Genomic DNA, 57671 nt, shown 5'->3' with positions numbered 1-57671 from the left:
GTGTGCCATCACCGGAATCCCAGCCTCGACGAGTGTCTGGATCTGCGGGACGACGCGCACACCTCCTTCGAGTTTCACGGCGTGAGCTCCGGCCTCTTTCATGAAGCGCGTGGCGGAACGCAGAGCCTGCTTGGGCCCCTCCTGGTAGGAGCCGAAGGGCAGGTCGGCCACGACCAGGGCGCGAGTGGTGCCGCGCACGACGGCGGAAGTCAGCGGGACCAGATCATCGACGGTGATGGGCAGCGTGGTGCTGTGGCCGTGAACGACCATGGCAGCGGAGTCTCCGACGAGCAGCACCGGGATTCCGGCCTCGTCGAGCAGTCCGGCGACCATGGCGTCGTAGGCGGTGAGCATCGGCCACTTCTCACTGGCCTCCTTGGCCTTCGCCAGATCGGTGACGGTGATGCGCCGGTTGGTGATGCCGCCATAGACAGAGACGGATGCGGATGTGTCGGACATGGTGATCCTCCAAATCGTCGACGCCACACACGGGTCGCCGCGACGAGGCCATCGTCCCACCCGCGACCGGCCGGTGGCCAGACTCCCAATGTGACGTGGGTCACGCTGACCGAATATTCCCGAATGGCATGATCCGGCTTCCTCGAGCAGTGCCTGCCAGCGCGATCTCACCGGGCTGGTGGCGTGCCGTAGCCTTGGTCGACGCGAAACCGAGGTTCACATGGCCGCTGCCGACGAGACCGCACCCGCCGCAGGTGGCGACTGGATGACCAGCGGGGAAGGCCATCCACGGCGCTGGGCGATTCTCGCCGTGTTGGTGGTGAGCCTGCTCGTGGTGGTGCTCGACAACACGGTGCTGAATATCGCCCTGCCAACCATTCAAGACGATCTGCAGGCCACGCAGAGCGAGTTGGTGTGGGCCATCGACTCCTACATCTTGGTGTTCGCCGCGCTGCTGTTCACCTGGGGTGTGCTGGGCGATCGGTTCGGCCGCAAGAAGATCCTGATCATCGGTCTCATCGTGTTCGGGCTCGCGAGCGCCGCATCCGCATTCGCGCCGACCCCGATGTGGCTGATCGGGACCCGCGGTCTGATGGGTGTCGGCGGAGCCGCTGTCATGCCCGTCACGCTGGCCATCATCACCGTGGTGTTCCCGCCACACGAACGCGGTCGCGCCATCGGCGCCTGGGCCGGAGCTGTCGGAGCGGCCGTGGCACTGGGCCCGGTCTTGGGCGGACTACTCCTCGAACATCCCGAGTGGTCCAGCTGGCTGACGGGTAACGACTGGGGCTCGGTGTTCCTCATCAACGTCCCAATCGTGATCGTCGGCCTCATCGGAATCCTGCGGGTTGTTCCCGAGAGTCGGAATCCCCATCCCCAGCAACTCGACCTCATCGGCCTCGTGCTGTCCTTCGTCGGCTTGGTTGCCTTGATCTACGGCATCATCCACGCATCCTCTGTCGGCGCGTGGATCGATGTCCAGGTGATCGGCCCCATCGTGGCGGGCATCGTGATCCTGATCGGTTTCCTCGTCTACGAGGCTCACAGCAGCCATAAGTCCTTCGATGTGGCGCTCTTCCGGAATCGCGGCTACGCCGTGAGTCTGTCGGCCGTGAGCTTGGCGTTCTTCGCCCTCATGGGCATCACGTTCACGCTGCCCTTCTACTTCCAGATCCTGCGTGGCTACTCCACGTTGCAGGCCGGTCTCGCGTTCCTGCCTTTCGCCGTGGGACAACTCATCGCCGCTCCACGCAGCGCCAAGATGGTCGAGCGATTCGGCTATCGACTCGTCATGACCGGTGGTCTTGTCATCGTCGCCATCACCCTGGCCGGGCTGACGCAGCTGAGGCTCGACAGCAACATTTGGCTGGTGCTCGTGGGCTTCTTCCTCTTCGGCTTCGGTATGGGCAACGTCGTCGCGCCCGCTACCGCGGTCATGCAGAACGTGCTGCCGTTGGCCCGGGCCGGAGCAGGGTCCGCCGTGCAGAACACGGTGCGCCAGGTGGCAGGCGCCCTCGGTGTGGCGGTTGTCGGTACGGTCTTGGGCACCCAGTACGCCAACAACGTCGCGCCCGTGTTGTCGGGCCTGCCGCCGCAGTTCCCTGATGCCCAGGCCGAGGAATCCATCGTGGCTACGGACGCGATTCTCACAGCCGCGAGCCAACAGGGTTTGGCAGCTCCGAGTCAGATCGAAGTGATCCGGCAAGGGGCTTTCGACGCGTTCCTGACTGCCTCACACACCACCATGATCCTGAGCGCGATCATGGTGATCGTCGCCGCGCTGCTGGTGGGCTTCGGGCTCCCGGCGATCTCGCCACCGCAAGCCCGCGACGCCAGCCCGCCAGACACCTGGGACGAGCCTGATCCTGAGGTCACCTTGGACGAGGTCGCACGCGAACAGCACCTGGAGTCGTCAACTACGCCGCTCCCGCCACCGACTGGTGATCGGTAGCCGCCGGTCGCGGCCGAACGCCTTCAAGCTCACTTTGGTGCCCGGCGGGTACTGCCGCCGCTTGTACTCGGCAGCATCCGTCAAGTGCAGCACTCTCTCGACCAGGTGGGCGTCGAACCCGGCTTCGATGAGGTAGTCCGCGCCCCGATCCAACTCCACGTAGTCGTCGAGCAGGTCGTCGAGCACCCGGTAGTCGGGCAGCGAGTCCGTGTCCAGCTGCCCCGGACGCAACTCGGCGCTGGGGGGTTTGTCGATGCTCGACTGTGGGATCGGCTCCGGGCTGCCGGTCGCACGAGCAACCGAGTTACGCCACCGGGACAGGCTCCAGACCTCGATCTTGGGCAGGTCCTTGATCGGCGCGAAACCGCCGACCGCGTCGCCGTAGATCGTCGAGTACCCGACTGAGAGCTCGGTCTTGTTCCCGGTCGCCAACACCAGGTGCCCTTCGGCATTGGACAGACCCATCAGGGTCACTCCGCGGACCCGGGCCTGCAGATTCTCTTCAGCGAGTCCGGTCAGGTGCAGAGAGGACTGAAACGCGTCGACCATGGGGGCGATGGGCACCGTGCGCAGTCGCAGTCCCGTGCGTTCGGCGGTCACTGCGGCATCGGTTCGCGAATGCTCCGACGAGTAGGCGCTCGGCAAGGACACCCCGTGCACATTCGCCGCTCCGACGGCATCACAGGCGATCGCGGCTACCAAGGCGGAGTCGATGCCCCCGGACAAGCCCAAGATGACCGACGCGAATCCGTTCTTGCGCACGTAATCGCGCAGACCGACGACCAGCGCCCCATAGACCTCCGCCTCAGCGGACAGGACCAGAAGGTCGGTCCCCGGCCCTGTGACGATGACCGGTTCGATTCCGATGACCTCGTCCACCGTGAGGTGAGGTAGTCCGGGCGCTGGGCCGGTGGGTTGCTCCGCGGGCGGGCCGGGGGTGTCGCCCTCGGCTTCTTGCGGGTCGAGGTCTTCTTGCGGGTCGAGGTCTTCTTGCGGGTCGTGGTCTTCTTGCGGGTCGTGATGGGCCGCCGGGAAGAGGTCTGCGACGAGAAGGTAGGGATGGAATTGCGGTGCCCGGGCGAGCAGCGAACCGTCTGGCCTGACGATCATGGAGTCACCGTCGAAAACGAGTTCGTCCTGCCCACCCACCATGTTGACGTAGGCCAACGTGCAGCCGGACTCCGCGGCGCGGCGCCGACACAGTTCCAGCCGGGCATCGTCCTTGGCACGTTCGTAGGGCGATCCGTTGATGACCAACAACACGTCGGCGGCCGATTCACGGGCCCAGGTGACGGGACCGCCGTCTTGCCAGAGGTCCTCGCAGATGGCGAGCGCGACCTTCGTGCCGGCGACGTCGATCACGGTCGCGCTCGTGCCCGGGACGAAGTAGCGGTACTCGTCGAACACGCCATAGTTGGGCAGATGGTGCTTGGCGTATCGGGCACTCACCTGACCACCGCGCAGGACCCACGCCGCGTTCAAGGGCGCATTCCTCGGCACCCCGAGGTCGCTGTCGACATCGGCCTGTCTGTCCAGGAGTCCCACCACGACGGTCAGCGCGCCAAGTCCTTCGGTGACAAGGTCGACGGCCAATCGTTCGGCCGCAGCCCGGGATGCCTGGATGACTGTCGAACGCAGCGCCAGATCCTCGATGGGGTATCCGGTGAGCATCATCTCGGGGAACGCGACCAGATCGACACCGGATTTGGCGGCGAGCAGACATGTCTCAAGCACGATGCGGGCGTTCCCGGTGATGTCGCCCACCGTCGGGTTCACCTGCGCCAAGGCGATGCGTAGATCGGGCACGGGCCAAGGCTAGTGCCCGCGGTGACGACTCCGCGCCGCCTGCCGAGGAGAGACGGGAGCGGTGGTCGTGGCTGTGAGCGAGACGTCGGGCAAGATGGCCCCATGGACAAGCAGACCGAGTTCGTACTCCGCACGATCGAGGAGCGGGACATCCGCTTCATTCGGCTGTGGTTCACCGACGTCCTGGGGACGTTGAAGTCCGTTGCTGTGGCACCTGCCGAGTTGGAGGGCGCGTTCGACGAGGGCATCGGATTCGACGGTTCGGCGATCCAGGGTTTCGCGCGGGTGTCCGAGGCTGACATGATCGTGCGCCCCGACCCGGGGACGTTCCAGATTCTCCCGTGGCGAGGGGATTCGCGCGGGACGGCCCGACTCTTCTGCGACATCCTCATGCCGGACGGCAGCCCCGCATGGTCCGATCCGCGCTACGTCCTCAAGCGCACGCTGGCCAAGGCGGCCGATCTCGGCTTCACGTTTTACACCCACCCGGAGATCGAGTTCTTCTTGTTCACCGAACCCCACGAGCCCGGAGGACCGCCGCCGGAGCCGATCGACCGATTCGGCTACTTCGACAACGCTCCCCACGGGGTTGCCCACGACTTCCGCCGGTCGACGATCACGATGCTCGAGTCCATGGGTATCTCGGTGGAGTTCAGCCACCATGAGGGAGCGCCGGGTCAGCAGGAGATCGACCTACGTTATGCCGACGCTTTGTCCACCGCGGACAACATCATGACGTTCCGGCTCGTCGTCAAAGAGATGGCTCTCGAGCACGGCGTGGTTGCCTCGTTCATGCCCAAACCCTTCGCCGAACATGCCGGCTCGGGGATGCACACTCACCTGTCCCTGTTCGAGGGGGACACCAACGCGTTCTACGAACCGGGCGCCCAGTATCAGCTGTCGAAGGTCGGCCGGGCATTCATGGCCGGACTGCTGGAACACGCCGTCGAGATCAGCGCTGTCACCAACCAATGGGTGAACTCCTACAAGCGCCTGCAGGGTGGAGGTGAGGCCCCCGCATGGGTGTGCTGGGGACACAACAACCGCTCCGCGATGCTCCGTGTGCCGATGTACAAACCACACAAGGGCGGCTCCACCCGCGTGGAACTACGGACACTCGACGCGGCCTGCAATCCGTATCTGGCTTTCGCGGTGATCCTCGCCGCCGGACTCAAGGGAATCGAGGAGGGCTACGAGTTGCCGCCCGGCGCCGAGGACGACGTGTGGGCCTTGACCGAGTCTGAGCGCAGGGCATTGGGCATGCGGCCACTGCCGGGCAGCCTGGGTCAGGCGGTCGACGCCATGGAAGCCAGCGAACTCGTCGCGGAGACACTGGGCGAGCACGTGTTCGACTACCTCCTGCGCAACAAACGTGAGGAATGGCGCGGCTACCGCCGTCAGGTCACTCAGTTCGAACTCGATCGCTATCTGCCGTTGCTGTGAGCGGACCGCGCACCACGACGGCAGGAGCGCTGGCCCGACTCGGGTTCCGCGAACCCGACCGCGCCGTCGTTCATCTGGCGACGGATCCGTTGGCGGGCGCTGTTGGTGACGACCTCCTCGCGGCGCTCGGAGCCGCGGCCGACCCGGATCTCGCTCTGTTGTCTCTGTCGCGCATCGTTGCGGTCTCGGACGACCCGCCGGCAGTGGTGCAGCTACTGAACGACGATCCGGAACTGCAACAGGGTGTGGTCGGGGTGTTGGGAGTCTCCGAGGCGCTGGCCGACCACCTCGTGCGCCACCCCGAGGACCTGTCGGAGATGGCCGGGCAGCATGCGGTTCCGGACCGGACCGCGATGATCGGTGAACTACTCGCCGAGGTCGGAGCCGAATCCGGTCCCGGAGGTCCGGTGGCGAGTGGGACCAGCCCCGACCCCGCTGCTGCGATCAGGAGACGCTACCGGGCAATCCTGTTGCGCATTGCCAGGGCGGATCTGGTCGGGGGAGCGCCGTATGACGCGGTGGTCGGCTGGTTGTCCGATCTGGCCGACGCGGCGTTGGAGGCGGCCTTGGCCGTGGCGCGCAGCAGGGTGCCGCATGCGGACAGTTGCCGGTTCGCTGTGATCGCCATGGGCAAGTGCGGGGCGCAGGAACTGAACTATGTCTCCGATGTAGACGTCGTGTTCGTGGTCGGTCCCGCCGCCGGCGCCGACGACGTCACGGCGACTCGCGTTGGTACGGCGTTGGCATCCGAGCTGATGAAGGTGTGTAGCGCCAGCACGCCCGAGGGACCGCTGTGGGAGGTGGACCCGGGACTACGTCCGGAGGGGAAATCGGGGGCGCTGGTGCGAACCCTCGACAGCCACCTGGGTTACTACGAGCGTTGGGCGCAGACGTGGGAGTTCCAGGCGCTGCTCAAGGCACGTGCCGCCGCTGGGGACATGGATCTGGGTCGCGCCTACACCGATGCCACCGCGGCATTGGTCTGGCAGGCCTCGGGGCGGGAGAACTTCGTCGAAGACGTGCAGGCGATGAGACGGCGGGTGGAGGACTCGCTCACCCCCAAGTCCGCGGAAAGGCAGCTGAAGTTGGGCCAGGGGGGACTGCGAGATGTGGAGTTCAGTGTCCAGTTGCTGCAGATGGTTCATGGGCGTGGGGATCCTCTCGTGCGGCTGCCGAACACCATGCGTGCGCTGGAGGCGCTGGCGACTTACGGGTACGTGGGACGTAAGGACGCCTCGGGGCTGGCGTCGGCGTATCGGTTCCTGCGCACCCTGGAGCACCGCCTGCAGCTGTACCGACTGCAGCGCATCCAGGTCGTACCGGATGCCGAAAGGGACATCCGGCGGGTCGCGCGTTCGCTGGGATTCCGCACCCATCCAGAGCGGCAATTCGACGATCAGTGGCGCGAGGTGCGGCGCGAGGTGCGGCGGCTGCACGAGAAGCTGTTCTACCGCCCACTGCTCGCGGCCGTGGCCCGGCTCGAGCCGGGCGAGGTGCGGCTCACCGAGTCGGCTGCGCGTGATCGACTCCAGGTCCTGGGATTCACCGCCCCCGACTCGGCTCTGCGCCACCTCGAGGCCCTGACGGCCGGGGTCAGCCGTCGAGCCGCGATCCAGCGGACTCTGCTCCCGGTCATGCTGGGCTGGTTCGCTGCCGGTCCCGATCCGGACGCGGCATTGCTGGGTTTCCGCCAGGTCAGTGATGCCCTGGGGGCGACGCCTTGGTACATGAGACTGCTGCGCGACGAATCGGTCGCGGCACAGCGCCTGGCCTCGATCCTAGGGGCGAGCCGATACGCGAGCGACCTGCTCATGCGCGCCCCGGAGGCCGTCGCCATGCTCGCCGACGGCACCGATCTGGGCAATCGCACGCCCGCATCCCTGGAGTCGGAGGCGTTGGCGGCGGTTTCGCGCCGAGAGGACCCGGAAACTGCGATCGGCGCGGTGCGCGCGTTCCGGCGCCGGGAGCTGTTCCGCATCGCGGTCGCGGACGTGCTGGGTGAGTCCGATGTCGTCACCACGGCCGGGGGCCTGTCCGATGTCACGACCGCGACCGTGAGCGCGGCACTGCAGGCAGCCGTCACCGCAGTCGCCGGTGGGGACAAGCTGGGAGTGCGGCTCTTGGTTGTCGGAATGGGATCGATTCGGGGGAGCGGAGATGTCCTACGCCTCCGATGCCGACGTCATGTTCGTGCATGACGCGCTGCCCGGAACCGGCGAAGACGTGGCCACGCGTCAAGCGATCGCTGTCGCCAATGAGTTGCGTCGGCTGCTGGGACTGCCGTCACCCGATCCAGAGCTGACCATCGACGCCGACCTGCGTCCCGAGGGCCGCAACGGCCCCATGTCTCGATCCTTGGCATCGTGTCGCGCCTACTACGAGAAGTGGTCCGCGCCATGGGAGGCGCAGGCGCTGCTGCGAGCCCGGCCCGTGGCGGGCGACCCAGGACTCGGGGAGGAGTTCCTGGCCGCCATCGACCCGATCCGTTATCCCGCACATGGTCTGGCGGCGGATCACGTCCGGGAGATGCGCAGGCTGAAGGCGCGGATGGAGTCGGAGCGTCTGCCGCGCGGCGCTGACCCCGCTCTGCACACCAAGCTGGGTCCGGGTGGGCTCGCCGACGTGGAGTGGACGGTGCAACTGCTCCAGATGCAGCACGGAGCGACGATCGAGTCACTGCGCACCCCCCAGACGTTGCCCGCCCTCGAAGCCGCGGTGGCGTCCGATCTGCTCGATTCCGCCGATGCTGAGCAACTGCGGGCGGCCTGGATGCTCGCGACCGCCATCCGCAACGCCACCATGCTGGCCACGGGCCGACCCGCTGCCCAGGTCCCGACGGAGACCACTCTGCTGCGGACTGTGGGTTATCTGTTGGGGTATCGGCGCGGCGACAGTCAGGCAGTGGTGCAGGACTACCGACGGGCCACGCGCCGGGCCCGCAAAGTCATGGAGCGGGTGTTTTACGGCCTTTGATCAGTCGTTTGCGAGCCAGTGCGATCAAGGCGGCCCCGGCCAAGGCAGATCCGGCTGCCAGGGCCCACGCCCACGCCCATCCGGCGCTGACCGCGACCAAGCCGATAACCGGCGGTCCGATGAGCAACCCCAGCGCCACGCCGGTCTGTGTGATGCCACTGGCGGCGGCGGTTGCCTCGGGGAAACGTGCGCGCGACCGCCAGATGCACCAGTCCTGGCCATCCCCAACCGAAGGCGTTGGCGGCCAGTAGCCCGACAACAAAGAGCAGTGGCCACAGGGTCGACATCAACAGCCACCCGACGGCACCCATGACGCACAGCACAGCGGCCGCGGTGAGCGCCCCGCCGGACACTCGGTCTGCGCGCACGCCCGCTGCCAGTCGGACGGCGAGCCCAGCGGCACCGCCGGCCGCCACCATGAGTCCGGCTGAACCTTCGCTGAAGCCGATCGCGACCGCGGATGAGGCAGCGTGTGCTCCGATCGAGGTCGCTGCGACTACTGCTGCGACCAATCCGGCGCCCAGCAGCCACACCGAGCCCCGTTCGTCGCTTGAGACCGGTCGCTCCGCTCGGCCGAGGCTCGGAGCCACATGCCTCTGGAACCGCCAGCAGTGCCGCGAGCGCGACGGCCGCGGCGACCAGGTAGGCGTGGCGCCATCCAACTGTGAGGGCGATCGCCGGCACCGCCAACCCACCCAGCAGGATCGACAGCGGGATCGCCGACTGCTTGATCGCGTAGGCCAAGTCCGTAGCGCGCGGCTCGCACCCGGGCGGCGACCAGTGCATTCGATGCCGTTTGCCCCAGGGCGTTCGACGTACCTCCGACCAAGACGGCTGCCGCCAGCAGAAGCCGATTCGGCGCGGCGGCACAGGCGAGCAGGGAGACGACAGACAGGCCGGACGCGATCCGCATGGACGGTGAGATGCCGATCGTCCCGACGCGGGCACCCAGCGGAGCGCTGAGCAGCAAAGACATCACGGCGAAGCCGGCGAGGAGCCATCCGATCCCCGACGGGTCCAACCCCAGTTCCCGGCCGATCTGCACGGACATCGCCCCGGTGAGGAACAGCGGAAGAACTCCCGCCAGGTTGGTCGTGACCGCGACCAGTAGCGCCCGTCGGGCCGGGCTCAGAGTCAACGCCGGACGCAGACCGTACGCACTGCCCGGTCATGCAAGCCGCGCGTGTCCCGGTCCCAGACGACCGCGGGGATGACCAGGCATACCAACGCGGTGCGCACCATCAGCGGCAGGATGCCGAGTCGACCGCCGTCGACCCTGACGACGGCCACCTTGGTGATCCGTTGACCGAACGATGAGCCCATGAGCCACTGCAGAATGGTGGTCTGCCCAGCGAAGATCGCCAGGGTCAGCCAAGCGTAGCCGTCGGTGCCGAATCCGGCGAAGAAGCGGGCCACGATCATGGCGGCGCTCCAGTCGATGAGCAGTGCGATGACCCGGCGACTGACGGGGGCGATCGAGCCGGGACCGGACTCGGGAAGGCCCAGCCTCTGGCCGCGGAAGTCCTGGGTCGGCCCCATGACCTCGGGTGCTTCTCCCGGTGTCGTCAGCCACGACCCCAGAGCTCTCCTGTCCACGGGCCCCACGGTACCCGTCTGCTCAGGTGGCCGCAGAACGGGCGCGTCAGTCGGCGCAAGGGGCCGATCCGATACCGGCCTCTTCGCGCCACTCACGGATTCCGTAACGCTTCGGTAATCCAGTCTGCCTTTCGGCGCCCTATCCACCCGCGGCAGCAGAGGACTCCACCCGCGGCAGCAGAGGACCCCACCCGCGGCAGCAGAGGACCCCACCCGCATCGGCAGAGGACCCACCCGCGTCGGCAGAGGACCCCACCCGCGTGCAGCAGAGGACCCTACCCGCGGCAGCAGAGGACCCTACCTGCGGCAGCAGAGGACCCCACCCGCGGCAGCAGAGGTCCGAGGCCGGTCGTCGACTCCGTGACAAGGGCGAGACCAGTTGTCGTGGACTGAGAGCGAACCCTGGAGCACGTAACACGGGCGAAACACAAGGGACACGGGTGATTAATGCCCCCCGCCTACTGTCGCAACGACCAGGAGGGGGAAACTGGGCGGCGACCGCCCGGCTCGCTCCGGACACCTAGGAGGGTGAATGTTCAACAACGCAGACGAGGTATTGCGCTACGTCAAGGACGAGGACGTCAAGTTCATAGACGTCCGGTTCTGTGATCTGCCTGGCGTGATGCAGCACTTCAACGTGCCCGTGGCCAGTGTCGACGATGCGTTCTTCACGGACGGCCAGATGTTCGACGGGTCCTCGATCCGCGGCTTCCAGGCCATCCACGAGTCGGACATGAAGCTGGTGCCGGACCCCGTCACCGCCTTCGTCGATCCATTCCGGGCTGAGAAGACACTCGTCATGAACTTCTCGATCCGCGACCCGTTCACCGACGAGCCCTACTCCCGCGACCCTCGTCAGATCGCGGCCAAGGCGGAGAACTACCTGCGGTCCACCGGCATCGCCGACACGGCGTACTTCGGTCCCGAGGCCGAGTTCTACGTTTTCGACGACGTTCGGTTCGAGACCAAGCAGAACGCCGGGTACTACTTCATCGACTCGATCGAGGGCGCTTGGAACTCGGGTCGCGAGGAAGAGGGCGGAAACCGCGGTTACAAGACGCGGTACAAGGGCGGATACTTCCCCGTTCCCCCGGTCGACCACTACGCGGACCTGCGCGACCAGATGAGCCGCACTCTCATGGATGTCGGCCTCGAGGTCGAGCGAGCTCACCACGAAGTCGGTACCGCCGGCCAGGCCGAGATCAACTACAAGTTCAACACCCTGCTGCACGCAGCCGACCAGGTGATGCTGTTCAAGTACGTGATCAAGAACGTGGCCTGGGCCAATGGCAAGAGCGCGACATTCATGCCCAAGCCTTTGTTCGGGGACAACGGTTCCGGCATGCACTGCCACCAGTCGCTGTGGAAGGACGGCGATCCGCTGTTCTACGACGAGCTCGGCTACGCCGGACTGTCTGACACGGCTCGTTGGTACATCGGCGGACTCCTGGCCCATGCCCCTGCGGTGCTCGCGTTCACCAACCCGACCACCAACTCGTTCCACCGTCTGGTGCCCGGGTTCGAGGCTCCTGTGAATCTGGTCTACTCACAGCGCAACCGATCGGCCTGCATCCGCATCCCGATCACGGGGTCGAACGCCAAGGCCAAGCGCATCGAGTTCCGCGTGCCGGATCCGTCGAGCAACCCGTATCTGGCGTTCTCGGCGATGCTGATGGCCGGTTTGGACGGGATCAAGAACAAGATCGAACCCGTGGCCCCCGTCGACAAGGATCTCTACGAGTTGCCCCCGGACGAAGCCGCGGACATCCCGCAGGTGCCCTCGTCGCTGGAAGGGGTCTTGACAGCTCTCGAGGAGGATCACGACTTCCTCACCGAAGGAAACGTCTTCACGCCCGACCTCATCGAGACGTGGGTCGACTACAAGCGGGCCAATGAGATCGATCCCATTCGGCTGCGTCCGCATCCGCATGAGTTCGAGATGTACTACGACATCTGACAGATATGGCCCCGATCTGAGCGTGAAACCGTTCAGATCGGGGCCGTGGTCGGCCGGAGGAGTTAGGCTGCCATACCACCGCTACTCGGGCCCACCAATAGCTATTCGGGCCCACCAATAGTCGGGAGAGCCGATGCTTCGTGCCATCGCTGTGACAACTGCTCTGGCCACCGCCGCTGCGGTCGGGTCCACGGTGGGGGCCGATGCCGCCGCCCCGCCACGCCCGCGACCGCATCCAAGGTCGAAGCAGCCAATCACGTCGCCAGGGCGGGCTACGCGCCGCAGTGGGTCCAGTACCCCTATCTGGCCAAAGACGGCAACGGCAAGTTCAGCGTGGTAGCGAAGGTGTTCGTCGATCCCAAGCGGACCCGCGCAAGCAATGGTCTGCGCCAGGACCGAGTACGGATGCGCGTGGCCGTGGGCAAGAAGAAGTACACGTTGGTGAACAAGCCGCGATCGGTGGAGGTCTTGCCCGACAGCGCGCTGTTGATGCGATCCCACCAGAGCCGCAAGGTCGCGAAGCCCGGGGTGATGACCATGAAGGTGCCCCTGTCGAAGGGCGCCTCGGACAAGATGCGGGATCGTGGGTTCCAAGGTCGTCGAGCCGCAGTGGCGGTGTCCGTGAGCCACCGCAAGGACACTAAGAGGGGTGGATCTCCCCATGAGGTCACCCAAGTGAATGCGGGCCCCTTGGTCAAAGGCAAGTGGTCCAAGCGGAAGGTTCAGCGCGTGACGGCGGGAGCCATCGAGCAGCGCCAGATGCTGCGGCGTTCCCTGATTCACGGCACGCAGGTGGCTGACGGCAGTTACGCCTCTGAGCTCAACTCCAATACTCCCGTCTACAACAACATCTACGTGAACAACAACTCCCCGTTCCAGCAGCAAGTGACCTTCCAACCCGTCATTCAATGCATGTACGCGGCAACAGCCTCGGCGCCGCCCCCCGCTGCTGTCGAAACAGCCAACGCAGGCGACACCGTCCTGTTCGCCTACGCCCAGTACCCCAACTGGAAGAACGGGAAGTCACGCGAGACTCCCACCCCCAATGACCCCCCGATCGGGCTCTACGGGGCCGAGAAAGGCCTCAACGCCCCGGGGACGCAGGGAACTTTGATGACCGATCTCGTCAACTCGGGCAACGTTGCCGGGCAGCAAGCGGTCGATTCAGCTTTCAACCCACGCACCTACACCGGAGCCGGGATCGTGGGAGCCGTAGCCGCAGCCAGCGTACGTTTCGTCGTCTCCTTCCTCGAAGGTCTCAAGGTCGATACCTGCAATGAGACCTCCGAATACCCACAGCTGTTCGGAGTGACGACGGCTGTCACCGGCTTCGGGACGAACGGCGTGACGGATCCGACTCAAGCCGACTGGCCGCCAACGAATACCTGGGCCGGTAATCCCGCTGCCGGCAATCAGGGCGCTTTCACCGACGTGCCCAGTAGTGCGTTCATCGGTGGAACCCTGCAGCAAGCCCTCGGTGCGCAGACCAACGTCATGTACTACTGGAACGGTGGCGTGCCGGCTCCGATGGTCTCCCCGAACGCCTCGTCGAAGACCTACACGGGCGGCTCCGCCACATTCCAGGACGGACTGATCCAGTACGTCGGCCCCAACCCGGGATTCCCTGACGCCGTTGCCGTATGTGAGGGGGCCAGTGTTGATGTCGGTCCGTACTACTGCAACTACGGAGGTACCAACGAACCTCCTTTGGGCCAGATGGACATCCAACTCAGCTACCTGACGAATCCGCAGTACAGCTCCGGCTTGCTCAACGACGGCAACGCGCCGGTCATGAATGCGACGGTGGATTCGACTGGCGACTACACATTGCGCTGCGATCTGTCGCAGATGACGGCCTCCCTGACGACTCCTTTCGGGAACGGCGCTCCGACCACAGTCGAACAGAGCACGCTGGCCACCACCGCGACCAACGGCTCGGGTCAACTCCCGCAGAACGCCGACTGGTTGGTCAATTTCTTTGGCGTCACCGCCGATGGGCAGCCGGTCTACATCGAGGAATCGGTGTCCGAGGCCACCAACGGCATCAACACCCCCTACCTCGCTCCGAACGCCAACAACCAGCCCGTGTCGATTCAGGCGGCCTCGGCGGGCGGCAGTCAGGCAGTGGCCCTGGGAACCGTGACGGCGGCCAATCTGGAGGACATGGTGACCCCCGATGGCGCCGCGGCAGTCCCCGCCCAGTTCGGGTGCACCGCATCACCGACCGTCAGCCTGCCCGGGCTCAAGGTCAACGCTGCAACCGGCAGCCCCATCGCCACGGCATACGGGAACAACTGGCCGGTCCCCGTCACGATGGGAGCGGCCGGGGGCTGGCCTGCCGGGTACTACGAGTCGGCGCAATTGGGATTCCCGTTCAGTAGTTCGGAACCGTTCGACTTCAAGTGGCAAACACCGGTGACAGAACTCAACGTGACCTTCCAGGGGCCACCGCTGGGAGACGTGACTCCCGTGCCGCAGAGCTAGTCGGGTATCACGTCCGGTCTGGATGCGCCCGACCGGACGAGACGGGTAGCACGCGGGCTACTCAGCGGGCACTGTTGGGGAGTGCCGAACTCGCAGTTCCTCCGCGGTCGCGAAACCGAGATGGAACAGTTGCGCCGCGCCGTATTGCCGCTTCAGTCCGTATCGGCCAATGGCCCCGAACGCCCTGAGTCAGTGCGACTCGTTGAGATCAGTGGACCTCCCGGGATCGGCAAGAGCGCGTTGCTGAACGTATTGGCGGACGAGGCGGCGAATCAGCGGATGATCGTCGTGCGGGCGTCCGCTGCCCGGGCCGAGCAGGACCGCGCTTTCAGCCTGCTCATCGCTCTGCTGGACGAACTACTCATCGATCTCCCGGTCCGAACCACATCGGACGCCCCGGAGGGCGACCACCTCGACCGGTTCGAAATACAGGACCTGGCGGCGGTCTTGCCGGGCCTGCGATTGCGAGTAGCGGCGGATCGACGTCACACCAGACCCGACAACCTCCTGGTCGCCCGGGCGACCAGGCACGCCTTGGCTGCCTTGGCGGCGGAACACGCGGGTGTGGCGCTCCTCATCGACGACATGCAGTGGAGTGACGAAGCGACGAGTGCTGTCCTGAACTACTTGATCCGGCGTGGGTTACGCGTCCCACTGCTGGTCGGTTTCGCTGTGCGCTCAGGGACGGCAACCAGTCCTGATGTGGGCGGGACGCTTCGGGAGACCATTGAGTTGGGGCCGCTCGATCGACTGTCGGCGGTCGAGATTCTCACCGACATTTCGGTGCAGCAGCGAAACGAGATCCTGGAGATCTCCGGCGGCAATCCCTTCTACCTCACCGAACTGGCCAAGGCCGCTCGAAACCCGCTGCCCAGCCATTCGTCACCGGGGCAAGATTCTCAGTCACGTTGGCCGGCGCCCGTGATCGACAGCATCCTCGGGCAGTTGGCTGCGGTAAGCCCCCAGGCTCGCCTGTTGGCGCGCACTGGTGCGGTAGTGGCGGATCACTTCGATCTATACCTGTGCGCGGCTCTTGCGGGCATGTCGGATGAGGATGCGGGGCGGTCGGTCGATGAGTTGTGTGCCGTGGGGCTGGTCGAGCCGGTCGCGGATCACCACGTGACCTTCACATTCCGTCATCCCATCGTGGCCACGGTCGTCTATCAGGCGGCTGGGCCCGGTTGGCGGATGGACTGTCACCGCCGTGCCGCGGCGCTTCTGAAGGAGCGGGGGGCATCTGCGGTTCAGATCGCCCCCCATCTGGAGCGGGGCGCTGTGCCCGGAGATGCTGAAGCGATGCAGACTCTGGGGGATGCTGCTGCAGAGGCTCGCCCCTACACGCCTGGTTCGGCTGCGCGTTGGTACGGTGCGGCGCTGCGGCTCTGTCCGTCGTCCGGCCCGGAGGCGGCCGCACGTAGTTTCCTGGCCGTCGCGCAGGCGGATTGTCTGATTGCGGCGGGACACGCTGATACTGCTCGCGAGCTGATGATCGAACGGATGGAGCGCAGCGCCCAGGAGACCGTGATCGCAAGAGCGGCTCTCATCGCCACGGTGGTTCGCGCGGAGACTTGGCTCGGCCGCGACGACCAGGCTCGGACGCGTATCGAGCCGATCCTGGACCAACTGCCCAGTGCCCCTTCGGTCGAGCGGATGGCGCTGGAGTGTCTGGCAATGCTCCATGTGGTCCGCCGTGCCGACGTTGAGCAGGCTCGACAGTGGGGCGCGAATGCGGCGTCAATCGCGGACTCCCACGGGACGGTAGCCATGCAGTTCTCGGTCACCGCCGCTCGGGCGTTTTCGGAGGCCCGATTGGGTGACGGAGTTCTGACGGCAGCAATGGCTGAGCAGGCGCAGGCGAAGTTCGACGTACTCCCGGACGATGAGCGCAGGAGATGGGCCGACGCTGTCGGATTACTGGGTTCCGTGCAGCAGTGGCTCGGACGTCCCCGCCTTGCCCTGCGGTTGGCCGATGCAGGACTCCTCGCCGCGGAAGCCAGCGGTAACGCGGCGGCCCAGAGCATGCTGCGAGCCGTGAGCGAGGGAGCGTGGTCGGCGCTGGGCAGGTTTGATCGCGCCGAGGATGTGAATCTCGACGCGGAGGACACCGCCCGGATGACCGGCGACCCCGAGATGGTGGCGGTTGCGATGGCTCGGCGAGCTCTGCTTTGTGCGGTGGCCGGCGACATTTCGGCGGCCAGACGAGCCGCGGAGTCAGCCGAGGACATCCTCCCCAAGACACGCAGAGCCGCAGCCCGTGCAACCGTCGCGGCTTCCGTGGCGCCGGTCTGGCTCAGCCTGGGTAACCCATGTCGGGCGCGTCTGCTTCTGCTCGATCACTGCGGAGGCCCGGGTCTCGACCAGGTCGTCTCCGTGACCCTCGGTCTGGTCCTGGAGCTCCTCACCCAATCGGAACTCGCGGCACAGGATGTCGCACGAGCCCGGCACTGGGCGGAATGGGCTCTACAGCAATCGGGGGAGGGCCAGCCGCCCCTGCTGACCTGTTGGGCGAAGCGGGCCATGGCCACTGTCCTGCTGGCAGAGGGCGATTCCCAGGCGGCGCTGAGTGCGGCGGACGAGGCAGTCATCGCCGTCGCGGATCGCGAACTGCCCGTGGAGCTCGCCAAGGCGGAAGTGACGGCTGCGCGCGCTGAGTTGGCGTTAGGGCTCACAGTCGAGGGAGTCGAGCGGCTGACGCGAGCGCTTGCGTTCTATGACCGCAGCGGCGCCGTCGGGCTTGCGTCTGAGGTCCGCAGATATCTGCGTGTGACAGGGATTCGGCTTCCGCACCGAAACGACTCAGGTGCCCTAGGTGGCGGTCCGGCGGCCCTCAGCAAGCGTGAAATCGAGGTTGCGAATCTGGTGGAACGAGGGAGAGGCAACAGGGAGATCGCGGCGCAGTTGTTCATCAGCACCAGGACTGTCGAGTCTCACCTGAGGCGGATCTTCCTCCGATTGGGGGTGCGCTCGAGAGCGGAGGTGGCCACTGCTGTGAGGGATTGGTCGAGCCAGACTGCCGGGGACTCCGACTTCCGGCAGTCTGGCTCAGACGATCGTCGGCGGATGTTCCCCCGACAGTCTTCGGGTGAGAACACGTTCTGACCGCGTTGGTCGACAGGTGAGTTCTCGGTCCTCAGTGGCAGGTGGCGCTGCCGGAGTCGGTGAAGGTGCCGTTTCCGGGGTAGTTGGCGCGGGCGAAGTTGAAGTCGTAGGAGTTGGCCTTGAGGGTCAGTTCCAGGACTCCGTGGGTGTTGGCGTTGCGGGCCTGTGAGTTGGCCGTATTGCCGACGCTGCGAAATCCGATGCCTCCGGTGCCGACCACGAACTGTCGCACACCGCGGGCGTCATCGCGGACCCCGGATGTGTTCATGGGGGCGAACCGTTCGTAGTTGTGGTCGTGGCCGCTGAGCACGATTTCGGCGTTGTACTGGTTCATCAGGTTCCACAACGGCTGCATGGCTGAGTCGTTTCCGTGGCTGCCGGACGAGAAGCGAGGTTTGTGCCAGTACGCGGCGGTGCACTGCTTCTGGCTGGCGGCCAGATCGGCTTGCAGCCAGGCCAGCTGCTCGGTGCCGCATGGTTTGCCCATGCATTCGGAGTTCAGCGCCACGATGTGCCAGCCGCTGGTCGCGGAGTCGCCGGTGTCGTAGGAGTACCAGCCCTTGTTCCGGGTGCCGGCGGGGCCCTCAGTGACGCCGATGCCGTTGAAGTAGTCCCAGTACCCGGCGCCGTCGGCCTCGTGGTTACCCATGATCGGCGCGGTCTTGTTCTTGAACCGGCCCCAGGTCTTGTCGTAGGAGGTGATGAAGTCGCTGTAACGGCCGTCGGGGTACTGCAGGTCTCCCAACGCCAGGACCTTGTGGTAGCGGTTGATGTTGCTCATCACCAGATCCGCGGTGTACCGCGAGTCCCCACCGTCGGTGCCCGAAGCGATATCACCAGCGGCAGCGATGACCACGTCACCTGGCTGCGACGGCACTGACGTCGGTGTGGGCGTGGGTGGCGGTGTCGGTGTCGGTGGCGGTGTCGGTGTCGGACTACTCGTTGCCGTCGGCGTTGCAGAACCCGTCGGGGAGGTCGTGGGAGCGGGCGTAGGAGTACCCGGCTGCTTCAGATTGGGAACCGGTCCGCCCCTGACCTGGAACTGGAACCGGTCGAGAGTGACGTATTCACTGCGGTAGCCGGAACTGAAGGTGATGTACACGTCATGTCGACCTGTCGGTGAGGAGGACACGTTGCTAGGGATCTGCTTGAACGTGTCCCATCCGCCAGTGTTTCCGACGGCGAAGTTCCCGATCACGGGTCCGGTCGGCGAATCGATGCGGTAGCTGACCAGCCCTGAGCCCGACGAACCGCCGGCGACCAGCGAGTAGATCTGGTGCGGACCGATCGCGCCGAAGTCGACGTCGCGATAGGACAGCCAGTCGCCGTTGCCGAGGTCGGATACCCGTCCACCGTCGATGCGGGCTCCATTGTTGGCATCGGCGGACTCGCCCTCGATGGGCTCGTAGGCGGAGCGGCTACCGGTCGGCGCGGTGGCTGTCGGCGTCGGGGTCGGGGTCGCCGTCTGGGTCGGCGTCGGTGTCGGGGTGGGTGTTGGAGTCGGCGTCTGTGTAGGTGTGGGGTGTCGGTGTCGGTGTCTGGTGTCGGCGTCGGTGTCGGGGTGGTGGGGGTGGGGGTCGGAGTTGGGGTCGGGCAGGGCGTGGCCGAGACCGAACGGGCGGCGACGGTGGTCAGGTTGGGACGTGGTGCGCCCTTGACCGAGAACTGGAACCGGTCGAAGTCGACGGCACCGCGCTTGTGTCTTCGAGGTGGCCGTCACGAACAGGCGGTGGGTGCCGGTCACGGGACGGGTCTTGGTGCGGTACTGCTTGAAGCTGTCCCCGCCGGCCTTGCCCGACGACGGTGAAGTCGGCGATCTTGCGTCCGGTGCGCGCATCGAGTCGGAATGACACCGTCGCGGGGCGCGACGAGGCGTTGGCCACCAGTGAGGTCAACCTCGGCCGGTCCGCGCTTGCCGAAGTCGACGGTGCCGTAGTCCAGCCACGTGCCCTTGCGCAGTCGGACGACGCGGTCGTCGGCGGTCACCTTGCGGTGGCGGTCAGCGGTCTGCTCGGCCTCGGTGACGGTGTAGGCCGACATCAGGTCCGGACGCGGCGCGCCCTTGACCGAGAACTGGAACCGGTCGAGGTTGACGTAGTCACCGGAGTAGCCGGACTGTGAAGGTGACGTACAGCTTATGTTCGCCGGTGACTCCGCCGGCGTTGGCGGGGATCTGCTTGTAGGTGTTCCAGCCGCCGGTGTTGGCGATGGCGAAGTCCGCCACGACAGGTCCGGTGGGGGAGTCGACGCGGTAGGTGACCAGGCCGGAGCCCGACGAGCCGCCGGAGACCAGGGAGTTGACCTGGTAGGGGCCGCTGCTGCCGAAGTCGACGGTGCCGTATTCGAGCCAGTCGCCGTTACCGAGGTTGCCGACATGGCCGCCGTCGATCACGCCGCCGTTGGTGGCGGTGGGCGCCTCGGCCTCGATCCGCTCGTAGGCGGAACGCACGCAAGGCGTCGATCGGCTGGTAGTCTGTGTCGTCTGTCGGTGTCGGCGTCGGCGTGGACGTCGGGGTGGCCGGGGGCGCCGTCGTGACCGTGGGCGTCGGTGTCGGTGCGGTGTCGGCGTGGAGGTGGCCGGGGGCGCAGTCGTGACCGTGGGCGTGGGTGTCGGTGTCGGCGTGGGGGTGGCCGGGGGCGCAGTCGTGACCGTGGGCGTGGGTGTCGGTGTCGGCGTCGGGGTGGTACCGCCGGCGCATCCGGCCGGGCTGGTGTCGGGATCGATGGTGATCTTCAGCGTGCCATCGGTCGGCAGCTCGACGATCGGGTTGCGGTCGGGCTGGTGGTTGAACGTGTCACCGTACGGGAAGCCGTAGGCGTCAGTGATCGGCCACAGCGCCGCGGCCCACACGTTGTAGTTCGCGGCGTCGGGTTGGGCGCCTTCGAACGGGCCCGGCGCGGTGGACACGTCGAAGCGGCCGCTGTCGTTGCCGTAGGCGGGACTGCCCCAAAATCCGTAGGCGAACCCGGCGACCAGGTCGCGGTAGACCGCACCGTAGACGTCGTTACCGGAGTGCAGTTTGCCGTCCACGTAGTAGGGACTGTTGTTGCCGTAGATGCCGTTGGTGTCGTTACTGTCGTTACCGGCCAGCGAACTGCCCTTGACGTACATCGGGGCCAACTGGTCGGGACCTTGATCGGTCAGCCGGATCGATCCCGGACCGTTGGGATCGTGGGGGTCGTCGGCGAACGTGCCGGTGTATCGGTAGTTCTTGCCCATCGCCGTACCGCGCACGGTCAGCTGTTCGCCCTTCAGTGAGCTGATGTAGGACTCGAATCGCGGGTAACCGCTGGGATGGGCGCCGGAGACGATGTTCGGAGACACCAGGCGCAGAAAGTTGCCGTTGGCGTCGGTGCGGACCACCTTGCGGTAGTCCCCACCCGCTGCGGTCAACCGGTCCTTGACGGTGTCTTGGATCACGTCGGTGTAACACGCGAACTTCTTGGACGCCACCAGATTCCCCGCCGCGTCGAACGTCTCGATATCCATCGGGATCCCGAGCATGTCCACCGCAGTCAGGTTCGCCACCCCGGGATAGGTCAACTCGACGGTGTCGAAACGCACATCCGAGGTGTCAGGGCTCGGGAACGTCGACGAGTTCAACGGTTTGCCCAACGTGACCCACACGCGGCCGGAACTGACACTGTCCAGCGTGAACGATGACCGCTGCGACAACGGCAACTCCGGCGCCGCCGCACCGTTTCCGGTCGCCTTGACCCACACCTGGTCCGCGCGGTACTCCGGATTGTTGTTCACCACCACGACCTTCAGGCCCTCTGAAGCATTGCTGGGGGTCGCGGTGGTGACGATCAGCCCCGGAGTCGTGACGGCGACAGCAGTGACTGTCGTGAGCAGACGGCGAATCCGAGTCATATTGCCACCATCGGCACAGAGAGCGCTTCGGTCATCCGTATGTAACACGCAAATCCATCGCCGAGACACGCAAATCCGCCCGAACAGCGCAGTGGTGCTGCAGACGGGATGCGAGCCCGGGCCCAGCGCAGCATTCCCCCGGATCCGAGCCCAGGCGGGGATGTGGTGCACTGGAGTGTAGGCACTTGGGTCTGGAGGGATCATGGGCAGCAGGGTCATCGGAATCATCGGGGTAGGCGCAGCGGCGGTCATGGTCATCGCGGGATGCTCCGGCGGGACCGGCACCACGACGTCATCGCCGAGCACTTCGCCCGAAAGTTCCGCCTCAGCTTCCGGCGCTCCCACGGCCTCCGCGGATACATTCACGGTGAAGGTCGGGGATTGGGATCTCGTGTTGTCGAATGCCACCGAGCCGCCGGCCGACTGGCCAACCGACATCCCGGCCCCGAGCGAAGGCGTGGTCCAAGCGACCGGAACCGGGGAACCGATCGAGACGACCTCCGACCACCCGGTGAAGGCGGTCGAGTACATGGCCCCCGGAGAGGTCGACGCGGTCACCAAGGCCCAGAAGAAGGACATGATTGCCAACGGTTGGGAGGACTACGGGACTTCCCGCGGCATCACGATCTTCGTCAAGGGCAACGACAGCGCCCGGATCTCCGTGAAGCCGAACGCCAGCACGGGCGGAGTCACCGTGTACCAGTGGGTGTGATCAGCCAAGCTCCTACTCTGAGGTAGTCCCTTCGACGTAGGAGGCTGCTGTGTCGGTCGTTCCCGTTAGGAAACATGTTCTGGCTGTAGCCCTGGTGGCTCTGGTTCTGACCGCCGGGGGGTTCGTGGGTGGCCACCCGGCTTGGGCTGCCGATGCGGAGTCCAGGGTGGTCGCCTGCATCAAGAAGAAGACCGGCCAAGTCCGAATCGTCAAATCCAAAGAGACGCCCTGCAAGAAGAATGAACGCAAGGTGTCCTGGAACGTTCAGGGGCCCCGCGGGCCACAGGGAGTCGACGGCCGTCCCGGTGCGGCGGGCCCGACTGGCGCTACTGGTCCTCAAGGCGCCACCGGTCCTCAGGGGCAGACGGGCCCTCAGGGGCAGACCGGTCCGGAGGGGCCGAACGGACCCACCTACCAAGTTGTTGCACCATTCACCGCCGTGAACATCCTGACGACCGACACCGCAGTCGTGGGCCGGACGTTACCGGCGGGAAGCTACCTGGTGACCGCATCCGCCCTGGTCTCGTCGAACCAGAACGGATTCGTCTACTGCGACCTTGCCCGCGATGGGGTGCCGGTGTCCGATGTCGCCAACCTGTGGCTGGGGAAGTTCACCGGTAACGGGGCCGCATTCGAGTACGCGCCCGTTTCGGTGTCATACGCCATGACCGTGACTGCCGGACAGGCCGTCGCGCTGGTGTGTGATTCCGACATGGCCGCCACCGCCAGCAACAATCAGGTAGCCGCTGTTCTGACCGCGACGAGAGTCGGTTCCGTCGAGTAGTCCCGGGACGTTGGTCCCGACTGCGTGCGAACCCCTTCAGGGTGAGAAGCTGCCAGGTCGACACTGGACCTATGAAGACTCGCGCACTATCGGTCCTCTCCGCGGTGCTGGTGATCGTGGTCGCCGGACCGCTCTCCATCGCCTCTGGGAACGGGCAATCAGCCCGGCCGACGGGAGTCATGTACACCGCATCGCTGGCGATCAGTGGCAAGTCCGCTGCCGTGACCACAGCAGTGAGTTACCGCGTCACAACGACGCCCTCCGCAAAGACCGCAGGTCGGACGGTTCTGCTCCAGATCGACAGCGGTACTCGCTGGCGCACCATCGATCGACCTCGTGTCGGCAATGATGGTGTGGCCGCAAGTACGGTCACGTCCAAAACCTCCGGGACGAAGCGATATCGTGCCGTTCTGGTCAACGCCGGAGACGGGCGGACCCTCGCCCGCAGTACGGTGGCCACGTTCACCTGGACGAAGCTGTCCCTGTCTCCGCGCCTGACACTGTCGAAGAGTTCATCCCCGATCCGGGTCAATGTCCCTTACAGCGTCACCGTCACGCCGGCCGAGATGGCGGCCGGAATGCGCGCCGCGATCCAGGTGAAGGGTCGCACCAGTTGGCAGGGCGTCGATGTGCGACGGTTGAACAAGTCCGGAAGAGCGGCGGGAACCGTGGAGGGATACGCGCCAGGGGTCGGTCGGTACCGCGTCCAGGTATTGAACCCGACAGGCAAAGTGCTGGCGACCTCGCCCACAGTCTCCATCACCTACACGGGGACCTGACGCCGCCGTCCTCCGAACAGCGCTGACCGCCTCAGCGACAATGATCACAAGGACCAAGTGCCCCGTGATCGCTGGACTCGCCAGGCAGACTTGAAGCATGTGCATGCGTCTGCCCGTACTCCTGACAGCCGGTGTCCTCACCCTGGTTCCGATCGCGTCACCGGTGACTGCTGACTCGGGTCGGCTCGTCGGAGTCTCGGTTTCCGTCTCGCAAGGCCCCTGGCGGATCACGGGCGATGACGGACACCATCGGATCGTCTACACGGTGGGACTCACCAACCTGTTTCCGGTCCCTTTGATCCCTGAGGAGTTGTGGATCGAGGACCAACGCGGTCGGACACTGAGTTGGCTGCGAGGCGACGATCTGCGGGATGCGCTCACCACGATCTACCCGGGCCCCGCGCCGGGAGTCATAGCGCCGAGTCAGACGCTTGTGGCGCCTCTGGATATGCGGGCCGGTCCCCGCTCCACCGCTATCAGGCATCGAATCGAGTACAAAGTGCCGCCCGGTACCGAACTGCCCGAGACCTTGCGCCAGACCGGGGTGAAGTGGAGCGTCAGGTCACCCGAGGCCCCGATCCGCACACACGTTCCGCTCAGCATCGCACCGCCGTTGCGCGGACAAGGGTGGCTCAATCTGAACGCGTGCTGCACCGACAGCCCGCATTCCAAGGCTCGACTCAGTACTGGTGGCACTTGGCAGCAGATGGAGCGATTCGCGATCGACTTCGTGCAACTTCGAGGCGGTGGCCAGGCTGACGGTGACGGCTCCCGCAACAGTGACTACTTCGCCTTTGGTTCGCCGATCATGTCGGCAACGGACGGGGTCGTGGTCAGGGTCCGCAACAACATGCCGGACATCCCACCCGGCGCCGAAGGTGAAGACCTCACCAGCGCAGTGCAGTTCCTGGGCAATCATGTGTCGGTGCGGATCCGAGCTGGCGTGTTCGCGGTGTACGCGCACATGAAGGAGGGTTCTGTTCGCGTGGAGCAAGGTGACCGGGTCAGAACGGGACAGCGACTCGGCCGGCTGGGTAACAGCGGGAACACCACCGGTCCGCACCTGCACTTCCAGCTGAGCGACAGTCCGATCCTGTTCGGCGGGTCAGCGCTGCCCTACGTCTTCGACCGGTATCGCCGAATGGGTGATGTGACGGAGCGGGACGACGTCGTCTCGATCACCGGTAAGGCCACCCGGCAGCGCAACACGTATCCCTTGGCGATCGGCGCCTACCACTTCCGTTAGGAGTAGCAGTTCGGCGCTCTGTCGGTCCTGCTCGCCCCACGGTGGCAACGATGGAAGCGATCGTGGGGCGAACCCGGCCTAGACTGGAACGAGAGGCCGAGATCGGAGACACGATGCGGCTGCTGACTTTGCTCGTCGCCTGTGCAGTGGCCGGAGGGCCCGCAGCGATCCCTCCCACCGCAGCGGTGGTTCTTCACGAGCCGACGCACTCCCAGCCCAGGGGGGTCGAGCGCGCGGTCACAGGCGGCCAGCACGAGGCAACACTGGTCGGCCAGGGTGCCCGATGGAACTTCATCGGCGGTGATCGAAGTCCAGGGCCTCGCTGGTCATCACGCGACCGCTCACCACGGACCTGGGACTTCGCTCCTGCCCCCTTCGGTCGCGGCTATCGCGATCCGGCGACCGAACTTGTCGCAGGGAAGCAGGCCCACTTCTTCCGGACGACGTTCCAGGTCGAGAACCCCGCAGTAGTGCCGCGGCTGCGCCTCAGTGCCCAGATCGCCGATGGCGTGGTGGCCTACCTCAATGGGTCGCGGATCTGGCGCTTCAACATCTCCGCGAATCCTGACCGTCAGACCCTCGCCAACCGAAGCGTGCGCCATCCCCGACGTTGGCGCGGAACCGAGATTCCCACAGGCCTGCTTCGAATTGGTCGCAACGTGGTTGCAGTGGAGGTTCACGACGACAGTGAGCGGCGCCACGGGGTGTGGTTCGACTTCGTGTTGAGCGGCTTGGTCAGGGCGCCCGACGCTCAGCCGCCAGAACCGACACCATCGGCGGTCCCGACCGTGGATCCGAGTCCGACGCCCACGCCAGTGCTGCCACTAGAGACCCCCTCGCCGGAACCGGTCACATCCCCCGCTGCGTCGGCACCTCTACCCGACCCCCTGGCATCTCCGACCGCGACAACACCTGCACCTGAGCCGATCGACGCAACACCTCGGGTCATGTGCGAGATATCCGATCCGCGACTGCCCGAGATCAGCGGCCTCGCGAGTTCGATCCTTCACGAGGGCATCGTCTGGACCCACAACGACTCCGGTGACAGCGCTCGGATATTCGCGATCGATGTCACCACTTGCGCGGTGCGCGCGGTCGTCGCATTGCACGGCGTCACGGCGCGCGATATCGAGGCAATCGGGATGGGGCGCGACGCTGCCGGATCGCCGGAGTTGTGGGTGGCCGATGTGGGAGACAACGGTCTGACTCGAGAGCGGGTGCAGTTGTATCGACTGGCCGAGCCCGCCGCCCTGCTCGATCAGTCGGTGCCTGTTGAGACCATTCAGGTGACCTGGACAGAGGGACGACGCAACTGCGAGACGCTCCTGGTCGATCCGGTGGCCAACGGTGACATCTACTTGATCAGCAAAGAAGCCGTGGGTGGGGTGTACCGGCTCGGAGGTAACTTCCGCGCTGACGGAAGCGCCACCACAGGTTCCGTGATCCAGACGGTGGGGTCAACGGCCACTGACGGAGCAGTGGCTGCGGACCGAACCCTGACTGTCGTCCGCTACTACGCCGATGCGCTGTTGCTCACCGGGGTACCGGGTGTTGACCCACGTGTACTGACGCTGCCGGCTCAGGGCCAGGGAGAGGCGGTGACGTTCACGCCGGACAGCCGATACGTCTATATCGCCAGTGAGGGAGTCACAGATCTGATACGTGTCCCCGTCGCGGGGAAGTGACCGCTCAGCGGCCCCGTACCTGTGACTCAGCGGCCGCGCATCTGCGACTTGGCAGCTTTGGGGCTGCGCGGCATCGGTCCCTTCGGAATAGGCGCTGGCTGCTGCGTGAGGGCATCGAGTCGCCGCCTGACCTCTGTGACTTCGGCGGGGGTCAAGGCATTCGGGAGTTTGGACAGGGACTTCTGCAACTTCGCGATCGGGATCTGATCGGCTTCGTCGCCGACCTGGACTTCATGGATGGGCGTGTCGGGGATGAAGCGCTGCGTGCGTTTCTTCTCGCTCGAGAGCATGTGCCGCACCCGGGTGGATGGCCCCTCCGACACGAGAATCACTCCTGGTCGACCGACCACCCGATGGACCATGTCCTGGTTCTTCGTGACGGACACGGCGGGGGTGGTGCTCCAGTTGCCGCGCATGGCTTGGGCGACGGCGGCGGCCCCGCCAGGTTGTCCCTCGACCTGGCTGTACGCGGCGGACATCGCCTTGCGGCTGAAGAACCACATCGAAGCAAGCAGCCCTAGGGATACACCGACGAGGCCGACGGTCACGGGGTTGCCGATGAGGAAGCCGATGACCAGGGCAATAGCCAGGATGCCCACGAAGATCCCGGCCATGATCCACCCGAGTGATGGGTAGACCTCGGCAGTCATGCGGTAGTTGTCGCGCACCTGGCCGACCCAGGCGAAGCGCTTCTTCTTGGGTGCGGGAGTTTCGGCCATCTCACTAGGGTAGGTGACACCCCTAGTGGTATCCGCCCCGGCCGCGCCGTGACTTGCGCCGGAAGGCTCAGCGCCGGCAGGTAGCAGGTCAGGGGAAATTGGCGGACGGTCTGCGCGACGAAGGTTCGAACGGACTCTAGCCCGTCACGATACGGTCGCGCCCCGACGACTTCGCCGCGCGGAGCAAGCGGTCGGCATCGTTCATGGCCGCTCGTAGGGTGATGTGAGCGTCATCGGTGACGTTCGTGACTCCCGCGCTGATCGTCGGTCGCAGCGCAGCCGGCAGATCGGACCAATGTTGGGCTGCGAGAATCGTGCGCTGTCTCTGGAGCCAACTGTCCAGCCCTTCGGCCCCACCGTGGCCGGAGACGATCATGAACTCATCGCCACCGAGTCGGAACAGCAGATCGCTGGACCGCGAGTTGTGTCTGAGGATCTGAGCGAGTCGGGCGAGGACCATGTCCCCGGCGGCGTGGGAGGCCTGGTCATTGATCTGCTTGAAGTTGTCCAAGTCGACCAACGCCACGGCGGGATGGGGCGACATCGGTCCCACCAGCTGGGCATCGAGCAACGGATCCAGGGCGCGGCGGTTCAGCAGACCAGTGAGCGGGTCCGTGTTCGCGGCTTGCTCCAACTGACTGAGAAGCTCACTCTGCGACTCGAGTGCCGCGGACACCTCCTGGCCGCGGCGAGACGCCACCAGGAGTTGTTGGGCAGCGAAGGAGATCAGCACGATCATCGTCAGCGAGATCAGGGCTTCGCTGATCAGCTGTATCCATCGCGACGCCAAGACGGTCTCTTCGTCGGTCGTGCCCAGCCACAGCGCGGCCAAGGCGCTACCTGCCCAGACGAGGGACCACCAGCGCCAGTTGTACGGCAGTAGGAACAGGATCAAGGCCCCCGCGGGCGCCACGAGGGCCGCATTGGTACTCAAGTCCCCACTCAAGATGGGCTGTCCGACCACGAGAATCCACAGGGTCGCGGAGAATCCGAGCACAGCGATATTGACGTGTCCCGCCCGACAGACGGTGAAGAGTCCCACGCACAGGGCCGCAACCAGCACGAGTATCAGTGCGCTTAGTTCGCCGTTGGCCTCCTTCCAGAACAGGGCGGCGGCGATGAGCGTCGCGGGCACCATGACCAGCAGGCTGTTGAGCAGTGTCGTGGCACGTCGATCCGTGTCGGGGTTCCCCGTTGACACCGTGACGAGCCGCAGGTAGCGACTTCTTGGCGTGTTCGCACTCACGCCCAGATCCAGGAGAGCCGAGGGAGACGCACCTGACCGGTCATGAACCCGCCGACACGCCAGACGCTGATCGGAACAGTCGCCCGGCACGGTAGGAGGAGCGGACCAGTGGGCCGCTCATGACACCGGAGAAACCAAGGTCGCGCGCAACCTGCTCCAGGTGCAGGAACTCGTCCGGATGCACCCAGCGGGCCACTGGATGGTGCCGCGGACTCGGGCGGAGGTATTGGGTGATCGTGATGAGATCGCAGGACACAGATCGCAGATCGGCCAGTGCCTGCTCGACTTCGTCAGGTTCCTCCCCGAGTCCCAAGATCAGGTTGGACTTCGTGATGAGCCCGAAGTCCTTGGCCTGCTGGAGGACTTCCAGCGAGCGCTGGTAACGGAAGGCCGGGCGGATTCGCTTGAAGATGCGCGGTACCGTCTCGAGATTGTGGGCCAGCACCTCGGGTCGCGCGGCAAAGACCTGATCCAGCAGATCGAGTTCGGCTGAGAAATCCGGGATCAGCACTTCAACGCCGCAGTCCGGAACAGTGCGATGAATGGCTGAGACAGTCTCCGCGTAGAGCCAGGCCCCTTGGTCAGGCAGGTCGTCGCGAGCCACGCCGGTGACGGTGGCATAAGCGAGCCCCATGGCGGCGACGCTGTCCGCGACTCGTTGCGGTTCATCGAGATCCAGGGGCGTCGGCCGTCCCGTGTCGATCTGGCAGAAGTCACACCGACGGGTGCACTGCTCTCCGCCGATGAGGAACGTTGCCTCGCGATCCTCCCAGCACTCGTAGATGTTGGGGCATCCCGCTTCCTGGCAGACGGTATGGAGGTTCTCGCGCTCGACGAGGGAACGGATCTGCAGGTACTCGGGACCGGTGCGCAGAGTCGTCCGGATCCAGGGGGGTTTGCGTTCGATAGGGGTGTCGCTGTTGCGTTGTTCGATGCGCAGCAGCCGCCGGTCCTCGCCCATGTCCTTACCCTAACTTCAATAGCTACACCCGAGTCCGCCCTCGGCCGGTTCGATCCGCGGCGGAGCCCGCCACCGAGACTCGGGTACCTGCGGGAGCAGGAGACCCGGGTACCCGCGGGAGTAGGAGACCCGGGTACCCGCGGGAGTAGGAGACCCGGGTACCCGCGGGAGTAGGAGACCCGGGTACCCGCGGGAGTAGGAGAGAAGTCCCGGCGGGCAGGCGGTTCGGGGAGGCTCAGGAGCGAGGGCGTTCCCGGGTCACGAGCGCAACAGCGGCGGTGACCACTCCCAGGATTCCCACCGCCGCCGCAACTGTCAGAAGCATCGCCGACCAGGGGGCGGTCAAGGCGGACGTCACGCTGCGGCTGAGCGCCGGGTAGTCCGAGCCCGTAGCGGAAGCAGCCCCGGCGAGTCCCATGACGAAACCGGCGCCGGCCAGACAAGCGGCGCACCACAGGAGGACTCCCGCTGACCAGCCCCAGCGGGGCCGCGCGGCCAGCGCCGAGAGGAATCCTGCGGCCAAGGCGGCGATGAGCAGCCCCCAGCGCATCTCGGCCAGTTGCCCGGTCGCCTGCAGGATCTGTTCCAGCGGAACCCCGGTCGTGATGGACACGGTGGTGTCACGGCCGAGGAAGTCGAGGACCCCGCTGAGGTTGCCCGCCAGAGAATCCCCGAGCAACGGCGACAGCAGCGGTTCGACCGCCACAACAATGACAGATCCCGAGACCTGCACCTGAGCGTCGCCTGCTCCTGTCGGCTCGGCGGCCAAGCCTTCGTAGAGCAGTGCAGACCATGACGACCAAGCAGTACGGAACTCCGGTGACGTGACAGCGGCGGCGAGTTGGTCGGCGGCTGCCTGTGCCCCGGACCGGGCCAATCCACCCAGCGGCCCCGCACTTGCAGCCAATCGGTCAGCCGCCGCCAGCGTTTCGGTTCGCACCACGGACTGGAGTTCGGCGATGACCTGAGGGTCGTCGAGGGCTTGATCCATCCGAACTACGAAGTCGGCCGAGTCGGCCAACGAGCGGTCGACGGCGAAGCCGAGGCACGCGGCGGTGGCCAGGAGTCCGGCCAGCACGACCCCCAAGGCCCTGAGCACGATCATCGGGGCACATACTCCGAAACGGTGTCGGCGACTTCTTCCACGGTGATCCGCCGGCCGGTGACTTCGCTCAGCGACGTCACGGTGGCATCGTCGATTCCGCACGGCACGATGCGCTCCGCCCAGGAGAGGTCACAGTCACAGTTGATGGCGAAGCCATGCATCGTGACTCCACGCGCAACTCGCACCCCGATGGCAGCCACCTTGGCCGGGCCGTCGACCCAGACTCCGGAACGGCCCTCGACCCGGAAGCCCACGACCCCGAAGTGTCTGCACACCGTCATGATGAGGTCCTCGAGGAATCGAACGTAGGCCACGACATCCATGCGGTGAGGAAGACGCACGATCGGGTAACCGACGAGTTGTCCCGGTCCGTGCCAGGTGATCCGACCCCCGCGGTCGACGTCGAGGACGGGCGAACCGTCCCAGGGCCGATCCTGAGGCTGGGTGCGCGACCCCGCTGTGTAGACAGCTTCGTGTTCCAACAGCAGTAAGGTGTCGGGCCGATGTCCCTCACATACCTCGGCATGGATTCGCCGCTGTAACTGCCAGGCCTCTTCGTAGGGGATGGGTCGAGAGCCGAGATCGACCCGCTGGATGACCAGACTCCCCACCACGAGGTCAGGCGGCCAATTCAGCTGCGAGAGCCTGTGGCAGGGTCGGGTGATTCCATGTGAAGCCGGCAGCCGTCAGCCGGCGAGGTTCCACACCCTGGCTCATGGTGATTTCGCTGGCGAACTCGCCAAGGGCCGTGCGAAGTGCGAAGGACGGGACAGGCAACGCCGCCGGCCGGTGCAAAGCCGCGCCCAGATCATGCACTGCTTCGCTATTGGTCACAGGATGAGGTGCCACCAGATTGAACGGTCCGTCAAGTTCGTTGTCGATCAGGAAACGGAGGGCACGGATCTCGTCAGTCAGGGAGATGAAGGACCACCACTGACGCCCGGACCCCAGCCGACCGCCGATCCCAGCCTTGAAGATGGGGACCATCTTGCCGAATGCCCCGCCGGAGCGGGACACCACCAAACCGGTTCGGGCGAATGCCACCCGCAAGCCCGCGTCGATCGCCGCCGCGGTGGCCGACTCCCAGCGGACCACGACATCGGCGAGGAAGGTACTGCCCGGCAGGGCGGACTCATCGACGATCGCGGTCCCCGTGTCGCCGTAGTAGCCGATTGCCGAACCGCTGATCAGGGCCACCCGCCGCGGCAAGCCGGCCAGTGCCTTCGCGAGTGTCTCCGTTCCCGCGACGCGGGAACTCAGGATCTCGTCTTTGTAGGAGGCGGTCCAGCGGCGATCACCCACTCCCGCCCCAGCCAGGTGGACGACTGCGGTCAGTCCCGCCGATTCCAGGGCGGCGGTGTCGATCGACCGGCCCTCGGGGTCCCAGCTGATCTCGTCGGGGGTGCGTGCAGGTCGCCGTACGAAACGGCGCACCGCAATGCCGTCGGCGCGCAAGGATTCCGCCAGTCCAGTGCCGATGGTTCCGCTCGCACCCGTGATTCCCACGGTCATGAGGTGATCCTCCGATCGGACGTCATGAGGCGCCGCCCACTGTCATAGTCCGAGTTCGCCCTCGAAGGAGCCTTCCTCGAGGCGATGTTTGACGCTGGACAGGAACCGGGCGGCATCCGCCCCGTCAACGATGCGATGGTCGTACGTCAAGGCCAGGTAGACCATGGATCGCACCGCGATGACGTCCGACCCGTCAGCACCGGCTACCACGACGGGACGTTTGACGACGGTCCCGGTTCCGAGGATGGCAACCTGTGGCTGATTGATGATCGGCGTATCGAACAAGGCCCCCCTGCTGCCCGTATTGGTCAACGTGAATGTCCCGCCAGACAGTTCGTCCGGTGTGACGGCACTCGTCCGGGTCCGCTCGGCGAGATCAGCGATCCGCCGAGCCAAACCGGCGATGTTGAGCTCCCCGGCATCCCGGATGACAGGGACCAGCAGGCCGCGTTCGGTATCGACTGCGACGCCGAGATGCTCAGAGCCGTGGTACGTGACGGTCCCGGCGGCCATGTCGATGCTGGCGTTCACGGTGGGGTGGGTCTTGAGGGCCTCCACGACAGCCTTGGCGAAGAAGGGCAGGAACGACAGTTTCACGCCCTCACGGGACTCGAACTGTCCCTTCACCGATTCGCGCAACTGCGCGATCCGAGTGACGTCGGCCTCGATCACAGTGGTCAACTGCGCGGACACTTGAAGCGACTCGACCATACGTTCCGCGATGACCCGACGCAGCCGGGTCATCTTCTCCGTGGTTCCCCGCAGCGAACTGATCGGCTGGTGGGCGACCACGGTTGCAGGGCGGTGTTGCGCTTCGGTGGACTGAACCGCCGTCATCACATCCTGGCGCCGGATCCGCCCACCGACTCCGGTGCCGGAAACCGTGGCCAGGTCGACTCCATGGTCAGCGGCGAGCTTGCGGACAAGTGGGGTCACATAAGCACCAGGCGGCTCGGCGGTCGGCGACTCCGCCGCGGGTGAGGGTGGCGCTGATGGCGGTGCCTGTGGAGAGGTGGTTGGCGCCGCCATCACGTCAGTGCTCGTGGTGGCCGTGTGGCTCGGGCACGGCGGGAGGCTCGGGCACGGCGGGAGGCTCGGGCACGGCGGGAGGCTCGGGCACGGCGGGTGTGACCGGAGGGGCGGCGACCGGGGGAGCAGCGGGGGGTGGCGCAGGGCTGGCGGCCTGGGGCACGGGCGCTGCGGGTGGCCACGACCGCGGAGGCTCCGGCAGGTCGGGCGATTCGGCCGGGGCAGGGGAGGGTGGTTGTGTGGCAGCGGCACCGGGGGTGCCGACAACTGCCAGAACCCCACCGACCTCGACGACCCCATCCGTGTCCACGACGATCTGCAGCACAGTGCCGGCCACCGGGGAGGGGATCTCAGTATCGACCTTGTCGGTGGATATCTCCAGCAGGGGTTCGTCCACGCCCACTTCGTCACCGACGGCTTTGAGCCAGCGAGTGACGGTCCCCTCGGTGACCGACTCACCCAACTCGGGAAGCCTGACCTCCGTGCCCGACGCGGCGGGGGCCGATGTGGCCTGCGCGGGCGCTGCCATTGTGGGCGACAGATCTGCCGGGGGGGCTGGGGGGGCCGGGGGGGCTGGGGGGGCCTGGGGAGCGGGGGGAGCCGGAGGCGCGGAAGGCGGGGGCATGGCCGGGGGGCCGGTCGGAGGAGGAGCAGCAACTGGTGGGGCCGGTGGGGTGGCAGCAGCCGGTGGAGGCTGAGGGGTGCCGGACTGGCCGCCGGACGGTGCCGACCCTCCGGACTCGACTGGCTCGACCGACTCGCCAATAGTGGCCAGAACGCCACCGACTTCGACGATGTCGTCCTCGTTCGCGGTGATCGCGACCAGGAATCCCGACGCCGGGGCTGGGATCTCCGTATCGACTTTGTCCGTGGAAACCTCGAGCAGGGGCTCGTCTGCCTGGACCTGATCACCGACCCGCTTCAGCCAGCGCGTGACAGTCCCTTCAGTCACGCTCTCGCCCAACTGCGGCATTACGACCGTTGTCGCCACGGTGCCCCTCTTTCGTCGTTCGAAACCATCTTGGCGCCTTGCCCCCCTGATGTCAGCATCTGACCCGGAACCGCGTGCATCTGGTCCGGAACCAGGGGCATCTGCCCGTACGGGACCGGGTCTGGTCCCTACCGCTCACGGGCAGCCCCGGCTACTCGGGAATCGAGTTCCTGATTCACACATTGGGCGTCCGGCAATCACGAGTGAGCATGAAGGGGTTTGCCGGCCAGGGCCAAGTGCGCCTCGCCCATCGCTTCGTTCTGGGTCGGATGGGCGTGAATCAGCGACGCGACATCGCTGGGCAGCGCCTCCCAGTTGTAGATCAACTGGGCCTCGCCGATCTGTTCCCCCATGCGGCTTCCCACCATGTGGATGCCGATCACCGGACCGTCGGAGCGCTGCACGAGCTTGATGAATCCCGTGGTGGCCAGGATCTGGCTCTTGCCGTTACCGCCCAGGTTGTACTCGTAGGTGACGACCCCGTCCGCTCCGTACTGCTCCTCAGCCTGCGCCTGGGTCAGCCCCACGGATGCGACCTCGGGCTCGCAGTACGTGACCCGGGGGATCCCCATCTCATCGATCGGCTGGGGCGCGAGACCTGCGAGATGTTCGGCCAGGAAAATCCCCTGGGCGAAGCCGCGGTGCGCGAGTTGAAGTCCGGGCACGATGTCCCCGACCGCGTAGACCCCGGGGACCGACGTCTGGAGGTGGTCGTCCACCGTCACCCAGCCCCGATCCATGGCGATGCCTTGGTCCTCATACCCCAAGGAGGCCGTATTGGGGCCCCGTCCGACAGCGACCAGCAGCAGGTCGGCCGAGAGGGTGGTGCCGTCCTCGAGCGTGATCGTCACCGAGGTGTCGTCCTGACTGGCAGCCGCGAACCGCACCCCGGTCAGGGATTTGATCTTGCGCTTGCGAAACGCACGCTCGAGGGCCTTGGAGCATGCGGCGTCTTCGGCGGGTACCAGTCGGGGGAGCGCCTCGACGATGGTCACCTCACTGCCGAACGAGCGCCAGACGCTGGCGAACTCCACTCCGATGACGCCTCCCCCCAGGACGATCACCGAGCGGGGGATCCAGTCGAGTTCGAGGGCCTGGTCGCTGGTCATGATGCGGCCACCGATATCGAGCCCGGGCAAGGATCGCGGGACGGATCCGGTCGCCAGCACCACTGAGCGGCCGACGTAAGACTCACCTGCGACCGTCACCGCATTGGGAGCGGTCAGCCTGCCTTCGCCGGTGACGTACGTGATGTCCCGGCTCTTGACCAAGCCCTTGAGGCCCTTGTAGAGCCGATTGACCACGGAATCCTTGTACTTGTTCACGGCTGGGAGATCCACACCGACCAGATCGGCACGGACCCCGAAGTCGCCGGCGTCTCGTGCGGTGTCCGCCACCTCGGCGGCATGGAGCAGCGCTTTGGTCGGGATGCAGCCGCGATGCAGGCAGGTCCCTCCGAGTTTGTCCTTCTCGATGAGGGCGACGGACAGGCCGAGTTGGGACGCGCGCAGGGCGCAGGCGTAACCGCCGCTGCCGCCCCCGAGAATCACGATGTCGAACTGCTTGGCCACTGTTCCTCCAGTCATCGCCGGTGTTGCGGGGTCGCATCTTGCAGGTAGCGGACGAGGGTACGGACCCCGAAACCGGTACCTCCCTTGGGCGTGTAGTCGTGTTCGCTGCCCTCGTTGAAGGCGGGACCCGCGATGTCCAGATGCACCCAGGGGATGTCAGTCGGAACGAACTCGGACAGGAAGATCCCGGCCGTGAGCATGCCGCCGTTGCGGTCGCCGATGTTCGCGATATCGGCCACGGAGGAGTTGAGCGATGCGCGCTGCTCGGCCGGAAGTGGCATCGGCCACATCATTTCGCCGGCGGCTTCGGCGGCCGTCACGACATCCGTTCGCATCGATTCATCGTTACCCATGGCGCCCGCCATCCGCGATCCGAGTGCGATCAACTGAGCTCCGGTGAGGGTCGCGATGTCGATGATGCGGTCCGGCTTCTCCGTCGAAGCCTCGACGAGCGCATCGGCCAAGACCAACCGACCCTCGGCGTCTGTGTTGAGTACCTCGACAGTCGTTCCGCCGCGGATCGTGATCACGTCACCTGGTCGCTGGGCTGTACCGCTCGGCATGTTCTCCGCCAGCGCCAGCCACCCCGTCAGGGCGATGTCCAACCCGAGTTCTGCGACAGCCTTGAGGGTGCCGACAACTGCCGCGGCGCCCCCCATGTCGGCTTTCATCCACTCCATGGATTTCGCCGGCTTGATGGACAGGCCCCCGGAGTCGAACGTGATCCCTTTACCCACCAGTGCAATGTGAGTGCGCGCCCGCTCGGGCCGATAGGTGAGCCGAACCAGGCGTGGACCGCGGGCCGAGCCCTGACCGACCGCCGTGAGGCCTCCGAACCGCCCCTTCTTGAGAGCTTTGTCGTCCCACACCTTCACCGTCACGGAGGTGTCTGCGAAGGCGTCGCCCGCGGCGCGCGCGAGGTCGGCGGGACCGAGGTCATTGGGGGCCGTATTGACGAGGTCGCGGGTCAGGGCCACGGCGTCCGCAACGACACCAGAAGCAGTGACAGCCCGGCGCTGGTCCCGCGTGGCCGGCGAGCCGGTGACCACACTTACGCGTGAGATCGTCGTCGCGGCGCGGTAGCGGGTGAATCGGTAGGCGCCCAGCAGAGCACCCTCCGCGCTCGCGGCCACGATCTTTGGCGCGTCACTGGGCGGGACTATGGCCAGGGATCGGCAATCGGTCAGTTCACGCACGGCACCACCGAATGCACGCCGCACAGACTCCAGATCGTGAGGGTCAGCCGTTCGCGTCAGGATGACGGTTCCCTGCCGCTGGATCAGAGCGCCGGGGAGTCGGTGGTTGTCGTCACCGCCGAGAGCGCGGGCCGCATCTGATAGAGCCCGGCGAGGTGCCGGCGGCAAGGCTGACGCTGGGGCCAGGACGCGGCCATCGGGCCCGATCAGCAGGACAACTGTCTCGGCGCGCACAGTGATGGCTGTGGTTGCAGCGAGCCTGGCAACGGGCACGAAAGTCTCCGGGCGTTCGACAAGGTGGACTCGTGAACCCTATCGCTCGTGGCGTAGCGTCGGGTCATGCCCAGCGACTCGGAACTGCGAACAACGCCTATGCACGCCTGGCATGTCGCCTCCGGCGCCAAGATGGGGGATTTCGCGGGCTGGTCAATGCCGCTGGAGTATCCGTCCGGGACTGTCACCGAGCACCGCGCCGTCAGGTCGGGGTGCGGCATCTTCGATGTCTCGCACATGGGGAACCTCTCGATCAACGGGGAGGCCGCTGCGGAAGCGGCCAATACCGTGCTGACCAATGACCTTGCCCGCCTGCAGGATGGGGACGTTCAGTACACCCTTCTGTGTGATGAGAGCGGCGGTGTCATCGACGACATGCTCATCACCCGGGAATCCGTCGATCGTTCGCTCGTCGTGCCCAACGCCGCGAACACCGCGGCAGTCCTTCAAGTTCTTCGAGGAGCCCTGGGGGACAGCGTTGCAGACCACAGTGAGTCGACCGCCATCGTGGCGGTGCAGGGCCCTCGGTCAGCAGCTGTCCTGACGAGCCTGGGACTGCCCACGGACTTGGAGTACATGACTGCGCGGGCCGGCGAGCATGAAGGACATCCCGTACTCGTCTCACGCACGGGCTATACCGGCGAACTCGGCTTTGAGGTGATTCTCGCCAGCGAGGGCGCTCCCTCCCTGTGGGAGCACCTTGCGGAAGTCCCCGAAGTGACACCCTGTGGTCTGGGCGCCCGGGACACGCTTCGAACCGAAATGGGCTACGCGCTGCACGGACATGAGATCTCGGCGGACATCAGTCCGGTTGCCGCCATGCTCGGCTGGGCCGTGGGATGGGACAAACCCGAGTTCCCGGGTCGTGAGGCTCTCGTGGCGGAGCGAGCGGATCCGGGCGGCCGACGTCTGCGTGGGCTGCTCATGACCGGTCGTGGTGTCCCGCGCCCGGGAATGACGGTGATGGACGACGCCGGAACCATCGGGGTCACGACCTCGGGGACCTTTTCGCCGTCCTTGGGTCAGGGCATCGCCCTCGCGCTGCTGGATCGCGAGGTGCAGCCGGGAGACGAGGTCTCGGTGGACATCAGGGGCCGCGCCGTCGGTGCGACGGTCGTCAAGCCACCTTTCGTGCAGTCCTCTCCCAAGTGACGTACTCGCCAAGGTGATCACGCGCCCCTGCGACGCAGGCTCTCGGCGTGGCATGCGCGCCCATTCAGACCTGGAGATCGGTCGCCTCGTCCTTGGCCCCTCGATGCTCCAGCCGATGGGCCACGGCATCGACCCCCAGTACCAGCAGAAATCCCACGAGACCGAGTCCGATGGTGATCGGAACCTCCCCATCGGGTACTCCGAGGGCCACACTCTCGGCCCCGTTCGGCCACGGCCAGAGCACCCGGATCGATCCCAGCATGAGGCCGATCAGGATCGCCATGACGGTGTTGTAGTGGTGGGTCAACGCCCAGTGCAGTAGTTGGCTGAACAAGGCCAGACCCACCACGCACCCCAGCATGAACACAGAGAGAACGACGAAGTCGCGGTCGCTCACCGCGGCAAGCACCGCCGAGTAGATCCCCATGACGACCAAGAGGAACGATCCGCTGATCCCCGGCAGGATCATCGCGCAGATGGCGATCGCCCCTGAGATGAAGAAGATCCACAAGGGGACTTCGCCGGCGCTGCCATCGTCGGAGGAGTTCGAGGTGAACCCCAATGCCACGAAGAATGCGGCCCCGGCGCCCAAGATCAGCGCCCACTCGGTGAGATCGCGGCGGGTCAGCAGACTCGTCGCGACCACGGTGGACCCTGCCACGAGACCCAGAAACAGCCCAGACATCTGGATCGGGTGTGTCTGCAGTTGGTCCTCGAGGGCGCCCGCCAGCAGGACGATCGCGGTCAGGACGCCCAGGATCAGGGGAATGATCAGCACCCAGTCGACCTGACGGAGCCGGGCCGCCGTGCCCTGCAGATCCATCCGGAACAGGAGGCCAAGCGCCGAGGACCCGTTGCGGATACTGGAGACAAGTCGCTGGTAGATGGCCAGCACCAGCGCGACTGTGCCGCCGGAAACCCCCGGGACGACGTCGGCGCTGCCCATGGCCATACCGCGCAGGAAGTGCCAGGGCGCCTCGCGAAGCCGAGATCTGGGCAAGGGCGACTCGGTCACCGGCACTGAACCATCGTTTCCGGTGCTCTGCGACATCGACGCTCCTTGGGGTCGGACAGATAGCGGTCAGGTTCGGACAGGGGGTCAGGTTCGCAGGGACAACTGTCAGGTGCTCTCAAATATAGGGTTTGCAATACCGGAATCTGGATACTGATATTACTGTCTGGGCAATCGCTCGGGCGGACTCGGGCTTCGGCTCGGGGCCCTCAGCTTGGGTGGTAGGAGTGTGGAGAAAGGGGACCCGATGGGTTTGTCGAAGTGGGCCAAGCAGGCGCGGGAGTTGGCCAGTCAACATTCCGGAACGATCAACTCCGGCATCGACCGGGCCGCCAACGCTGCCAAGAGTCATCAGCCAAACAAGAGCAGTTCTATCGACAGGGCGGCGCAGTACGCGAAGAAGGCCGTGAACAAGCCCTAGCGTGATCGCGGGGCCGCCTTCGTCAGGGGTTGGGAGCCAAGAGGGCGGACAGGCGGGCCGCTGCGTCGAGCAGTGGTTTCCGGTGCCGCTCGGCGGCATCCTTGCCGAGTCGTTCAATCGGTCCCGACAACGACAATGCCGCGAGGACGCGTCCGGAAGCACCGCGAACAGGCGCGGACAATGACGCAACACCGAGTTCCCGCTCGGCCATGCTGTGCGCATAACCGCGCCGACGTACTGCGGCGAGGGTCCGCGCCGAGAAGGCCGCGTCGGCGGGCACATGCGGATCGATATCCCAGGCGGTCAGGATCTGCGCAGCGGAGCCCGCCGTCATCGTGAGCACGGCCCCAACGGGCACGGTGTCGCGCAGTCCCTGCTCCAGGTCGGCCCCTGCGACGCAGATCCGTGAGTCACCTCGCCGGCGGTACAACTGCGTGCTCTCTCGGGTGGCGTCACGCAGGTCGACAAGTATCGGGCGCGCCACAACGGACATGCGATCCGCCATCCCTGCGCCGGCCAGGTCTGCGAGTCGAGGGCCGAGGCTGAAGCGGCCATCGGCGTCTCGGGACACCAGCCCATGCACTTCCAAGGCGACAGCCAGCCGGTGTGCGGTAGGGCGGGGAATACCCGTTGCCGTGGTGAGATCAGCCAAGGTGAGTGGCCCGACCTCGAGGGCGTCGAGAATCGTGACGGCTTTGTCGATGACACCGACACTGCTACTCTCTTTCACACAGTGAGACTATCATCTCACCATGTAAGACAGATCAGCGTGTCTCATTGCATCGACACCCGGAAGGTCGTCAGGTCCTCAGGACCTGAGAGACCGTGACACGCACAGAGCGCGACAGAGGAGAGTCGGATGGCTGGAACCATGGCCGAGAAGGTCTGGGATGCGCATGTGGTGCGCCGATCCGAGGGGGAGCCGGACCTGCTGTATATCGACCTGCATCTGATTCACGAAGTAACCAGTCCGCAGGCCTTCGATGGACTGCGGCAGTCGGGCCGCTCCGTGCGGCGCCCCGACCTGACTCTGGCGACAGAGGATCACAACGTCCCCACTACTGACATCGACAAGCCGATCGCCGATCCGGTGAGTCGAGCGCAAGTCGAGGCTCTGCGAACGAACTGCGCGGAGTTCGATGTGCCGTTGTACCCGCTGGGCGACGTGGAACAGGGCATCGTCCATGTCGTCGGCCCCCAGTTGGGCTTGACTCAGCCCGGAATGACCGTGGTCTGCGGTGATTCGCATACGTCGACTCACGGTGCCTTCGGAGCCCTGGCTTTCGGGATCGGAACGAGCGAGGTGGAGCACGTCCTGGCCACGCAGACGCTGCCGCTGAAGCCGTTCCGCACCATGGCGGTGACCGTTGACGGAGAACTCCCGTCCGGGGTCACGGCGAAGGACATCATCTTGGCGGTGATCGCCGAGATCGGTACCGGTGGCGGACAGGGCCATGTGATCGAATACCGCGGCTCCACCATCGAGTCCTTGTCGATGGAGGCCCGCATGACCATCTGCAACATGTCGATCGAGGCCGGTGCGCGGGCGGGGATGATCGCCCCTGATTCGGTCACGTTCGACTACCTCGAAGGTCGAGAACGTGCCCCCCACGGGTCGCAGTGGGACGAAGCGGTGGCGTACTGGCGCAGCCTGCGCAGTGAGCCAGATGCGGTCTTCGACAAGGAGGTCGTCCTGGATGCTGCGACGCTGAGCCCCTTCGTGACCTGGGGGACCAATCCAGGGCAAGGATTGCCCCTGTCCGCGTCCGTCCCCGATCCGCAGGACTTCGCCGACCCAGTGGCGCGAGCTGCAGCCCAGCGGGCGCTGGACTACATGGCGCTGACGCCAGGAACTCCGCTGCGGGAGGTCGCCGTCGACACCGTCTTCGTGGGGTCGTGCACCAACGGCCGCATCGAGGACCTTCGGGCTGCAGCGGAAATTCTGCGCGGCCGAACCGTGGCCGATGGAGTTCGTATGCTCGTCGTCCCCGGCTCAGTAAGGGTGCGGTTGCAGGCCGAGGCCGAGGGTTTGGGAGAGGTCTTCACTGCCGCTGGGGCTGAGTGGCGAGAAGCCGGCTGCTCGATGTGTCTGGCGATGAATCCCGACAAGTTGACCCCCGGGGAACGCGCGGCATCGACGTCGAACCGCAACTTCGAGGGTCGCCAGGGTCCCGGGGGTCGAACCCACCTGGTGTCGCCGCAGGTGGCCGCCGCCACTGCAGTGGTGGGGACACTCGCAGCGCCATCCGACCTGGCTCCCACCCGCTGAGCGGCGTCCCACCCGCTGAGAGGCTCCCACCCACTGAGAGGAAAGACATGGAACAGTTCACAGTGCACGAGGGCACAGCCGCTCCACTTCGTCGCAGCAACGTCGACACCGATCAGATAATTCCGGCCGAGTACCTGAAGCGCATCACGCGGACCGGGTTCGAAGACGGATTGTTCGCCGCGTGGCGCCGGGATGACGATTTCGTGCTGAACCAGCCACATCATGCGGACGTTTCGGTGCTCATCGCGGGACCGGATTTCGGCACCGGTTCGTCGCGGGAACACGCGGTGTGGGCCTTGCAGGACTACGGCTTCAAGGTGGTGATCTCGTCACGTTTCGCTGACATCTTCCGCAGCAACGCGGGCAAGAATGGCTTGCTGCCGGCCCTGGTCGATCAGTCCACGGTGGAGCGGTTGTGGGAATTGGTCGAAGCGCGCCCTGAGACACCGATCACGGTCGATCTGGAGAATCAACTGCTCCGTGTCGGAGACCTCGAAGCACGGTTCGATGTCGACCCTGCCGTGAAGTGGCGCTTGCTCAACGGACTGGACGACATTGCGATCACGTTGGAGCACGAGGCGGATATCGACGTCTTCGAGGAGAGGCGACCGGGCTTCCTCCCCACGACCCGCACCCGGAGTTGACCCGGACTCTTCGCCTGACCGGGGACCGTTACGCGCCCGGCATCGGTTGTTGGTGTGTGCGTCGGATAGGTGGCCTCAGGAAATGGCGAACTGACGAGGGTTTGGTTTCATCGAGGCCGGGGTACCCCCGCGGACAAGTGCGGCGGGGCGTTCCCGGTTCCGGCGCCCTCATGGGGCTAACGTGTCCCACGAACGGATCGTGTTACCGCGAACCGCTCGACATGCCCACAACGAAAGGGATTCCCAGTGAACAGGGCTGAGTTGATTGACAACATTGCCGAGCGGCTTGAACAAAGCCGCAAGGAGGCCGCCGAGACTCTGGATGCCGTGGTCGATGAGATCAAGAAGGCCGTGCTGGACGATCACCGGCTGAACATCTCCGGACTTGGGATCTGGAAGGTGTCCGATCGTGGTGCCCGGACCGCACGCAATCCGCGTACCGGTGAGGCGATCAAGCTGAAGGCCACCAAGATCGTCAAGTTCACGCCTGCCTCCGACTTCAAGGCGATGGTGGCCGGCGCGCGCAAGGCAACCAAGACAACCGCGAAGAAGGCCACCGCGAAGAAGGCTCCGGCCAAGAAGGCTCCGGCAGCGAAGAAGGCTCCGGCGGCCAAGAAGGCGCCGGCCAAGAAGGCTCCGGCAGCGAAGAAGGCTCCGGCGGCCAAGAAGACGACCGCGAAGAAGGCCCCGGCAGCCAAGAAGACGACCGCGAAGAAGACGACCGCCAAGAAGACGACCGCGAAGAAGACGACCGCCAAGAAGACAACCGCCAAGCGGTAGTTCCTGGCTCAAGAAGAGGGATCCATCATGACGATGGGTCCCTCTTCGCGTGTCAGTAGCCCGGAGTCTTCGAGCGCCCTGGAGGTGTTCGGGCCAAGACCCAGGCTGCGGGCTCGGCTGAGGTCCGCCACGTCATCGACGTCGCAACGGACCCGACTCCATGCAACTGAATCGAGTTCCACGCTCCCCGCGGTTCGGTGGGATCTACGGGAATGCGGCCCAAACGACGGTGACATCTCACCGGCTCGCGAGACGAGTACGGCGGTCCCTGTCCCTGCGGCGTCGGGGACAACAACCGACGAGTGGGTTGCGAGCAGCTCACCGGCGACGCGGAGCAACCGGCGGATGTCATCAGCTGTGACGCACGGCAAGTCACCCAGGATGATCGCCACCGGGTCAGTGCTGGGAAGTGCGGCGACCACCTTGCGCAATGCGCCGTTCAAATCGGGACCTTCATCCGGACAAAGGCGCACAGAAGGCGGGACTTCCTCCGCCCAGGATGCGTCACCCACCACGGCGATGTCGTGATTGGGCGCACCGGCAACGCAAGCTGCGACGACGTCTCGGGCGAAAGCCCGCACCAGATTCCGGCGGATGCTCGGCTGGGCCGTGAGCCGCGTCTTGGCCTCCGTCAGTGGTTTCAGGGGAACCACCAGATGCCAGCGCCAGGATGTGTCCGTCATGAGGATCCCTCGTCGGTGCCGCGTCGCCGCGACACCGGCATGCTACGCGGCAAGGATGTGTGCCGGAGGTTCGACGTGCGTCCGTTCCCGGCCGACCAGTCACTGGGTCCGTGGTATCGCCTTGCCGCGGTGCTGTTGTGGCCGACGATGATGTCCGCCACTCGCCGGAATTGGAGCGGCGAACACAATCTGGGTAGGCCGGGCCAAGGTGTCGTGATTGCCGCCAACCACATGTCCTGGATCGATCCCCTGGTCATCGCCCACTTCATGAACGACAACGATCGAGCGCCTCGTTTCCTGAGCAAAGACTCAGTGTTCGAGTTGCCGGTGGCTGGTCGCATCATCAGCGGCGCCGGGCAGATTCCGGTCTATCGCGAGACGGACAATGCGGGCGAGGCCGTGCGGGCGGCGGTGGCTGCTGTCAACGCGGGTGAGGCCGTGGTGGTCTATCCCGAAGGAACGCTGACCCGTGATCCGGACTTGTGGCCGATGACTGGGAAGACCGGGGCGGCGCGCATCGCCTTGCTCAGCGACAAGCCGGTCATCCCCTTGGCTCATTGGGGGGTTCAGCACGTGATGCGCCCTTACACCAAGGAACTGAATCTCTTTCCGCCCAAGCTCATCAAGGTGGCGGCCGGACCGCCAGTGGACTTGTCCGATCTCATGCATCGGGAGATCACCGCCGAAGTGCTCACTGAGGCGACCAGTCGAATAGTCGACGCAATCACCGAACTTCTTGCAACACTACGCAATGAGTCGCCCCCCGATGATCGGTGGAATGCCAGGTCGGGACGGCGGGAACCAGTGCGGCATCCTTTGCCGCTGACACGGAAAGAGGCAGACCTCATGGCAGCAGCGCGTAAGTCCCCGGCCCGCAAGACCGCGGCCAAGAAGGCGCCCGCAAAGAAGGCGCCTGCGAAGAAGGCCGCGGCGAAGCGGGCGTCTACGCCGAAGCCCGCTGCCAAGAAGGCCCCCGTGAAGAAGGCTCCCGTGAAGAAGGCCCCCGCGAAGAAGGCCTCTGTTCGGAAGGCTCCGGCCAAGAAGGCTCCGACCGCCAAGAAGACGACCGCCAAGAAGACGACCGCCAAGAAGACGACCGCCAAGAAGACGACCGCCAAGAAGACGACTGCCAAGAAGTCGACTGCCAAGAAGTCGACTGCCAAGAAGACGACTGCGAAGAAGGCAGCCGTGAAGCGGGCCCCAGTGAAGAAGGCCTCTGTTCGGAAGGCTCCGGCCAAGAAGGCTCCGGCAGCCAAGAAGACGACCGCCCAGAAGACGCCGGCCCAGAGGGCGACCGTGAAGAAGACGGCACCTGCCAAGAAGGCTGGCGCCAAGAGGACCGCTGCCAAGCGCACAGCCGTCAAGAAGACGCCCGCTAAGAAGACAGCCGCGAAGAAGACAGCCGCGAAGAAGGCGCCCGCGAAGAAGAGGACCGCCACAAGGAGCGTGGCGAAGCGCACTGCCAAGCGGACAGCCCGCTGACTGACACGACGAGACGAGGAGGATCGATGGCGCGCATCGCGGTCATGGGCAGCGGATCCATGGGGACGGCCTACGGGATGATCATGGCCGACGCCGGAGGCGAAGTGGGCATGTGGGCCCGCGAGGCTGAAGTCGTCGCAGACATCAACGACAACCATCGCAATGAGGTGTATCACCCAGGCCTCGATTTGCCGCCGACGATCTGGTGCTCGCTCGATCCGCAGGAGGTACTCGACGGTGTCGACATCGTCGTGCTCGCCATCCCCTCCCAGACAGTCCGGGAGAACCTGACCGCATGGAAGCCATACGTTCCGGCCGATGCTCTGCTCGTCACATTGATGAAGGGAATCGAGCAGGGCACGAAGTTGCGGATGTCGCAGCTGTTGGCGGAAGTCGCGGATGCGCCCCTCGATCGCGTGGCTGTCGTGTCCGGGCCGAACCTGGCGCGTGAGATCGTGCAGCGGCAACCTGCCGCGACCACGGTCGCATGTGTCGACGAACGGCGCGCACAGCAGTTGCAGCTGGCGTCGAGCACCGACTACTTCCGCCCCTATTTCACGACCGATGTCGTCGGGGTCGAGATTGGTGGCGCTGTCAAGAACGTCATCGCCCTCGCCAACGGCATGGCGGTCGGCCAGGGCTTCGGAGAGAACAGCCAGGCTGCTCTCATCACACGCGGGCTCGCCGAAATGTCGCGACTAGGGGTTGCCTTGAGCGCCAACCCGATGACATTCCTGGGACTGGCGGGCATCGGCGACCTGATCGCCACCTGTAGTTCGTCGCTGTCACGCAACCGCACGTTCGGAGAGAACCTCGGCAAAGGTCTTTCCGTGGCCGAGACGATCGAAGTCACCAAACAGACCTGCGAGGGCGTCAAGAGCGCCGTGCCCATCCTGGAGATGGGTCAAGACGCCGACGTTGAGATGCCGATCACCGAGCAGGTCGTGAGTGTCGTCCGCGACGGGATGGCTCCGAAAGAGATGCTGGCCGCGTTGATGTCCCGCCCGGTGCGGGAGGAGCAGGGGCAAGGCGCCTGATGCCCGGCCTGATCGTACTGGTCCGTCACGGCGAGACAGAGTGGAGTCGTAGCGGGCAGCACACTGGGAGGACCGACCTACCGCTCACTGAGAAGGGCCGCTCCGATGCCGCCAGACTGTCTCCTCACCTGGCGGGCCGATCGTTCGGACTGGTGCTGATCAGCCCATTGGGGCGAGCGCAGGAGACCGCTCGATTGGCGGGATTGACCGGTGAGACTGATCCCGACCTTCTGGAGTGGGACTACGGCGCATACGAAGGTCGGCGCACCGCCGACATTCGTGCTGAGTTGGGTGACCCCCAGTGGACGATCTGGCGCGACCCAATACCTCCCGGGGATACCCCCGGTGAACAACCTGAACAGGTGGCACAGCGGGCGCGCAGGGTCTTGGACCGAGCCCTGACCGTCATTGCGAGCGATCAGGACGTGGCGCTCGTGGCGCATGGGCATCTGCTGCGAATTCTGACTGCCACCTGGCTGGACCTGCCCGCCGTGGACGGTCGGCTGTTCGCGCTGGACGCTGGTGGACTCAGCGCTCTGGGCTTCGAACACGAACAGCATGTGATCAGTCACTGGAACGCTCGGAGCCTCTGACGCGCGGAGCCCTGACGCGAGGGGACCCCTGACGAGGGGACCCCTGACGCGCGGGGACACTTAACCGGCAATGGCCACCGCGGCCGATAGCCTGCCAACGTGAGCGACGCACGCACCCGGGTCTTAGTCCTGTACGGCGGGCGCAGCAGCGAACACTCCATATCCTGCGTCAGCGCCGGCAGCGTTCTGGCGGCGATGGACCGCGCAAGGTTCGACCCGATCTGTGTCGGGATCACCCCATCGGGGTCCTGGCTCCTCCAAGATCCTGATCCAGGGGAACTCGTCATCCGCAATGGCATTCTGCCCACGGTCGACCCGACGGGCGACCCGGTCACGTTGAGCTTGGATCCTGACCGACACGGACTCTGGGTCGAGCGACAAACCGGAGCCCGACCTTGGTTCCCGATCGACGTCGTATTCCCGGTACTACACGGTCCTCACGGTGAGGACGGAACCGTGCAGGGACTCTTCGACGTGGCAAGCCTGCCGTACGTGGGCTCAGGAGTGTTGGCCTCGGCGGCTTGCATGCACAAGGCGACCACCAAACGGCTGCTCCAGGCTGCAGGCATTCCGGCCGGGTCGTGGCACAGTTTCACGCGCGGACAGTGGCCGGGGCCGCACGTGGATGTCGTGCGTGGACTCGGCTGGCCGCTGTTCGTGAAACCGGCTCGCGCGGGATCCAGCATGGGGGTGAGCAAGGTTGCCGACATGGACGCTCTGCACGCCGCGGTGGACAGTGCTGCCGAGCACGATCAGCACCTGATCGTCGAGGCGGGTGTGCAGTCTGCGCGCGAGATCGAATGTGGCGTGCTTCAAGGGAGCGGTGACAATCCCCGCGCGAGCGTCTGCGCCGAGATCAAGGTCCGTTCAGGACACGAGTTCTACGACTTCGAGGCCAAGTATCTGGATGACTCGGTGGACTTGATCGTGCCCGCGGAGATCCCCGTCGACCTCGCTGATCGAATACGCGAGGTCGCGGTGCGGGCGTTCCAGGCGCTCGACTGTCGAGGTCTGGCTCGCGTCGACTTCTTCGTCGACTCAGCAGGTGAGGTAATGGTCAACGAGATCAACACCATGCCCGGGTTCACCTCGATCTCGATGTATCCGAGGATGTGGCAGGCGTCCGGTGTCACCTATCAGGACCTGATCGCGACGCTTCTGGACGAAGCCTTGCACCGCCGAGGCTGATCGCTGGGATCGGAGCTCGGGCGATCGGCGGCGTGCGGGGCGCGAACGATGGCGGCCGGTCCCTGAACTACCGTGAGTGGCGTAATCAGTGGCTCCAGTGGGGGAACCGTGGGAGGAATCGTGGCCGACACCGTCGCCGACATCGGGGAGTTCGGACTTCTGGACAGGCTCAGGGCCGCCATCCCGACGCCCGTCGGTGCTCGCGTGGGCATTGGTGACGACGCTGCCGTCGTGGATGTCGCGGCGCCAGTCGTGATCGGCGTGGACGCTGTCGTCGAGGACCGCCATTTCCGGCACGACTGGGTTTCGGCCGATGACGTCGGGCATCGCGCCGCGGCTGCCGCCATGGCCGATGTCGCGGCCATGGGCGGAACGCCGGCTGCCCTGCTGGTGGCTGTGACGGTGCCGCCGGACACGACCGTCGACTGGGTGACCGAACTTCTGCTGGGTATCAACGACGAAGCCGAGCAGGTCGGGGCCGGTGTCGTGGGTGGCGACTTGACCCGAGGGGATTCAATCGTTGTTTCCGTCACTGCCATGGGCAGCGCGGAGCAGGTGGTTCGCAGAGACGGCGCGGAGGTCGGCGACGTCGTCGCCATCGCGGGCCGCCAGGGATGGGCGGCAGCGGGGTTGACCGTGCTCTCTCGCGGATTTCGTTCACCCCGATCGTTGGTGCAGGCCTATGGCCGACCACATCCTCCTTACGACAGCGGACCGGCCGCGGCGGCAGCGGGAGCAACCGCCATGATCGACGTCAGCGACGGGCTGATGGCAGATATCGCTCACCTGGCCCGGGCATCAGGCGTGGTCGTCGACCTCGAGTCCGAACTGATCCCGGTCGCCGATCAGCTACAGGAGACCTCGTCGGCGTTCAACGTCGATCCGCTCACTTGGGTCCTTGCCGGCGGCGACGACCACAGCCTTGTCGCGGCATTTCCCGCTGGGACAGCTCTCCCGCAGATGTTCACAGCGATCGGTCGGGCCGTGGTCCCCGGGACCAACGGACCGGGCGTTGCGGTCGACGGGCGGATGTGGAGCGGACAGGGTGGCGGTTACGACCACTTCCGTTGACGAGGGATTCCGTTGACGTGGATTCCGTTGACGGGGATTCCGTTGACGAGGGATTCCGTTGACGAGGGACCACCGACGCCCCGCGACTCAGCCGTCGAGACGGAGGCATTCCCGCAGGGGCCCTTTCTCAGAAGGGGGCTCCTGCGGAAGGATCTCGTCCGGAAGGATCTCGTCCGGAAGGAACTCCTCCGGAAGGAACTCCTCCGGAAGGAACTCCTCAGGAAGGAAGTAATCCCCGCACGTAGGCCGCCTGCCCGACATGCTGGGTGACGTCGTTGACCACACTCACGAGGCGGATGGCGGCGGTGACGGGTGGATCCCACCGTTCGTCGACGATGCGGTCGAAGTCAGCGTCAGTAAGGGTGTCGAGGATCTCGTTGGTACGAGTGTGGACAGCGGAGTAGTAGCCCTGCAGGTCGCCGGCCGACGCCACTACCTGACGCACTTCGTCGGCGGTCTGACCATATCCGATGTCGTGCGGGTCGAGAGGGAGGGCAAAGCGTTCGCACCAGCCGTCCGCGAGCCACACCTGGTCATGGCCTGCGATGCCGGCGAGGTGGTCGTCCTGGACCCGTGCCAGATGCCAGATCAGCCACGAAATGGGGTTGGCGTGGGGCCCTGGGCTCCAGGCAAGCTGTTCCTCATCCAGGTCCGAGAGCACTTCAGGGACTGATTCGTAAACGCGAGCGAACGCGTCCCGCAGGAGCGAAACCGAGCGGTCGGTCACCGGTCAGGCTCGGGTGACCTTGCCCGCCTTGAGGCAGGAGGTGCACACGGTGAGTTTGGTGGGCGTACCGTCCACGATGGTGCGCACCGGCTGAACATTGGGGTTCCACCGACGCTTGGTGCGGCGGTGCGAGTGGGAAATGCTGTGGCCGAAGCCGGGGCCCTTGCCACACACGTCGCATTTGGCAGCCATGTCACACACTCCTGTCACCATCGGATGCCGGTTGGCTCCGGATCAGTTCGGTTGGCCAACTCCGGGCCACACTGTTGAAAAGCCGCACTCTCAGGCGAGATGCAAACCGTCCTAAACCATACCGGACTCGATTGACACCGCGAAATCGACGCGATGCAGGACTAGGTTGAGCGCATGTTCGAGATCGTCGACTCCGACGTACTCCGCTCCTGGGTACGCACGGCCGTGGTGGCGCTGGGTGAGGCCCGAGCGGAGATCGACGCCCTCAATGTGTTCCCCGTTCCCGACGGAGACACGGGCACCAACATGTACCTCACCATCGAGGCCGCCGAGACAGCCATGATCGAGGCCGATGCCGCACTGGCCGAAGCGACCCCCGAGACCGAGCGGATGCTCGTGATGTCCACGGCCCTGACGAAGGGCGCCATGCTCGGGGCGCGCGGAAACTCGGGAGTAATCCTGAGCCAGATCATGCGCGGCATGGTCATGGTTCCACCGGTCGATGACGAGGGGGCCCGACCGGCGGCCGACGTGTTCCGGGCGGGCCTGCTGCGCGCCAGTGAACTGGCTTACTCGGCGGTCGGATCCCCGAAGGAGGGGACCATCCTGACCGTCGTGAGACGCGCCGCCGAGGCGGCAGCCGCGGCTCCACCTCACGGCAACCTGGCCCAGATGGTCACCATCGCCGCGGATGCTGCCGACATCGCCCTCGACCAGACGACCGAGCAGCTTGAACCGCTGCGTCTGGCCGGCGTGGTCGACTCCGGTGGCCGGGGTTTCGTTGTCATCCTGTCCGCTCTGGTCGAGGTGATCACCGGCCGGCGCCGGCCCCCTCCGGTCATCAGCAGCAGGCCCAGCAGCCCTCCGGGTGGCAGCAAGTCGGGGGGTGACTACGTCGGGCCCGCTTATGAGGTCATGTATTTGCTGGAGGCCGACGATGACCGCGTGCCCGCCCTCAAGGTGACGCTCCAAGCCATGGGCGACTCCCTGGTCGTCGTCGGGTGGCGATGGCCTGTGGAACGTGCACGTGCACGTCGATGACGCCGGTGCCGCGGTCGAGGCGGGCATGGACACACGGCCGGCCCTACCGCATCCGGATCACCTACCTGGTCCACCCCGGATTCCCACGCTCACCGGGTGCGGGAGGGGCGCCGCGGTACGTGGCCGTCGCGCATGGTGGCTGGGATCGCGGCGATCTGCTTGCGGAACTCGATGATCGGGGCTGGTCGTCGCCAAACCTCAACTGGCACCGGCGACGGGTGAGGTCCTGGCAGCCGTCCTGGGGCAAGACGCGGGTGAAGTCATCGTCCTGCCCAGCGACAAGGACATCCGGGCCGCGGCCGAGGCCGCCGCGGTCTCGGCGCGGGAACAGGGATTACGGGTGGCGGTCGTTCCCACCCGTTCCATCACCCAGTCACTCGCCGCCATCGCCGTGCACGACCCGGGACTGGCGTTCGATGACGATGTCGTGGCCATGTCCCGGGCATCGGGTGCGACCCGATACGGCGGTGTCACAGTGTCGTCCCGCGAAGTGATGACCACGCGCCGGGCGCTGTCGGCCAGGGGACATCCTGGGGATGGTCGACGGCGACATCCTGCAGATCGGTGCCGACTTCACCCGTGTTGCCCTGCTGACACTCGAGTTGATGCTGTCCGCCGGTGCCGAACTGGTGACCATCGTCCGCGGTGAGGATGCCGAGGACTCCGTGGTGGACGCCGTGGTCCGGCGGATGGGCGAAGATCACCCGGGAGTCGAAGTGACCGTCTACGACGGTGGTCAGCCGGTGTGGCCGCTCATCTTCGGCGTCGAGTGAGCATGCCACCCTGGGACTCATGGCGGCTCTGAGACGACTCCCTTCGGGGACTGCTGGGAGCCAAGACCGTCAAGGCGCTCGACCAAGCACTCGATATTCAGACGGTCGCGGACCTGCTGGACCACTATCCCCGCAGGTACTTCCGGCGCGGGGAACTCACCGATCTCAGCACGCTGCGGCCTGACGACTTCGTCACGGTCATGGCTCGGATCAAGTCGGTGCGCACGAGCACTTATCCGGACCGGCGCACGGGGCGGCGTGGACACCGCACGGAGTTGGTGGTGACAGACGGAACCGGCGACTTGCTCCTGACCTTCTTCAACCAGCGCTATCTGGAGGGGAAACTCCCGGTCGGGCAGCTGGGGCTCTTCTCCGGTCAGGTGGGCACGTTCAAGGGCAAACCGCAACTGATCCATCCGGAGTTCGAGGTATTGGCGCGCACCGTCGATGACGCAGCCGCCGACCAGGCTGCTGTGGGATTCGCCGATCGGCTGATCCCGATCTACCCCGCGGTGAGCAAACTGGCCAGCCCGGTGATCGCGCGGGCAGTCGAGGCCGTCCTGCCCCAGGTGGACCCCATCCCCGACCCCGTCCCGGGGGACGTGTTGCGGCGATCGAACCTGGTTGATCTCGATACTGCCCTTCGCGAACTGCACCTGCCATCGGATCAGGGGTCCCTGGATCGCGCCCGTCGCCGCCTCGTCTTCGACGAGGCACTGGGTCTGCAACTGCTGTTGGCGCAGCGCCGACAGCGCACCTCGGAACTTCACACCGCTGCCCGCCCCCCGGTCGGCGATGCGCTCCTGGCCGAGTTCGACGGGGCAATGGAGCTGACGCTGACGTCCGGGCAGCAGCGGGTGGGGCAGCAGATCAGCAAGGCCTTGGCCGGATCGCAGCCGATGCACTTGCTTCTCCAGGGCGACGTCGGAACCGGCAAGACCCTGGTCGCCTTGCGCGCGATGCTGCAGGTCGTGGACGCCGGCGGGCAGGCCGTGCTGCTCGCCCCCACCGAGGTCTTGGCGCACCAACATCACGCCAACATCGTCCGACTGCTGGGGCCGCTGGCCGAAGGCGGATTACTCGGAGGCGCCGAGCATGCGACCCGGGTGACGCTGCTCACCGGATCCACTCCTGCGGCTGCTCGGCGCCGCACACTGCTCGACATCGCCTCAGGTGAGGCGGGCATAGTCGTCGGTACCCACGCCCTGCTCCAGGATCAGGTGCAGTATCGGGACCTGGGACTGATCGTGGTCGATGAGCAGCATCGTTTCGGGGTGGAGCAACGCTCGGCCCTGCTCGAGCGGATTCCCGGCCAACGCCCCCACCTGCTGGTGATGACCGCCACCCCCATTCCCCGCACTGTCGCGATGACTGTCTTCGGTGATCTCGACGTGGTCATGTTGACCGAACGCCCCACCGGGTGACCCGCAGATCAACACACACGTGGTCAGTGAGACGTCCCAGCCCACGCACCTCGACCGAGCCTGGGAACGCGTCGCCGAAGAGGTCGGCGCCGGTCACCCGGTGTTTGTCGTCTGTACCCGGATTTCAGACGACAGTGAGGAGTGGGACGGCGACGAGGGGGCTGACGTCGACGACGGCAGCGACGGCGACGTCAGTGAGGTGCCTCCCTACGCGGTTGAGACCTTGGCGGCGGAACTCGCCGCTGGGCCCCTGTCGGAGGTCCGTGTCGGAGTCATGCATGGTCGGCTGAGCACCGACGAGAAGAGTCAGGTCATGCGCGCGTTCGCGGCCGGGCCCGAGGACCCCAGCGGATTGGATGTGCTGGTCAGCACCACCGTGATCGAGGTCGGTGTCGACGTGCCGGACGCATCCATGATGGTCATCATGGATGCGGAACGATTCGGTGTGTCCCAACTGCACCAGTTGCGGGGCAGGGTTGGTCGCTCCGGTCAATCGGCGCTGTGCCTCTTGGTCACCCGGCTGCCGGTGGGGGAGCCGGGCTACGAGCGCCTGAGACAGGTCTCCGCCACGCTGGATGGTTTCGTGCTGGCCCAGTTGGACCTCCAGTTACGGCGCGAAGGCGACGTTCTGGGTTCCTCGCAGTCGGGAAGGCGTTCGTCGCTGCGGTTGCTGTCGGTCCTCCGCGACGAAGAGGTCATTGCGTCAGCGCGGCAGGCTGCCGTCGATCTTGTGACCTCGGATCCCCAGTTGGAGAACCATCCCGCTCTGGCGGCCTGGACAGCGTCACTGCGGGAGCAGACCGCCGCGGAGTACCTGGACAAGACATGACGCGCATCGTGGCTGGTCACTGGCGTGGTCGACCGCTGACCGTGCCCCGCACCGGAGTGAGACCGACGTCCGATCGAGTGCGTGAGGCCGTGTTCAGCCGACTCGACCATCTGCTGGTGAGCTGGGAGGACCGGACGGTACTCGATCTCTACGCAGGCTCCGGAGCTCTCGGGCTCGAGGCGCTGAGCCGCGGGGCCGCCCACGCCACCTTCGTGGACCGGGATCGGGGCGCGGCGGCGAGCATCCGGCGCAATGTGGCCTCCTTGGGGGCGGCTGACCGGTCAAGAGTTATCGCATCGTCAGTGCTTACGGTCCTCGGGCGAACCCAGGAAGCAACGTTCGACATCGTGTTCGCCGACCCCCCGTACGACGCCGTCGCGGCGGAGATCCCGAATGTCCTGACCGAACTCGTCGCAGGGGGCTGGCTGGCGTCCGATGCCGTTGTCGTGATCGAGACCGGCAGGCGCTATGCGCTCAGCTGGCCCGCCGGACTAAGCGGTGATGGCGATCGCGAGTATGGCGACACCATGATTTGGTACGGTCGCAGGCACACGACGCCGTCCGGTAGCGATAAGGATTGACCCATGGCCACCGCCGTCTGCCCGGGTTCGTTCGACCCGGTGACCAACGGTCATCTGGATGTATTCGAACGTGCCGCGGCTTTGTTCGAGCATGTCACGGTGGCCGTGCTCATCAACAAGACCAAGTCCAGCGTGTTCACAGTCGAAGAACGCATGGAGATGCTCTCCGAGTCGTTGGCTCCGTTCCCGAACGTCAGTGTCGACGCGTTCCACGGCCTGCTGGTGGACTACTGCCGCGACAAGGGCATCTCGGCCATCGTCAAGGGTCTGCGGGCCGTGTCGGACTTCGATTACGAGTTGCAGATGGCGCAGATGAACCACCGGCTGTCCGGGGTCGAGACGCTCTTCGTGTCCACCAACCCCATCTACGGGTATCTCTCGTCCAGTCTGGTCAAGGACGTCGCGACCTACGGCGGCGACGTGACCGGTTTGGTCCCCGAGTCGGTTCGGGTGAAACTGGAAGACCGTGTGCGCCGCACCTGATCGGCCACTGCAGCAGTGAGACGATGACAGCTCCTGGGGAGGAACTCGTGGACATCAGCCAGACCTTGGACGCCCTCGCTGAGGTGATCGCCGCTGCCAAACCGCGCGCGCTCGGGGGTGGGGCGATCATCGACCGTGACCAGGCGGCCCAACTCGTCGAACATGCCCGCAGCGTGCTGCCCGACGAGGTTCGCCAGGCCCAGGGGATCATCGCCGAGCGGGACGCTGTCATCGCCGAGGCCCAGGAGACCGCGGAGCAGGTCGCGGCCGACGGTCGCGAATACGCGGCTCAGTTGGTGTCGGAACATGAAGTCACCCAGGCGGCGCGGATCGAGGCCGAACGCATCGTGTTCGAGGCGCAGTCGCAGGCCGATCACAAGCGTGCGGAGGTCGACGCCTACGTCGACGCCAAACTCGCCTCGTTCGAAGGCACTCTCCAGCGCACGCTGGACGCCGTCGCGAACGGCCGCCAGAAACTGGCCGGAGCCGGCCCGGAGGAGCCCGCCGAAACGCCGGTGGCATGACCGAGGAACCGCCTCTCGTCATCGATTCCCGGCGCCTGCCTCGTCAGCCCGGCGCCTCGCTACGACTGACGGTGCAGGTAGATCCCGACAGTGAACTCGCCAACGACGTCGTGCACGTGGCCGAAGAACCTGTCGCTGTGGAGTTGTTCCTCGAGTCCGTTCTGGACGGGATCCTGGTCACCGGCTCCGCCTCACTGCGGCTGCACGGCACGTGTGTGCGATGCCTGACGGACATCGACAACCCCCTGGAAATCACTTTCCGACCCTTCTTCGTCTACCCCGGCGCCGAGGTCGAGCAGAACGAGGAGTCCGACGACGACATCGAACCCATGGATGGTCCGATGCTCGATCTGCGGCCGGCATTTCGCGATGCGACCCTTCTGGCACTACCCTTGAGCCCTGTCTGTGCCCCAGACTGCCTAGGACTGTGCCCAGAGTGTGGATTCCGAATGGCGGACGACCCGGGTCACGGGCACGAACGCAGCGATCCACGCCTTGCGGCACTGGCCGACCTGCGCACCAAACTGAGCGAAGGAGACTGACGTGGCTGTCCCGAAACGGAAGATGTCGCGCGCCAACACCCGCGCCCGCCGTTCGCAGTGGAAGGCGGCCCCGTTGACGCTCACGACGTGCGACCGGTGTGGATCCGCCAAGCGCCCCCACACGGCTTGCGCAACGTGCGGCACCTACAACAAGCGCACCGTCCTCGACGTCTGATCTTGACTGCAGCGGACGGGTCAGCGCGACCGCCCGACGAACTGTGCGCCCGCCTGGGCATCACCCTGCCGGACGACTTGCTGGTGGAGTCGCTGACGCACAGGTCTTATGCGTACGAGCACGGTGGCCTGCGCCCCAACGAGAGACTGGAGTTCCTGGGCGACGCAGTTCTCGGAGTTGTCATCACCGACGCCCTCTTCACCCGCAATCCTGATCTTCCGGAAGGCCGGCTCGCCAAGATGCGGGCGGCCGTGGTCAGCGCCAAGGCGCTGGCGAGCGTGGCTCGTGAGATCGATCTGGGTGCCTACCTCCTCTTGGGCAAGGGCGAGGATGCGACCGGTGGGCGGAACAAAACCTCGATATTGGCCGACAGCCTCGAAGCCGTCTTGGGGGCCGTCTACCTGACCGCGGGTCTCACGGCTGCCACCGAGGTCATCCATCGCCTCATGGACTCCCGGCTGACGGCCGCCGAGGGGCTGGACGCGGAACTCGATTGGAAGACGAGTCTGCAGGAACTCACCTCGGAACTCGGTCTCGGGGCCCCGCAGTACGTGGTGGCCGAGACCGGTCCTGATCATGACAAGGTGTTCACGGCGC

General features: G+C 65.8%; 54 protein-coding genes and 1 pseudogene (2 of these 55 running past the window's edge). 33 read left to right on the top strand and 22 right to left on the bottom strand.

Annotated elements, in window-relative coordinates; all coding sequences use genetic code 11:
- Window positions 1-459: the 5' portion of a 3-methyl-2-oxobutanoate hydroxymethyltransferase gene (gene panB, locus V9E98_15935; protein MEI2718454.1), read on the bottom strand. Its footprint begins 384 nt before the window's first position; the window shows 459 of its 843 coding nt (coding positions 1-459); the start codon lies at window positions 457-459; the stop codon falls past the left edge of the window.
- 220 nt (window positions 460-679) lie between these two features.
- Here panB and V9E98_15930 point away from each other — a divergent pair, with 220 nt between their 5' ends.
- Window positions 680-2410 carry an MFS transporter gene (locus V9E98_15930; protein MEI2718453.1) on the top strand — a complete coding sequence of 577 codons (1731 nt, stop codon included), beginning with the start codon at window positions 680-682 and terminating at the stop codon, window positions 2408-2410.
- Here the strand turns inward: V9E98_15930 and V9E98_15925 are convergent.
- Window positions 2372-4216 (bottom strand): NAD+ synthase, encoded by a 1845-nt coding sequence (locus V9E98_15925; GenBank protein MEI2718452.1) that lies wholly within the window; start codon window positions 4214-4216, stop codon window positions 2372-2374. The genes V9E98_15930 and V9E98_15925 overlap by 39 nt on opposite strands.
- A 102-nt stretch (window positions 4217-4318) precedes the next feature.
- On the opposite strand from V9E98_15925, the gene V9E98_15920 reads away from it, so the two are divergent.
- The 3 genes from V9E98_15920 to V9E98_15910 are packed head-to-tail and all read left to right on the top strand — an operon-like array spanning window position 4319 to window position 8632.
- The gene (locus V9E98_15920; GenBank protein ID MEI2718451.1) at window positions 4319-5659 is read left to right on the top strand and encodes a glutamine synthetase family protein; all 1341 of its coding nucleotides are present in this window, start codon (window positions 4319-4321) and stop codon (window positions 5657-5659) included.
- Window positions 5656-7857 carry a bifunctional [glutamine synthetase] adenylyltransferase/[glutamine synthetase]-adenylyl-L-tyrosine phosphorylase gene (locus V9E98_15915; GenBank protein ID MEI2718450.1) on the top strand — a complete coding sequence of 734 codons (2202 nt, stop codon included), beginning with the start codon at window positions 5656-5658 and terminating at the stop codon, window positions 7855-7857. Before V9E98_15920 ends, V9E98_15915 begins: the two co-directional genes overlap by 4 nt.
- Window positions 7817-8632: a hypothetical protein gene (locus tag V9E98_15910; protein MEI2718449.1), complete on the top strand. Its 816-nt coding sequence runs from the start codon at window positions 7817-7819 to the stop codon at window positions 8630-8632. Before V9E98_15915 ends, V9E98_15910 begins: the two co-directional genes overlap by 41 nt.
- Here V9E98_15910 and V9E98_15905 read toward each other — a convergent pair.
- Genes V9E98_15905 through V9E98_15895 form a run of 3 tightly spaced genes read right to left on the bottom strand, consistent with a single transcriptional unit; the run spans window position 8620 to window position 10228 of the window.
- Entirely contained in the window at window positions 8620-9165 is a 546-nt protein-coding gene (locus V9E98_15905) for a hypothetical protein (protein MEI2718448.1), read from the bottom strand. The two genes, V9E98_15910 and V9E98_15905, sit on opposite strands and share 13 nt — an antisense overlap.
- Entirely contained in the window at window positions 9129-9770 is a 642-nt protein-coding gene (locus V9E98_15900) for a hypothetical protein (GenBank protein MEI2718447.1), read from the bottom strand. Before V9E98_15900 ends, V9E98_15905 begins: the two co-directional genes overlap by 37 nt.
- Window positions 9767-10228: an RDD family protein gene (locus V9E98_15895; protein ID MEI2718446.1), complete on the bottom strand. Its 462-nt coding sequence runs from the start codon at window positions 10226-10228 to the stop codon at window positions 9767-9769. Before V9E98_15895 ends, V9E98_15900 begins: the two co-directional genes overlap by 4 nt.
- A 532-nt stretch (window positions 10229-10760) precedes the next feature.
- On the opposite strand from V9E98_15895, the gene glnA reads away from it, so the two are divergent.
- The 3 genes from glnA (at window position 10761) to V9E98_15880 (ending at window position 17768) form a co-directional block, all read left to right on the top strand.
- Window positions 10761-12185, top strand: coding sequence for a type I glutamate--ammonia ligase (gene glnA / locus V9E98_15890; GenBank protein ID MEI2718445.1), 1425 nt, complete (start codon window positions 10761-10763; stop codon window positions 12183-12185).
- A 405-nt stretch (window positions 12186-12590) separates the two neighbouring features.
- Complete coding sequence (locus tag V9E98_15885) at window positions 12591-14669, top strand: hypothetical protein (GenBank protein MEI2718444.1); 2079 nt, start codon at window positions 12591-12593, stop codon at window positions 14667-14669.
- 81 nt (window positions 14670-14750) lie between these two features.
- Entirely contained in the window at window positions 14751-17768 is a 3018-nt protein-coding gene (locus V9E98_15880; GenBank protein ID MEI2718443.1) for a LuxR C-terminal-related transcriptional regulator, read from the top strand.
- A gap of 31 nt (window positions 17769-17799) precedes the next feature.
- On the opposite strand, the gene V9E98_15875 is transcribed toward V9E98_15880, so the two are convergent.
- Window positions 17800-19605 carry a carbohydrate-binding protein gene (locus V9E98_15875; GenBank protein MEI2718442.1) on the bottom strand — a complete coding sequence of 602 codons (1806 nt, stop codon included), beginning with the start codon at window positions 19603-19605 and terminating at the stop codon, window positions 17800-17802.
- Here V9E98_15875 and V9E98_15870 point away from each other — a divergent pair.
- Entirely contained in the window at window positions 19596-19889 is a 294-nt protein-coding gene (locus V9E98_15870) for a hypothetical protein (protein ID MEI2718441.1), read from the top strand. The genes V9E98_15875 and V9E98_15870 overlap by 10 nt on opposite strands.
- Here the strand turns inward: V9E98_15870 and V9E98_15865 are convergent.
- Window positions 19867-21642 (bottom strand): carbohydrate-binding protein, encoded by a 1776-nt coding sequence (locus V9E98_15865; GenBank protein MEI2718440.1) that lies wholly within the window; start codon window positions 21640-21642, stop codon window positions 19867-19869. The genes V9E98_15870 and V9E98_15865 overlap by 23 nt on opposite strands.
- A 202-nt stretch (window positions 21643-21844) precedes the next feature.
- On the opposite strand from V9E98_15865, the gene V9E98_15860 reads away from it, so the two are divergent.
- The 5 genes from V9E98_15860 to V9E98_15840 all read left to right on the top strand — a co-directional run bounded on the left by V9E98_15860 (window position 21845) and on the right by V9E98_15840 (window position 26848).
- A complete protein-coding gene (locus V9E98_15860; protein ID MEI2718439.1) occupies window positions 21845-22354 on the top strand; it encodes a hypothetical protein in 510 nt (169 codons plus the stop codon).
- Between the two features lie 49 nt (window positions 22355-22403).
- Window positions 22404-23138: a collagen-like protein gene (locus tag V9E98_15855; GenBank protein MEI2718438.1), complete on the top strand. Its 735-nt coding sequence runs from the start codon at window positions 22404-22406 to the stop codon at window positions 23136-23138.
- A gap of 71 nt (window positions 23139-23209) precedes the next feature.
- Window positions 23210-23917, top strand: coding sequence for a hypothetical protein (locus V9E98_15850; protein MEI2718437.1), 708 nt, complete (start codon window positions 23210-23212; stop codon window positions 23915-23917).
- 97 nt (window positions 23918-24014) lie between these two features.
- A complete protein-coding gene (locus V9E98_15845; protein MEI2718436.1) occupies window positions 24015-25163 on the top strand; it encodes a M23 family metallopeptidase in 1149 nt (382 codons plus the stop codon).
- Window positions 25164-25276: 113 nt separating this feature from the next.
- Window positions 25277-26848: a hypothetical protein gene (locus V9E98_15840; GenBank protein MEI2718435.1), complete on the top strand. Its 1572-nt coding sequence runs from the start codon at window positions 25277-25279 to the stop codon at window positions 26846-26848.
- A 26-nt stretch (window positions 26849-26874) separates the two neighbouring features.
- Here the strand turns inward: V9E98_15840 and V9E98_15835 are convergent, their stop codons facing one another.
- The 10 genes from V9E98_15835 to V9E98_15790 form a co-directional block, all read right to left on the bottom strand.
- Window positions 26875-27567, bottom strand: coding sequence for a DUF4191 domain-containing protein (locus V9E98_15835; protein ID MEI2718434.1), 693 nt, complete (start codon window positions 27565-27567; stop codon window positions 26875-26877).
- A gap of 136 nt (window positions 27568-27703) precedes the next feature.
- Window positions 27704-28813, bottom strand: coding sequence for a GGDEF domain-containing protein (locus V9E98_15830; protein ID MEI2718433.1), 1110 nt, complete (start codon window positions 28811-28813; stop codon window positions 27704-27706).
- 40 nt (window positions 28814-28853) lie between these two features.
- Window positions 28854-29774, bottom strand: a complete 921-nt coding sequence (lipA, locus tag V9E98_15825; protein MEI2718432.1) for a lipoyl synthase — start codon at window positions 29772-29774, stop codon at window positions 28854-28856.
- Window positions 29775-30009: 235 nt separating this feature from the next.
- On the bottom strand, window positions 30010-30879 hold the full coding sequence (locus V9E98_15820) for a hypothetical protein (GenBank protein MEI2718431.1): 870 nt from the start codon (window positions 30877-30879) through the stop codon (window positions 30010-30012).
- On the bottom strand, window positions 30876-31493 hold the full coding sequence (lipB, locus tag V9E98_15815; protein MEI2718430.1) for a lipoyl(octanoyl) transferase LipB: 618 nt from the start codon (window positions 31491-31493) through the stop codon (window positions 30876-30878). The genes V9E98_15820 and lipB overlap by 4 nt, the downstream gene beginning before the upstream one ends.
- 4 nt (window positions 31494-31497) lie before the next feature.
- Window positions 31498-32391: a TIGR01777 family oxidoreductase gene (locus V9E98_15810; GenBank protein MEI2718429.1), complete on the bottom strand. Its 894-nt coding sequence runs from the start codon at window positions 32389-32391 to the stop codon at window positions 31498-31500.
- 42 nt (window positions 32392-32433) lie between these two features.
- Complete coding sequence (sucB, locus tag V9E98_15805) at window positions 32434-33420, bottom strand: 2-oxoglutarate dehydrogenase, E2 component, dihydrolipoamide succinyltransferase (protein ID MEI2718428.1); 987 nt, start codon at window positions 33418-33420, stop codon at window positions 32434-32436.
- A 4-nt stretch (window positions 33421-33424) separates the two neighbouring features.
- Window positions 33425-34411: a biotin/lipoyl-containing protein gene (locus tag V9E98_15800; GenBank protein ID MEI2718427.1), complete on the bottom strand. Its 987-nt coding sequence runs from the start codon at window positions 34409-34411 to the stop codon at window positions 33425-33427.
- A gap of 197 nt (window positions 34412-34608) precedes the next feature.
- On the bottom strand, window positions 34609-35982 hold the full coding sequence (gene lpdA / locus V9E98_15795) for a dihydrolipoyl dehydrogenase (GenBank protein ID MEI2718426.1): 1374 nt from the start codon (window positions 35980-35982) through the stop codon (window positions 34609-34611).
- 11 nt (window positions 35983-35993) lie between these two features.
- Window positions 35994-37451, bottom strand: coding sequence for a leucyl aminopeptidase (locus tag V9E98_15790; GenBank protein MEI2718425.1), 1458 nt, complete (start codon window positions 37449-37451; stop codon window positions 35994-35996).
- Between the two features lie 66 nt (window positions 37452-37517).
- Between V9E98_15790 and gcvT the strand changes: the two genes are divergently transcribed.
- Entirely contained in the window at window positions 37518-38603 is a 1086-nt protein-coding gene (gene gcvT / locus V9E98_15785) for a glycine cleavage system aminomethyltransferase GcvT (protein ID MEI2718424.1), read from the top strand.
- Window positions 38604-38667: 64 nt separating this feature from the next.
- On the opposite strand, the gene V9E98_15780 is transcribed toward gcvT, so the two are convergent.
- Window positions 38668-39654, bottom strand: coding sequence for a DUF368 domain-containing protein (locus tag V9E98_15780; GenBank protein ID MEI2718423.1), 987 nt, complete (start codon window positions 39652-39654; stop codon window positions 38668-38670).
- 208 nt (window positions 39655-39862) lie between these two features.
- Between V9E98_15780 and V9E98_15775 the strand changes: the two genes are divergently transcribed.
- Entirely contained in the window at window positions 39863-40036 is a 174-nt protein-coding gene (locus V9E98_15775) for an antitoxin (GenBank protein ID MEI2718422.1), read from the top strand.
- A 22-nt stretch (window positions 40037-40058) separates the two neighbouring features.
- Here the strand turns inward: V9E98_15775 and V9E98_15770 are convergent, their stop codons facing one another.
- Window positions 40059-40766 carry an IclR family transcriptional regulator gene (locus V9E98_15770; GenBank protein MEI2718421.1) on the bottom strand — a complete coding sequence of 236 codons (708 nt, stop codon included), beginning with the start codon at window positions 40764-40766 and terminating at the stop codon, window positions 40059-40061.
- 129 nt (window positions 40767-40895) lie between these two features.
- Between V9E98_15770 and leuC the strand changes: the two genes are divergently transcribed.
- The 3 genes from leuC to V9E98_15755 all read left to right on the top strand — a co-directional run bounded on the left by leuC (window position 40896) and on the right by V9E98_15755 (window position 43729).
- Complete coding sequence (leuC, locus tag V9E98_15765) at window positions 40896-42305, top strand: 3-isopropylmalate dehydratase large subunit (protein MEI2718420.1); 1410 nt, start codon at window positions 40896-40898, stop codon at window positions 42303-42305.
- A 47-nt stretch (window positions 42306-42352) separates the two neighbouring features.
- Complete coding sequence (gene leuD / locus V9E98_15760) at window positions 42353-42949, top strand: 3-isopropylmalate dehydratase small subunit (protein MEI2718419.1); 597 nt, start codon at window positions 42353-42355, stop codon at window positions 42947-42949.
- 246 nt (window positions 42950-43195) lie between these two features.
- The gene (locus V9E98_15755) at window positions 43196-43729 is read left to right on the top strand and encodes an HU family DNA-binding protein (protein ID MEI2718418.1); all 534 of its coding nucleotides are present in this window, start codon (window positions 43196-43198) and stop codon (window positions 43727-43729) included.
- Between the two features lie 8 nt (window positions 43730-43737).
- Here the strand turns inward: V9E98_15755 and cofC are convergent, their stop codons facing one another.
- Window positions 43738-44412, bottom strand: coding sequence for a 2-phospho-L-lactate guanylyltransferase (cofC, locus tag V9E98_15750; protein MEI2718417.1), 675 nt, complete (start codon window positions 44410-44412; stop codon window positions 43738-43740).
- Between the two features lie 75 nt (window positions 44413-44487).
- Here cofC and V9E98_15745 point away from each other — a divergent pair, with 75 nt between their 5' ends.
- The 5 genes from V9E98_15745 to V9E98_15725 all read left to right on the top strand — a co-directional run bounded on the left by V9E98_15745 (window position 44488) and on the right by V9E98_15725 (window position 49783).
- Window positions 44488-45894: a lysophospholipid acyltransferase family protein gene (locus V9E98_15745; GenBank protein ID MEI2718416.1), complete on the top strand. Its 1407-nt coding sequence runs from the start codon at window positions 44488-44490 to the stop codon at window positions 45892-45894.
- 26 nt (window positions 45895-45920) lie between these two features.
- On the top strand, window positions 45921-46931 hold the full coding sequence (locus V9E98_15740; protein MEI2718415.1) for an NAD(P)H-dependent glycerol-3-phosphate dehydrogenase: 1011 nt from the start codon (window positions 45921-45923) through the stop codon (window positions 46929-46931).
- Complete coding sequence (locus V9E98_15735; protein MEI2718414.1) at window positions 46931-47524, top strand: histidine phosphatase family protein; 594 nt, start codon at window positions 46931-46933, stop codon at window positions 47522-47524. The genes V9E98_15740 and V9E98_15735 overlap by 1 nt, the downstream gene beginning before the upstream one ends.
- Before the next feature lie 99 nt (window positions 47525-47623).
- Complete coding sequence (locus tag V9E98_15730) at window positions 47624-48712, top strand: D-alanine--D-alanine ligase family protein (protein MEI2718413.1); 1089 nt, start codon at window positions 47624-47626, stop codon at window positions 48710-48712.
- Between the two features lie 120 nt (window positions 48713-48832).
- Complete coding sequence (locus V9E98_15725) at window positions 48833-49783, top strand: thiamine-phosphate kinase (GenBank protein ID MEI2718412.1); 951 nt, start codon at window positions 48833-48835, stop codon at window positions 49781-49783.
- Between the two features lie 217 nt (window positions 49784-50000).
- Here the strand turns inward: V9E98_15725 and V9E98_15720 are convergent, their stop codons facing one another.
- Both V9E98_15720 and rpmB read right to left on the bottom strand, forming a co-directional pair.
- Window positions 50001-50510: a DinB family protein gene (locus V9E98_15720; GenBank protein ID MEI2718411.1), complete on the bottom strand. Its 510-nt coding sequence runs from the start codon at window positions 50508-50510 to the stop codon at window positions 50001-50003.
- Window positions 50511-50513: 3 nt separating this feature from the next.
- Window positions 50514-50702: a 50S ribosomal protein L28 gene (gene rpmB / locus V9E98_15715; GenBank protein ID MEI2718410.1), complete on the bottom strand. Its 189-nt coding sequence runs from the start codon at window positions 50700-50702 to the stop codon at window positions 50514-50516.
- Between the two features lie 174 nt (window positions 50703-50876).
- Here rpmB and V9E98_15710 point away from each other — a divergent pair, with 174 nt between their 5' ends.
- The 10 genes and pseudogenes from V9E98_15710 to rnc all read left to right on the top strand — a co-directional run.
- Window positions 50877-51743: a DAK2 domain-containing protein gene (locus V9E98_15710; protein MEI2718409.1), complete on the top strand. Its 867-nt coding sequence runs from the start codon at window positions 50877-50879 to the stop codon at window positions 51741-51743.
- Window positions 51744-52258: 515 nt separating this feature from the next.
- A pseudogene (locus V9E98_15705) lies at window positions 52259-52516 on the top strand (hypothetical protein).
- A 50-nt stretch (window positions 52517-52566) separates the two neighbouring features.
- Window positions 52567-53940, top strand: coding sequence for a DEAD/DEAH box helicase (locus V9E98_15700; GenBank protein MEI2718408.1), 1374 nt, complete (start codon window positions 52567-52569; stop codon window positions 53938-53940).
- 19 nt (window positions 53941-53959) lie between these two features.
- Window positions 53960-54769: a helicase-related protein gene (locus V9E98_15695; protein ID MEI2718407.1), complete on the top strand. Its 810-nt coding sequence runs from the start codon at window positions 53960-53962 to the stop codon at window positions 54767-54769.
- A complete protein-coding gene (gene rsmD, locus V9E98_15690) occupies window positions 54766-55350 on the top strand; it encodes a 16S rRNA (guanine(966)-N(2))-methyltransferase RsmD (GenBank protein MEI2718406.1) in 585 nt (194 codons plus the stop codon). The genes V9E98_15695 and rsmD overlap by 4 nt, the downstream gene beginning before the upstream one ends.
- Window positions 55351-55353: 3 nt before the next feature.
- On the top strand, window positions 55354-55833 hold the full coding sequence (coaD, locus tag V9E98_15685; protein MEI2718405.1) for a pantetheine-phosphate adenylyltransferase: 480 nt from the start codon (window positions 55354-55356) through the stop codon (window positions 55831-55833).
- Between the two features lie 23 nt (window positions 55834-55856).
- Entirely contained in the window at window positions 55857-56357 is a 501-nt protein-coding gene (locus V9E98_15680; protein ID MEI2718404.1) for a hypothetical protein, read from the top strand.
- Window positions 56354-56899: a YceD family protein gene (locus tag V9E98_15675; GenBank protein ID MEI2718403.1), complete on the top strand. Its 546-nt coding sequence runs from the start codon at window positions 56354-56356 to the stop codon at window positions 56897-56899. The genes V9E98_15680 and V9E98_15675 overlap by 4 nt, the downstream gene beginning before the upstream one ends.
- Window position 56900: 1 nt before the next feature.
- Entirely contained in the window at window positions 56901-57074 is a 174-nt protein-coding gene (rpmF, locus tag V9E98_15670) for a 50S ribosomal protein L32 (GenBank protein MEI2718402.1), read from the top strand.
- A gap of 2 nt (window positions 57075-57076) precedes the next feature.
- On the top strand, window positions 57077-57671 hold the 5' portion of the coding sequence (rnc, locus tag V9E98_15665) for a ribonuclease III (protein MEI2718401.1). 113 nt of this gene lie beyond the right edge of the window; the window shows 595 of its 708 coding nt (coding positions 1-595); its start codon is at window positions 57077-57079; the stop codon falls past the right edge of the window.

It is taken from the genome of Candidatus Nanopelagicales bacterium (assembly GCA_037045355.1).
Classification (GTDB): Bacteria; Actinomycetota; Actinomycetes; order S36-B12.
This window is presented reverse-complemented; position numbering and strand designations above follow the sequence as displayed.

Excerpts from the sequence above, each read along its gene's own strand:
- V9E98_15840 (MEI2718435.1), top strand. The coding sequence starts at position 25,277 with ATGCGGCTGCTGACTTTGCTCGTCGCCTGTGCAGTGGCCGGAGGGCCC.
- V9E98_15860 (MEI2718439.1), top strand. The coding sequence starts at position 21,845 with ATGGGCAGCAGGGTCATCGGAATCATCGGGGTAGGCGCAGCGGCGGTC.
- V9E98_15780 (MEI2718423.1), bottom strand. The coding sequence starts at position 39,654 with ATGTCGCAGAGCACCGGAAACGATGGTTCAGTGCCGGTGACCGAGTCG.
- V9E98_15810 (MEI2718429.1), bottom strand. The coding sequence starts at position 32,391 with ATGACCGTGGGAATCACGGGTGCGAGCGGAACCATCGGCACTGGACTG.
- V9E98_15710 (MEI2718409.1), top strand. The coding sequence starts at position 50,877 with ATGTTCGAGATCGTCGACTCCGACGTACTCCGCTCCTGGGTACGCACG.
- leuD (MEI2718419.1), top strand. The coding sequence starts at position 42,353 with ATGGAACAGTTCACAGTGCACGAGGGCACAGCCGCTCCACTTCGTCGC.
- coaD (MEI2718405.1), top strand. The coding sequence starts at position 55,354 with ATGGCCACCGCCGTCTGCCCGGGTTCGTTCGACCCGGTGACCAACGGT.
- V9E98_15875 (MEI2718442.1), bottom strand. The coding sequence starts at position 19,605 with ATGCGCGCACCGGACGCAAGATCGCCGACTTCACCGTCGTCGGGCAAG.
- V9E98_15885 (MEI2718444.1), top strand. The coding sequence starts at position 12,591 with ATGCGCGTGGCCGTGGGCAAGAAGAAGTACACGTTGGTGAACAAGCCG.
- gcvT (MEI2718424.1), top strand. The coding sequence starts at position 37,518 with ATGCCCAGCGACTCGGAACTGCGAACAACGCCTATGCACGCCTGGCAT.
- V9E98_15920 (MEI2718451.1), top strand. The coding sequence starts at position 4,319 with ATGGACAAGCAGACCGAGTTCGTACTCCGCACGATCGAGGAGCGGGAC.
- V9E98_15845 (MEI2718436.1), top strand. The coding sequence starts at position 24,015 with ATGTGCATGCGTCTGCCCGTACTCCTGACAGCCGGTGTCCTCACCCTG.
- glnA (MEI2718445.1), top strand. The coding sequence starts at position 10,761 with ATGTTCAACAACGCAGACGAGGTATTGCGCTACGTCAAGGACGAGGAC.
- V9E98_15835 (MEI2718434.1), bottom strand. The coding sequence starts at position 27,567 with ATGGCCGAAACTCCCGCACCCAAGAAGAAGCGCTTCGCCTGGGTCGGC.
- V9E98_15865 (MEI2718440.1), bottom strand. The coding sequence starts at position 21,642 with ATGACTCGGATTCGCCGTCTGCTCACGACAGTCACTGCTGTCGCCGTC.
- V9E98_15850 (MEI2718437.1), top strand. The coding sequence starts at position 23,210 with ATGAAGACTCGCGCACTATCGGTCCTCTCCGCGGTGCTGGTGATCGTG.
- lipA (MEI2718432.1), bottom strand. The coding sequence starts at position 29,774 with ATGGGCGAGGACCGGCGGCTGCTGCGCATCGAACAACGCAACAGCGAC.
- sucB (MEI2718428.1), bottom strand. The coding sequence starts at position 33,420 with ATGGCGGCGCCAACCACCTCTCCACAGGCACCGCCATCAGCGCCACCC.
- V9E98_15910 (MEI2718449.1), top strand. The coding sequence starts at position 7,817 with ATGTCCTACGCCTCCGATGCCGACGTCATGTTCGTGCATGACGCGCTG.
- rpmB (MEI2718410.1), bottom strand. The coding sequence starts at position 50,702 with ATGGCTGCCAAATGCGACGTGTGTGGCAAGGGCCCCGGCTTCGGCCAC.
- V9E98_15680 (MEI2718404.1), top strand. The coding sequence starts at position 55,857 with ATGACAGCTCCTGGGGAGGAACTCGTGGACATCAGCCAGACCTTGGAC.
- V9E98_15675 (MEI2718403.1), top strand. The coding sequence starts at position 56,354 with ATGACCGAGGAACCGCCTCTCGTCATCGATTCCCGGCGCCTGCCTCGT.
- V9E98_15775 (MEI2718422.1), top strand. The coding sequence starts at position 39,863 with ATGGGTTTGTCGAAGTGGGCCAAGCAGGCGCGGGAGTTGGCCAGTCAA.
- V9E98_15820 (MEI2718431.1), bottom strand. The coding sequence starts at position 30,879 with ATGATCGTGCTCAGGGCCTTGGGGGTCGTGCTGGCCGGACTCCTGGCC.
- rsmD (MEI2718406.1), top strand. The coding sequence starts at position 54,766 with ATGACGCGCATCGTGGCTGGTCACTGGCGTGGTCGACCGCTGACCGTG.
- V9E98_15930 (MEI2718453.1), top strand. The coding sequence starts at position 680 with ATGGCCGCTGCCGACGAGACCGCACCCGCCGCAGGTGGCGACTGGATG.
- leuC (MEI2718420.1), top strand. The coding sequence starts at position 40,896 with ATGGCTGGAACCATGGCCGAGAAGGTCTGGGATGCGCATGTGGTGCGC.
- V9E98_15740 (MEI2718415.1), top strand. The coding sequence starts at position 45,921 with ATGGCGCGCATCGCGGTCATGGGCAGCGGATCCATGGGGACGGCCTAC.
- V9E98_15735 (MEI2718414.1), top strand. The coding sequence starts at position 46,931 with ATGCCCGGCCTGATCGTACTGGTCCGTCACGGCGAGACAGAGTGGAGT.
- cofC (MEI2718417.1), bottom strand. The coding sequence starts at position 44,412 with ATGACGGACACATCCTGGCGCTGGCATCTGGTGGTTCCCCTGAAACCA.